Here is a 57,054-nt window from a genome sequence, read left to right as displayed (position 1 = left end):
TGTTGTTTGAAACTCTCGATGAGCTGATTGCTGCGCCAGACAACAGCTTAAAAGGTAAAATAGCTTTTATTAATTACCGCATGAACCGCGATATTGATGGTAATGGCTATGGACCGGCAGTAAGAGCTCGTAATAGCGGCGCCGTAGAAGCGGCTAAAAAAGGCGCTATCGCCTATATGATGCGCTCAGTCAGCACCAGCCACCACCGCTTCGCGCACACTGGCGGCAGTCACTATAAAGCGGGAGTGACAAAGATCCCGTCCACTGCAGTTGCGAACCCAGATGCGGATCAGCTAGCACGCCTTATCAACTCTGGTCATGCAGTTAAAGTCGCGCTAAATATTCAAACTGAGGACTTAGGTGAAGGAACCAGTTATAACGTCATCGGTGAATTCTCGGGTACTGAGTTTCCAGAGCAATATGTCTTGATTGGTGGTCACTTAGACTCTTGGGATCTGGGTACTGGTGCACTCGATGATGGTGCTGGTGTTGCATTAACGATGGCGGCAGCTAAGCATATTGCCGATGTAAAACGCCCTAAACGTAGTGTCCGCGTAGTCCTATTTGCAGCAGAAGAACTCGGTCTTTGGGGAGCAAAAGCTTATTTTAAAAAGCATCAGGCAGAATTAGACCGCATCGTAGCCGCATCCGAGTCCGATTTTGGTGCAGATGTAGTGTATGCGTTTGAATCAAACGTAAATGCCGCTTCCTTACCGGTTGTGCGTGAGATTGCAAAACAATTGGCGCCACTTGGCGTTACTTATATTGGCAAGAATAGCGCACATGGTGGTCCTGACTTAATTCCGCTGAAAAATGCTACATCAGCGCCAATCTTCGCTTTACACCAAGATGGAACCGATTATTTTGATTATCACCACACAGCTGATGACACGCTTGATAAAGTCGATCCAGAAAAACTAAAGCAAAATACCGCGGCATACGCCGTATTTGCCTTAATGGCAGCCGATGCCAAAACGAAAATGGCAGGGAAATAAAATCTTACACTTATGGGGACAAGTACACTTGTCCCCTACACTCAAGTTGCCTACCTTAGACATACCCACACCTAACTAACTAATAGAATATGGAAATCAAAAGCGTATTTTTTTCCTTTTACGACACAATATTCAACTTCATCAGTAAATATAAAGTTGCCGTGTCGGCACTAATTGTGGTCACTATTGCATTTTACTTTTATAACCAGCATCAACAACAAATCGCTAGTTATCAAACATACTTAGCATCCCCACAAATCGATGACCTGATTATTTTTGACGCTGGCAAAAACACTGGGCAAGTTTATGATCCTGCTTTTCAGATATTACAAATTACTGAGCTGACAGATGACAACATTGAAGTGAAGGAAAGTGCCTACACTTATCGAACAATGCGTAACATCACCCGAGATATCCGTGTCAGCATGCTAATGACCGATCATTATTTTAAGCCACAAAGGCTGACGCTAGAAAAAGACAATCTATTAGACTTACTTGACGATGAAACCATAGTCTCCGTATACAGGCCTGTAGGGATCCATGTACTCGGCGGCGTTGTTAGACAAAGATTTAAAAAGCCGAAGCCACTATATAATGGACCTAAGATCTCTGCACAGAACCAAGAAGCAATTCACGCTTACAGCCAAGGAAACTTTGAAGAAGCAAAAACGGGATTTGCAGCAGCAGCTAAAACCGGCAACCCTTGGGCACAATATAACTATGGGACAATGCTTCGCGACGGTGAAGGCGGTGCAAAAGACATTAAAAAAGCGATCCACTGGCTTAAACTTGCCGCAGAGCAAGGTAATCATAAAGCACAGACAGCTCTGGCTAAGTTATGCCAAGACCACCCCTGTTAACTGTGACTTTGCTTGTGATACTGCACAGTCAAAACGTTTGCTTCAAACTCTTGTTGTGCCACCGGTTTAGAATGAAAATAGCCTTGTGTCATATCACACAGTAAATTCTTTAAAAACATGCATTGTGCGGGGGTTTCAACCCCTTCTGCAATGACCCTTAAGTTCAATTTATGCGCCATCAATATAATCGCACTGACGAGCGCTTTATCTTCTTCATCTTCAGGTAAATCACGAATAAAGGTTCTATCAATTTTCAATTTAGAAAGCGGGAAGCGCTTGAGATAACTCAACGACGAATATCCAGTACCGAAGTCGTCAATCGCCAGTTCTACACCGATTTCTCTTAATGCTTTTAATTGTGACAATATTTTGTCTGAGTTTTCAACTAGTACTGACTCTGTGATTTCCAATGTCAGATATTTAGCTTCTAGTCTGGTGTCTTTAAGTACTTTTCTTACTAATGCAACCATATCTTGGCGTTTAAACTGGATACTAGAAACGTTAACTGCAATAAATAAGGGTCTACCGTAGTTGTCTTGCCAAGCTTTAACTTGAGAACAAGCGTGATACAGCACCCATTCTCCAATGGGTAAGATAAGCCCTAGTTCTTCGCAAACGGGAATAAATTGCTCTGGAGAAACATGGCCTAGCAACTCACTTTTCCATCTTAACAACACCTCGCAGCCAACGAGGTCGCCTCTACCAAGCTGTGAAAAAATAGGTTGGTACACCAGTGATAATTCTCGATTAGACAGCGCTTTGTGCAAGGCACTTTCTAACACGCTACGCGCTTTGGCATGTTGATGCATCGCTGAAGTATAGAATTGAAAACAGTCGCGACCATGCTCCTTCGCTTTATACATTGCACTATCGGCATTACGTAGCAAGATTTTTCGATCGGTGCCGTCATCTGGGTAAAGCGTGATCCCCATACTACCGGATACATAAGCTTCGTGCCCTTCCAAATGAAAAGGGTTGGCTAGAGCACGTAAAATCTTAGTCGCAACCTGCTCTAAATCACTGATAGAACTTATATCTTGTAGCAATAACGCGAACTCATCCCCACCTAATCTTGCAACGGTATCAGAACTGCGCACGCACTCATTAATACGGTTTGCAGCTTCTTTGAGTAGTAGATCACCAATATGATGTCCAAGCGTGTCATTCACTGCTTTAAAGCGGTCAAGATCGATAAAACAAATTGCAAAGCGCTCTTCTAGCTGAGCTGCTCGTTTTAACGCTAAATCAAATTTAACGTGATAATGATGGCGGTTTGCAAGACCTGTCAAACTATCAAAGTTGGCTTGCTGCCACATCAACTGTTCGTTACGTTTTCTCGAGGTAATATCACTGAATAACGCAACATACATATCAATTTCCCGAGCATCGTTAAATACTGCAGATACTTGCAGCCAACTCGGATAAATTTCACCATTTTTGCGCTTGTTCCAAATCTCTCCCTCCCAATGGCCTTTGTTAACCAAGTCATCATATAACGCGTTGAAAAAGCGCTCATCGTGACGTCCAGAGTTCAGGATTGATGGAGTCTCCCCTATCACTTCATCCATGCCAAAGCCTGTAATTTCGCTAAATGCACGATTTACCATTTGGATTTGATTATGTTTGTCGGAGACCAACACACCTTCAGAGGTTGTCGAAAATACCGTACTTGCCAAGCGCTGTTCTCTTTCGTTCTCAAGCTCTTCCGTAATATCTTGAATAACATAGATAAAACCCAGTTTTGCTTGTGTTTCACTTACCACCGGGGCACAAGAAACCCGCACATTGCGATAACCAAAACGCGCATCAAGTTGGCACTCAAGCGTTCCTTCCGTTAGCAGCTTTTCACTATCAAGCACATCAAATAAGGTATAAATAGATTTTGATTTTAACGCTTCTAAACTATCAAAATCCTTTAACACTGAGCCATTAGCAGCTTCAATGTGATGAGTTTCATCCGTAAACACCAGATATGCTTTAATACCATCAAAAATGGCACTGAGCTTCGCACCTTGGTCTTGTGCTCGCTGATTGGAGCGCCTTAGCCTGACCAAAACGGTCATCAATACCGCCATCGATAGAATAAGCACAGCAATTACCGCAGTTAACAAAATGACCTGTACCATATTGGCTTGCTTGATTTTTTCAGTCTGCAGCATGACCTGTTGTTCAAGATTGGCTTGGTAATGCCAAAGATCTTGCTGTAGCTTACGCTGCTCACTCATATCTTGAATGATAGAAAGTAACCTTGGTTTACCATCGCTATCTTCAAACGGCGTTGAGTGAACACTCACTGTTTTAGTACTACCGTCTGCAGTTTGATGTTGGAAGATAAAATAATTGCGGCCTTCATTTAATGCCGCTTGACGCTCATTGGCAACCTGCTCGGCGGTAAATAAGTTGATATCTTGAATGACTTTTGATTCTAGTACCGCCTCGCTATAACCATAGAATGCGGCAGCAGTCTTATTGGCATCCAAAATTTTTCCAGACGTGGGCTCGATGATCAACATCACCGCGCTATGATTAGAAAAAGTATAATATGGTAACTCGTTAGCTGGTGCTGAAATACAAAACAGCAACAGCAGCCCCCCGAGCAATTTTGACATCAACTTCAAACTCAGACCCCTCAGGATATCGTTTTATGCAACCGCGGCGACTATAGCGCAAAGGGTATGTGAGCTACATCGAAAGTCGATTTTTGCTTGTTTCATATCAAAACAACTCAACACACACATCTTTTTATAACAATTTATACACTTGCTCCGGCGTACTGACAAGCCGATACGCTCTGAAAGTGTAGTCTATTTCGCAATAGTGTAGACGCAAAAGTGAGTCACTAAACCTTTTCACCATCCCATCCGTACAGCTAGGAAAAATATGCCTAGTTGATATACTAGGCCAAACTCAACTCACAGTGCGCCGATGAAATACCAAGACTTACGAGATTTTATAGCCCAGCTTGAAAAACAAGGAGAACTTGTTCGCGTCAAGCAGCCCATTTCCACCAAACTAGAAATGACTGAAATTGCAGACCGAACGCTGCGAGCAGGTGGACCCGCTATCCTATTTGAAAACCCTGTTGGTTATGACATTCCGGTACTGGCTAACCTATTTGGCACACCAAAGCGCGTCGCAATGGGGATGGGACAAAGCGATGTCAGTGAACTAAGAGAAGTCGGCAAGTTACTCGCTTTTTTAAAAGAACCCGATCCACCGAAGGGAATTAAAGAAGCCATTGGCCAGCTACCGGTATTCAAACAAGTGTTGAATATGCCAGCCAAAGAAGTGAAAAAAGCCCCATGTCAGGAAGTTGTACTGAGCGATAATGAGGTTGATCTCACTAAACTACCTATTCAACATTGCTGGCCAGGTGATGCCGCACCTTTAATTACATGGGGGTTAACGGTAACCAAAGGTCCTTATAAAAAGCGTCAGAACCTAGGGATTTATCGTCAACAGCTATTGGGTAAAAACAAAATTATTATGCGCTGGCTATCACATCGTGGCGGTGCGCTTGATTTTCAGGAGTGGTGCAAAGAGCACCCCGGCGAACCGTATCCGGTATCTGTTGCACTTGGCGCTGATCCCGCGACGATTTTAGGTGCGGTAACCCCAGTTCCAGATACGCTAAGCGAATACGCATTTGCAGGTCTACTGCGTGGTAGTAAGACGCAGGTTGTTAAATCAATTTCAAACGAACTGCAAGTACCAGCGAGTGCCGAAATCGTCTTAGAAGGATATATTCAACCGGGCGAGCTCGCGCCAGAAGGCCCATATGGCGATCACACCGGCTACTACAATGAAGTTGACGACTTCCCTGTAATGACTGTCACTCATATGACACATCGCAAAGATCCTATTTATCACAGCACTTATACGGGCCGCCCGCCTGATGAGCCAGCTATTCTTGGTGTTGCGCTCAACGAAGTATTCGTGCCGATTTTACAAAAGCAATTTCCGGAAATCGTCGATTTTTACCTTCCACCAGAAGGCTGCTCATACCGCATGGCGGTCGTCACCATGAAAAAGCAGTATCCGGGTCATGCTAAACGCGTGATGATGGGCGTATGGTCTTTCCTTAGACAATTTATGTACACCAAGTTTGTCATTGTTTGTGATGATGATGTAAATGCTCGCGACTGGAATGATGTGATTTGGGCGATAACAACACGTATGGATCCCGCAAGAGACACCACCTTAGTTGAAAGCACGCCTATTGATTATCTCGATTTTGCTTCCCCTGTGTCCGGACTTGGTTCTAAAATGGGTATGGACGCAACCAACAAGTGGCCGGGTGAGACCGACCGTGAATGGGGCGAGCCTATCGTTATGGATCCCAAGGTTAAACAACGCGTTGACGAAATTTGGGATACCCTAGGGATCACCATCAAATGACATATATCATCTAACATTGTGCACTCAGCTATGCTAGAGTGCACAGACTTTAGCCACGTGCTTAATAAAGGTAACACATGCAAGTATTAGCAGCAGAGGTTGTCTCAATTACACCTCTTACGGAATTTGTTCACAAAGTTATATTAAAACCTGAAGAAGCGGTGCAATTCGAAGCCGGCCAGTATCTGCAATTGGTACTTGGTGAAAAAGACAAACGTGCTTTCTCGATTGCCAGCAGCCCTTCAAAAACAGAGCAGTTAGAGTTACATATCGGTGCTTCTGGCGCAGACTCTTATGCCATGCAATCACTAGATCACCTACGTAACGCTTTTGATACAAAGCAAACCGTTACATTAGAAGTTGGCCTTGGCGTATCTCAGATCCGTGTTGATCAAGCGCGTCCACTAGTTCTACTTGCCGGCGGCACTGGGTTTTCTTATGTCAAATCTATGGCCGATCACTTGGCTGAAACAGGTTACGACCAACCTGTTTTATTTTATTGGGGTGTAAAAGAAGAATCTGCGCTATATGCAAAAGCGGAGATGGAAGCTTGGGCCGCCTCAAATAAACACTTTCAGTTTATTCCTGTGGTAGAAAATGCCAGTGAAGCATGGCAAGGCCATCGTGGTTTCGTTCATCAGGCTGTGATGAAAGATATCGTTTCTTTAGAGCCATACAGCATTTATATGGCAGGCCGCTTTGACATGATTGGCATCGTGCGTGATGACTTTATCAATCATGGTGCTGAGCGCGACTTTATGTACGCCGACGCTTTTGCGTTTATTAAGTAACCTGAGCTGCGGATAATTAATGCCTTTCTAGCAGCCAGTTTTAGCGCTAACTGCGTTGAATTCACTTCCAATAGCCAGCTATTGGTGCGTAAATTCGCCTTGCCTACAGGATGTAGGTACCTTAGCGAGAGCAGGACGCGGAAGCGGTGTTTTCCCTAAAACTCTCTGGCTAGACAAGGAAAAAACTAAGTTGTGCTTTAGAAACAATGAGTTGGAACATTCCTTATCCAAACCTCAGGTTAAGTAACTTAAGCCAAGTTATTTAATAGCAATTTATCCAATGTGTGGCAGGTGTTTAGTCACACATTGGAAAAACAGAACGAACCAATCAAAACAATCCATTTTACCAAAACACTCTCACCCGCTACTCTCATATTACACACAAACACCGCGAGAAATATGATGAGTAAACTCTATGTTCGTGACATCATGTCACCCGATTTCCCACAGTTAACCGCCGAGACCGAACTAACCGACGCGATTAGTTTGCTACAAAAGCATCATTTAATTGGTGCGCCAGTGATAGATGCACAGCGTCATCTTGTTGGATTTATTTCAGAGCAGCAGCTACTCAAGCCTTTGCTTAATTCCAGCTACTTTTGTGATGGTAAAGTACAGCTGAGAGACTTACTGGCTACGCCTGCCCTCAGCATTGAAGCTGCAACAACCGTTGTCGACCTTGCACAACGTATGCAGCAAAATAGTCCTAAGGTTTATCCCGTACTCAATGAAGGCAAAGTGATTGGAATTGTGACACGCAGCCAAGTCGTTGCGGCGTTAAAAGAGAGTTATCTTAGCTGTGCGGGGTGATCCCACACAGCAATTTCAGTCTACGCTTTCTTTGTAAGCAACGCTTTTTTATCAGCTTCGCTTAAAAAGGCAATCTCAACCGCATTGCGCTGCGCTTTATGGATATCACTCAAATCTAAACCTGCCGCCGCAGCCGCATGGCTATACTCGTTATCCAACTCGATACCTTGAACCGCAGGGTCATCGGTATTGATGGTTGCCAACACACCATGATCTAAAAATGCTTTCAATGGATGCGTGGTTAAACTTTCGACAGTGCTTGTTTGAATGTTACTGGTTAGGCAAGACTCGATCCCAATACGATTATCACGTAAATAGTCCATCAGAGCTGGGTCATGGATTGCTTTAACTCCGTGACCGATACGTGTTGCACCTAGTTCTTTAATGGCTTGCCAGATACTTACCGCGCCCTCAGCTTCACCAGCATGTACCGTCACCCCAAGGTAAGCATCGCGAACCTGCTTATAATGTTCAATAAACAGCTCGCCCGGGAAGCCCAGCTCGTCACCCGCGAGGTCAATCGCAACCAACTGCTCTTTAAAGGCAAGTAGCGCGTCTAGCTCATATTGGCATTTCTCAACACCAAATGTGCGTGACATAATCCCGATCAGGTTAACCTTAATGTCTTGGCCTTTAACTGCACTTTGTACACCGTCGACTACGGCTTCAACAACGCCCTGCGGGTGTAGATTATGGGTTTTTGCCATGTAGTAAGGGCTAAACCTTAGCTCAGTGTAATCAATACCTTGTGCAACTGCGTCGGCAACATTTTCAATCGCAATGCGGCGACAAGCATCGTAGTCACCTAGTACCTTTACGCCCCAATCTAGTTTTTCAAGAAACGCCATTAGATTGGGTGCATTGTCCAACACTTGAACATGCGGGCGTAGACCTTCGAGATCCGTTGCTGGTAAATCCATATTAAACTGCTGGCCAAGTTCTAAAATCGTTGTAGCACGAACGTTACCATCTAAGTGGCGATGTAAATCTAATAGTGGGAGTGTGTTATTGATCATAAGAGACTCGATTTGCAGTTAAAATTTTTGGGATCATACGCACCTAAACTGAGATAGCAAGGACATATGTCAGAATTGAGTATAGCTAACTTTAATACAAAAAAGCCTGCACATTGCTGCGCAGGCTTTTCGTTACGATTTTGCGATTAAATACGCTTTCTCGTAGGTATGCATTTTTTCGTAGGCGAGCTGAGCTTGCTTACTCCAGCGCGCTTCCCAAGGGTTTGCGCTTAAAGAATCAAAGATCTTCGCAGCAAGTTCGTAATCCCCCTCAGCATTGCAAAGGCAAGCCAATGAGAACAGCAACTCCTTGTCATCTGGATGTTTTTTCAATTGCTGCTGCAGTGCTAACTTGAGTTCATTATTACTTTGCGTGCTGTGTTGCAGATAGTCGGCCAGCTGGTGATATTGACCTTGTTTGAGCAGCTTCTTGAGCTCATCCAACACTTCCGCTATGCGCCCCTGTTGCAGCTTTACCTTATTAAGGGCTGGTATTGCATGTGCTTTTACTGCCTTAGGTAGCATATTGAACAAAGTGTCTGCTTGCTCTGGGGCTATCACAAACATGCGCTCGAACACACTCTGCCACTGTGTATCACTCCAGTTAAGCTTTTTATGCCACTTCGCGATTTGTGCAGCAGCCAGCTCGGGTTGCTTAGCCTGTAGGCAAGCTAAAATGTAACCGCTAAGCACCGCTGAAGTTGGTTTAGCCGCAGACATTTTATCATCAAGTAAGGCCAACGCCTGTTCACTATTATTTGCTTCTAACCACAGTGCCGCGAGCTGTCCTTGGTTGACATCCGATATTGCTTCTAGCTCCGTATTCGCTTTGACAATATCTCCTTGCTTTAACGCCGCTTTGGCTGCGATGGCACGTACATAGTCTTGGCGTTCATCCGGCTGCGGCGTTTTCGTCAACAAGGTTGCGGCTTGTTCCACTTCGCCGTTAATAAATAGCCACAAACTTTCGTTCCATGTTTGTTGCGCTTTTAGTTTACGCTTTCTGGAAAAATGACCTTTCGTATTGACTAGGCGATGCCACGACCAACGCACTACCTTACCCAACAACACTAAAGCGGTGATGGCAAGCAACAGCAAGATAGTGAAAGACACTATGCTGCCTTCAATCGTAGTTTGATTGAAAGAGATCAACACATAGCCTCTCTCATCAATGAGCAAATGACTGGCGGCTAGCGCGATAAAAATAAGCGCGAAGGTGATGATTTTTGCCATCATTTTAGCCACCCTTTTACTGCTGCTGGGGTGGCAAGTTCAATCGGCTCTTGGCGCTGAACTTCACTGCGGCTCAGCTTGTTTAAAGCCTGCTGCATCGCGCTCACAGGCGCGTGTTGCGTATCAAAATAACGCGCCAGCGTGTCGGCTGCACTATCAAGCGCACTGAAGTAAATGCTCGCTTGTTGATCTATTAATGCGGTTTGTGCTTGGGTTAAATACGCACGCAGCTGCGTGCGTATAAGCAGCTGCTCATTTTTATCTAGCAGTGGGTCTATCACCACTTCATCATGGTGACGTATGGTAATAAAGTCATCAACCAATCCCTGCCAAGAGCGCTTTAAGTTCGCTTGCCAATCATCAACCTGTTGCGATAGCGCAGCATCTTCACTCGCTGCCTTTTGCGGAATTTGCTTGGTTTTGATCGTTAGCGTATCAACTTGAGACAATAAACCATGAAGCTCAAAGTAAAGTGACTCCGTTTGTGGCTTAGGCAAGGCCTTCAAAGCCGCAATATCTTTAGCAATCGCCTGCTTAACAGCAGCCGTGTTTGACTCAGACTCTAAGCTCTCTTGCAAGCGCTGCAGGATAGCGATTGCGCCAAGATAATCTTGCTCTGCCGCAACCTTAAATGCAGCAAGGCGCTGTAAATACAATGCTTCAGAGGCCACTGCACCGCTTACTTGCTGCTGCGCCTTGGCAAGCGTCTGCGTTAGCTGGGTTTCCACATGTTGCTGCTGCTCAGCCAATCGCTTTGCGACATTGTCTTGCAGCGAATCAAGCACATTCTCTACTCGTTGAAGTTGCGACTTAGTGCCGCTCAGCTGCGTGTTTAATAGCTGATTTTCAGCGTTAATCGCTTGGTTAGCTAGCAACGCTTGTTGCAACTGTTGTTGCTGTTGCAAATAGACATAGCCAGCACCAGCGCCACTACCCAGCGCCACTAATAATGCAAGGAGCGCAACCTTACTCACACCAGCCTTCGCGTGATGTGGCGTTACGGTTTGCTCTGCTGCTTTTGCAGCTTGCTGGGTATTTGTATTCTTTGTTTGCGATTCAGACTGAGTCATTTTGCGCCCTTGCTGCTTGGTATAGTCGATGATACTCCCTGCGATGGCACGATTATCAGGGCCATGACATACCACAATTTGAGACTGTTCGATGTTATAGGATTGCTGTACATGCTCAGCAATACGTTGGCTCACAACAAAGAAAGTGCGCTGAGCCAACCAATCTTTACTTGCTGACGACTGCGTATTAAAAATCGCATCCGCTGCACTATTACTGGTAATGACTATACCTTCAATCTGCTGGCTTCGCCAGTGGTCTAACCAGCCATCTGCATTGTCTTTTACGGCAACGCGTTCATAAACCACTAGACTGTCAAGGATGGCCCCCCGCGCTTTTAAAGTTTGCGCAATGACGGGACGCCCGCCTTTCCCTTTGACCAACAATACACGCTTGCCCTCAACAGAGGACAGCTGCGGGAGTGCAAGCAAGCCTTCGGAATCAGGTTGTTTAGGGTATTTAGCCTTGATATTTAGGGTCTGCTGGATAGCATCGGCCGTGCCTTCGCCAACAGCAAAAGCTGCGCAATGTCCGGCTAATGGTACTTCTAATTGGTGAAAGTATCGCACCGCATCTGGCGAGACAAAAATAGCTAACTCGGCTTCGCTTATCATTGCTTTAGCGGTGTCACTCACCGCCACTTCGTTAAGCTGCAATACTGGGCAAATCACTGAGCTAATTTGCTGCTGTGTCAGTAACTCCGATAAAGGTTCTGATTTGCCAACGGGTCGAGTTAGCACAACTTTCATTTAAGCGTCCCTATAAACCTCAGCAAGAATTTTATCTGCACCTTGCGCAAGTAAGGATTCTGCCAATTGAATTCCAAGTTGCTCAGCCTCTGCAACCGTACCAGAGCATTCGCCGCGCAAAATTTCGCTGCCATCGACAGCACCAACTAAACCGCGCAAGTGCACCTGATCGCCCGAGACTTCGGCGTAAGCACCGATTGGAACCTGACATCCTCCTTCCAAACGGCGGTTCATTGCCCGCTCGGCAAGTACACGAATACGTGTATCAGTGTGCTCCAACGGTGCAAGGAATGCTTTAGTTTGAGCATCATCGCTACGACATTCAATGCCGACAGCGCCTTGACCATTGGCCGGTAATGAAGCTTCAGGTTCAATATAACTTGCGATTCTATCCACCATTTCTAACCGGATAAGTCCCGCAGCGGCCAAAATAATGGCATCAAACTCACCCGCATCTAGCTTGGCTAGGCGAGTATTCACATTACCGCGTAAGTCTTTAATGATTAAGTCCGGACGAGCCGCTCGAATTTGACATTGGCGACGCAGGCTTGAAGTGCCAACCACAGCGCCCTCAGGCAACTCTGCAAGTGAGGTATAAGTATTTGACACAAACGCGTCTCTTGGGTCTTCGCGTTCGCAAATAGTATGCAGCTCGAGCCCTTCTGGGAAATCAACAGGTACATCTTTCATTGAATGCACTGCAATATCTGCGCGCCCTTCTAACATGGCCTGCTCAAGCTCTTTGACGAACAACCCTTTACCGCCAATTTTTGCCAGTGGTGTATCTAAGATCTTGTCGCCTTTCGTCGACATCGGCACGAGCTCTACTTTTAGATTCGAATGGTGTTTTTCAAGCTCTGCCTTAACAAATTCGGCTTGCCATAGCGCTAAAGCACTTTTGCGCGTTGCAATACGTAATATGGAAACTTGTTCTGTCATGATTTACCTTTCATTTTTTGCAGCGTTATTGCCGCTGCAAAGAGTTAACTATGTGGTGATGGCAGTCAGTCACATGCTGCCATACACAATGCTGCGAGTAAGATTATTGCTGACTGTTATCCACAATGCGGAACGTCTTTTGGGCAAGCAGTTGTCCAGACTGCGTCACCACCTCAACACGCCAATCTCCGGTTTGACTTGGCATGACGTTCTTACTTGAATAAGTACGATAGCGCGCAGCTTGGATAGGAAGCTCCACTTCTGCCATCAGCTCGTCTTGATGAAACCACAAATGCGACACCACTTGATCTTTAAGCGCGTGTACTTCAGTAAAAAAGTAAAGCTTGTCACTAAACTGAGTGGTCGCAATTACCTCTTTCAACACGTTCGTTGGTTCGCGGTCATCAATCATGGTAGTGAGTACAGCGCGGCTGATAAATTGCGTGTCGATTTTTGCCCCTAGCGCGACACTGGCTATGCGCGCTTCAGCATCAAATTGATTTTTAGCTTCAGCCCTTGTTTCTGTTTCTGTTTCTGTTTCTGTTTCTGTTTCTGTTTCTGTTTCTGTTTCTGTTTCTGTTTCTGTTTCTGTTTCTGTTTCTGTTTCTTCAGAAGTGTGTTGTTGCACTTGGTCTAACGCAATGACTTGAGCGACCTCTATTGAGGTCGTCGCGGCACCAGCAGGAGTGAGTTCGGGCGTCGTTAAAACGCTATCAGGTGAGGTATCCGCACTTAGCTGCTCGCCCTCACGCTCCTCATTAGAGTCTGCTAATAGAGGGGAGTCATTCAGCGATGTATCGGTTTGCGCAATGGTGGCATGCATAGGTACTGCCACTTGGACATCGTCTTCATCTGCGTTAACGTTATCCACGACACCATAAACCCCCGCGGTCGCAATGCCAGCAAATGCTGCCGTTGCCATAAAAATGCGTTTCCAGTGCCATTGATAGGTCACCGCTGAGGGCTCTGAGGGTTGCTTACTCACCGACGTTTTTATGACAATCTTTTGTGACATTGCTTTGCTCCTGTATCTGTCACCAGTACCTTATACCACTTAATATTAATCGCTCAGTCTCGTAATTAACCAAGCGCGAATGGCTTTTAACTCTTCAAGACAGACCTGATGCTCCATTGGGTAGTCTTGCCAGCTCACTTTATAGCCTTGCTGTTGTAACGTGTTAAATGCGTGCTCACCTGCAAACATCGGCACGACAGGATCAGCACTGCCATGCGCCATAAAAATAGTAAGCTCGCTTTGCTGTGCTTCTGCACTGAGCTTTTCAGGCACACACATATAAGTTGATAGTGCCATGACACCAGCCAATTTAACAGTTAAACGCGGTGCAAGATGGAGCGCAATCACGCCCCCTTGAGAAAATCCAGCTAGGATAATACGGTTAGCTGGAATACCTTTATCTAACTGTGCCTGAATTAACGCTTCAACCTGAGCTGATGAGTCTCGCACACCTTGCTCATCCGCTCTTTTATCCAGATCAAATGATTTAATGTCATACCATGCACGCATCACCATACCACCATTTATGGTGACCGGCTGCTCTGGTGCATGTGGAAAAATAAAGTGTGCACCCAATTCCTCAGGCAGGTTTAACTCAGAGGCAATGGGTAAAAAGCCGTTTCCTGAATCGCCTAAACCATGGAGCCAAATAATACTCGCTTTATGTTGTCCTTTGGCAGGATAATCTACAAACTCCAACATTAATCGTGCTGCCACTCTATTGCGATATTTGCCTGTTTAGTCGCCGCGTCGCTCATAAATTGCCAAAACTCAGCACCGGAGCGATTATCAATCCACTGATCGCCACGCAACTCAAAGTGATGACCATTAAACTTAGTCGCCACCCAGACTTGGTGCAATGGTGCTTGTTTGTTGATAACAATTTTGCTCTTGTCAGGGAAAATAATTTCTAGAATTCCCGATGCTGATTCGTAATCTAAATCAGCGTCACAATCATCGATCTGCTCTTCAATAGTCAACATTAGCGCATCGGCTAACTCATGATATTCACTTTCTGTCATCGTGATTTCCTCTTACTGACGCACTGCGGCATGGTGCCTAAGCTTAACTCGCTATTTGAGCAATTTGATGAAGACGAAATTTCAATAGCGAAAAGCTGCTTTTTTTATCAATTCTGTTACTCTGCGATTATAAAGGCACTGACACGAATTATCTAATGAAAGCGACACCTTATAAATTTAGCGTAACGGCACTTGTTTTTACTACTTTAATCGGATTATCGGGTTGCGGTCAAAGCGGTCCGCTTTATTTGCCTGAACAACAGGCTAAAAAACCAAACCAACCGAAAGCAGCACAAGCAAACCAGCCTGAAGCAGAACAACAGGAGCGTTAAAATGGATTATTTCAATTATCAAGATGGCGAGTTATTCGCTGAAGATGTCGCCATAACCACAATCGCCGAGCAATATGGTACTCCCTGCTATGTCTACTCGAAGAAGACTTTAACGCGGCATTATCACGCTTTTACGGATGCCGCAGCCGGTCATCCCCACTTAGTGTGCTACGCAGTAAAGGCGAATTCAAATATCGCCGTGTTGAACGTCTTGGCTCAGCTTGGTTCTGGTTTTGATATCGTGTCGAAGGGTGAACTTGCGCGAGTGCTAAAAGCAGGGGGAGATCCTCAAAAAGTCGTTTTTTCTGGTGTTGCGAAAACGGAAGATGAAATTGCATTTGCGCTTGAGACTGGGATTAAATGCTTTAATGTTGAGTCGATTGCAGAGCTTCATCGGATCAGTGAAGTGGCAACCAGACTGGATAAAATTGCGCCAATTTCATTGCGTGTAAACCCAGATATCGATGCAAAAACTCACCCCTATATTTCAACCGGGTTAAAAGAGAACAAATTTGGTATTGATATCAAAGCCGCATTTGATGTTTACCAGCTCGCTTATGCCCTACCGGGTTTAAAAGTGGTTGGGATCGACTTTCATATCGGCTCTCAGTTGGTTGAGGTTAATCCATTTTTAGCGGCGTTAGATAAAGTGCTGGCTCTAATCTCTCAACTTGAAAAAGCGGGAATTTACTTGCATCACCTCGATATCGGTGGCGGTCTTGGCGTGCCTTATGACGGTGAAAAGCCGCCGCATCCGAGTGCTTACGCTGCAGAGATTAAAGCGCGATTGGCGCAGTTCAATGATCTAGAACTCATTTTTGAGCCTGGTCGAGCGATTGCTGCCAATGCCGGTGTGCTGGTGACTAAAGTCGAATTTATTAAGCCAACCGAGCATAAGCATTTTGCCATTGTTGATGCTGGCATGAACGACATGTTACGACCATCGCTTTATCAGGCTTGGCAAAATATCGTACCAGTCACACCGCGAGACGACGTTGACGCGATAAATTACGACGTGGTTGGTCCAGTATGTGAAACGGGTGACTTTCTAGGTAAAGACCGAGTACTTAAAATTAAGGCTGGTGACTTATTAGTACAGCGCAGTGCAGGCGCGTATGGCTTTACCATGAGTTCAAATTATAACTCACGCCCCCGCTGTGCAGAGGTCATGGTTGATAACAATCAACACCATCTAATCCGCCAAAGAGAGCCGTTAGAATCTCTGTGGCAATTTGAGCAACTACTGCCACAATAATCGACTTGGATACATCCTAGGGGTGCAAAACAAGGCTTAATGCCAAGCAGCTTCCCTAGTCGAGGTATCCATGGCAAAGTATTAGTAAAGTGAGGCCATGGTTTTATACCAAAAGATAACCACTCTATGTTTATAAACTTTTCAAAAATGCATGGTTTAGGCAACGACTTTGTGGTGATAGATAATGTCACCCAAAATGTGTTTTTGTCTCGAGACCAAATTAAGAAGTTAGCAGATCGCCACTTTGGAATTGGCTTTGATCAGCTGTTGATGGTTGAAGCGCCTTATTCCCCGGACTTAGATTTTCATTATCGTATTTTCAATGCCGATGGTAACGAAGTTGAGCAGTGTGGTAACGGTGCTCGCTGTTTTGCTCGTTTTGTCCGCATGAAGGGCTTAACGAACAAACACAAGGTTTGTGTCTCTACAAAGGGCGGCAATATCACCCTTTATACCGAAAAAGACGGCCAAGTTACCGTGAATATGGGCAAACCAAATTTTAACCCACAAGCCATTCCGTTTCGTGCAAACAAACAAGAAAACACCTATATTTTAAGAGCCGACGAACATACGGTGTTTTGTAGCGCGGTTTCTATGGGCAATCCTCATGGCGTGATTATTGTCGATAGTGTAGAAACCGCTGAGGTAGCTACACTTGGACCACTCCTTGAACACCATGAACGTTTCCCACAAAAGGCCAATATTGGCTTTATGGAAGTAGTTTCTCGTGAATACGTTAAGCTACGTGTTTGGGAGCGCGGCGCTGGCGAAACGCTTGCCTGTGGCACAGGAGCATGTGCCGCCGTAGTTGCAGGCATAATGCAAGGCAAGTTAGAAGAAACCGTTAGGGTCGACCTACCAGGTGGCAGTCTTCAAGTGCGTTGGGGCGGTCAAGGTCAAGTAGTGAAAATGACCGGACCGGCGGAGCATGTTTTTGATGGGCAAATCGCAATATGACCATAAAAGAAGCAAATTCAACTGAACAATTAGTCGTTGAGTACCTGCGCAAGCATCCTGACTTTTTGCTCAGGCACCCTTATGTGCTATTGGATTTGCAGCTACACCACCAGCAGCAAGGGCTTCCAAACCTTGCTTTGCACCAACAGCGGATGCTCCGCGACGAAGTCAACTCACTACAGCAACAGATCAAAGACATGGTCCATTACGCAAAAGCCAACGAACTGGTTTTCAAGCAGCTGAGTGAATGCCAATTGGCTATCATGCGTTGTACTGAGTTGAGTGCTATCAATCATACGTTAGCACAGCGCTTTGAGGACCACCCGGACATCCAAGCATGTAAACTCATCAACATCGATGATACGCTTTTGGAACTCGTGTCAGCTAAACTGAGCAGTAACAACTGCTACTTAGGACGACTCAGTCAGTCACAAGCTGAACTCTTGTTTGCCGATATTGAAGTAGGATCGGTAGCACTTTACCGCGTTGATGCGTCAGACAAAGGTCGCTTTATTCTGGCTTTTGCCAGCCGCTCACCAGAACACTTTTCGCCACAACACGACAATATGTTGATCACGGCTTTTATTCAAACATTATCGCTTAAGCTCGAAGCGCTGGCATGAGCCTAACACCACTATCGGAAGATTGGACGCAACCAGTAACCGCCTTTATGGCACACTTGCGCCACGAAAAGCACTATTCAGAACATACACTAACCCAATACAACACTCAGCTGCTCCAAGCAGCGCAATATTTTTGTGACCACGCCTCCTCTTGGCTAGAAGTCAGTGGCGAGCAAATTCGCCGCTACAGCATGAAGCTTCGCGGTCAAAATTACAGCCCAAGAACCATCAACCTTAAGCTCAGTTGTATTCGGAGCTTATATAAATTTCTCAAGCTCAAGTCACAATCGCAACAGGCTGTTGTCAATCCCGCGCAGGGGATCCGAGGGCCTAAGTTTCAAAAACCACTCCCAAAGAACCTTGATGTTGACCAAATGGGACAACTTCTTGAAATACAGGCAGATGATGCGCTTGCCATTCGTGACAAAGCCATGATGGAATTAATGTACTCTAGTGGTTTGCGATTAAGCGAGTTGGTTGGTGCAAACCTATTGGATGTCAAAGACGGTGAAATACGCGTGCTTGGTAAAGGCGGCAAGGAGCGTGTTGTGCCTGTCGGTGGTAAAGCGCTAAACGCACTAGCTGATTGGCTCAAAATAAGGCCGCAATTTGCAACATTGGAAGAACCTGCGCTTTTTGTGAGCAAATTGAAGCGCCGGATCAGCCCTCGCCATGTCCGCGCAAGAATGAAAGAATGGGGTTTGAAACAAGGGGTTAGTACACCTATTCACCCCCATAAACTGAGGCACTCGTTCGCCAGCCACATGCTAGAATCCAGCGGTGACTTGCGCGCGGTACAAGAGATGCTTGGACATGCCAGCTTATCAGCCACACAGGTCTACACCCATTTAGATTTTCAACATTTAGCAAAAGTGTATGATAGCGCTCACCCAAGAGCGAAAAAGCAAAAAGACGAGTAACAATGAGATTCAATAAGCCCATTTCAGACATTGCCGCCATCAGTTTTGATTTAGACGATACGCTATACGACAACAGGCCTGTTATCATTGCGGCCGTTAACGCCATGACAGCGCACCTGGATGCTATTCCCGAGTGGCAAGCGAAAGGGCGATCATTCTGGTCTCAATGTCGAAACGAAACGCTCAAACAAAACAGTGCGCTTGCAGAAGATGTGACAAAGTGGCGTCAAGTGGCACTTGAATGGGGCTTCACGGCACTGGGCTTTGATACCGCAACAAGTAGACAGCACGCACTACGTGCCTACCAAGCCTTTGCCGATGCCCGCAGTAATATCACGGTCAGCGACGCCGTCATCAGCCTGCTTGCTCAGTTACGCAGTCAATATCACATTATTGCTATCACTAATGGTAATGTCGAGATAGATAAATTTAATCTTCGCGATAGTTTTGACTTAGTGCTTCGCGCTGGAATTGATGGCCGCGCTAAACCTCACCCTGAGCTTTACCAGCTTGCCTGCCAGCATTTTAACCTTGCACCACATCAACTTCTGCATGTTGGCGATAGCTTAGATACCGATGTACAAGGAGCACACTGTGCTGGCTGCCCTAGTGTTTGGCTTCGCAATCACTTTGCACCATACCAGTACAAAGGATTAGCCAATGTGGAAATCGATGACATACAAATGTTAAAAAAGATGATGTAATGTTTCCTTTCATGTGGTTGCATTCGGTGCTTGAATAACGTACTAATATTGACTTCCAAAAAACGATAATAATGGAAGTGAAATATGTCATCACAGGACACAACAAGTGATACAGGCTTTTTTGGTCATCCAAAAGGCCTGCAAACTCTGTTTCTCACCGAGATGTGGGAACGAATGAGTTATTATGGCATGCGCGCCATGTTAGTACTTTTCATGACAGCCACCTTACAGCAAGAAGGCCTTGGCTTCACCGTTGCCTCCGCCGCCGCAATATATGGCCTCTACACTGGTTCGGTTTATTTCTTAGGTCTACCGGGAGGTTGGATAGCAGACCGTTTATTAGGTGGTCAACGCGCGGTTTGGTACGGTGGTATCATCATCATGTGCGGCCACATCATTCTTGCCATCCCAAGTCAATTTTCCTTTTTTGTTGGTCTTATCTTTGTTGCCAGTGGCACCGGTTTATTAAAACCCAATATTAGCGCTATGGTTGGCCAGCTTTATACCGATGAAGATAACCGCCGTGACAGCGGCTACGCGATTTACTATATGGGGATTAACCTAGGGTCAGTGATCGGCTACGCGGTATGTGGCTACTTTATGGAAAATGTTGGTTGGCACTGGGCCTTTGGTGCAGCCGCGGTAGGCATGGCAATCGGCTTAGTCAATTATCGCCTAACAGACAAACACATCGCTACCGTTGGCTATGCGCCAACTAACCCAATGACGGGGAGTCAAAGTGCTAAAGCTTGGAGTGCGATTGTTTTAGTCATTACGGCTATTGCAGCAATAACGGCAGCGGCGTTTGCAGGTGTTTTTGTGATTAACCCAGTAGAACTCGCCAAATATGTCGCGATTGCTTTTACTGTCACATTCTTTTTGTATTACGGTTATATCTACTTTGGCGGTAATCTTGATGCCGATGAAAAGCGTCGGATGTGGGCACTCTTTTTGGTTTGCGTTGCTTCCACTTGTTTTTGGTCTGGTTTTGAACAAGCGGGCTCATCGCTTAATCTATTTGCCCGCGATTACACTGACAGATTAGTCGGCAGTTTTAGTATTCCAACCGCTTGGTTCCAATCAGCCAACGCTTTCTTCATTATCGTGTTATCTCCTTTCTTTGCTGCGCTATGGATTAACTTGGCTAAGCGCATGATCACGCCAACCTATAGCGTGAAATGTGCGATTGGTCTGATCATCATGGCGAGCGGATTTATTGTGATGTTTTTCGCTTCCCAATATGCAGCTCAAGGCCTACAAGTAGCACCGATGTGGTTGATCACCACTTACTTTTTGCACACCGTGGGTGAGCTTTGCTTAAGTCCTGTGGCATTAAGCGCAGTAAGTAAGTTATCTCCCAAACGTTTTGCAGGGCAAATGATGGGGGTTTTCGTACTGACTTACTCCATTGGTAATATCTTCTCGGGTCTACTCGCTGGTAGCTTTGATCCTAATAATATCGAAGACTTGCCCAACCTTTATCTGCAAATTGCATTATTTACGATCGGTATTGGTGTATTTGTCGGTGTGCTTGGTCTTAAAACCAAGCATTGGGAAAAACAATCTGAAAAGCCACTGACAGAACAAACGGCTTAAACGAATTGAAGATGTAGGAGTGATGACTTCTACATCTTCTCAAATTCAGCAGAAACAAGCTGACCATCATAAGATTTGAAGTGGCCAGCCCACAGCTCGGCTGTGACCTCAATTGTGCCGTAAAAGTCCTCAATCTCTCCTATCAAAGAAGCTTTATTTTCAGGGTCTAAATAATGCACTCCATAAAACTCCCAGGGTGAGAGCACACTTGTCATATCAGCAAGCCCAATTAGATTTGCATTGCTTAGCGACCAAGGCTCAAGTAACTTGAGCGAAGTCACCTTTCCAAGCTTATTTAATTCGATTAACTGGTTACAACCAGTGTAAAACACCGTTTTCGCATCCACGCTTTGCCATTGAACTAGGCTTTGCTGGTGATGTTGTACAAACTCGTCTATCTCGATCTGACCTTTATAGCAACTAAGTGCGGCTGGTTTGGTTACATTAAACTCACCAATCTGTAAGCCAGAAAGCTTAGTTTTTGGCTCTTTGGTGTATTTTCCTTCTTGATAAAACGTCACGCTAGGAAAAGTGTTTTTGATAGCCATCATCACCTTCTCACTCAATGTAACCTTCGTGATTTCAACGGTTTCATCTTGAATATGAATGGCTAGGTTAATGTCGTAAATATTAATAAGATTAGCAAGACTTACAGGCAACAAATTGAAAGCATATTGATAACCAACAAACAGATTGTTTTCGAATAGTAACGCATGATTTCTACCAATGATTGCTAGCTTTTGCCGTTCATTAAGTGGCCAGACAAGGGTAAAGCGCCCCACTTTTTTCTCTGCTTCAGTATAGGTATAGCCTAACCTAATACCAAAGATTTGCTTTTGTGAAATTACCATATCATCAACTTGCGTCTGTTTAGGCACATGTACATTAGGGTTTGGGTCTATCTCCACGTTAAAGGCAATCCGCTGAGTTTTACCAGAAAACGATGTTGCGGTTATCATGTTATAGTTTTTAGCCGTGATGGCTTCCGAAGTCTCACAGGCAGTGACTGGGTAAGCTACAATCCGACCAGAGACACTTACTTCTTTTGAGGTGTCTTTGATACGCTCTTTGAGTACCACTCTATCAACAATGACGCCGTACGAATAAGCTTGTGCTTTAGTTGACAGCGCTTCGAATAGCTTCATCTTTACATCATCGCTCAGTTTACCCGCTACTTTTCGGACTTGTTCACTACTTGCTTTTCTTCCAGCAACCGCATAAATCGAGCCTGAACTTTGCGCAACTAATTCTATCTGTTGTGTTTTTTCAGTAAGCAGGCAGTTACTTCCTTTCATAAATACTTGCGTTGCGCTTGCTGATGTAGACAGCACCCACATACTGACCAACAGAACTTTATTATTCATCGTTACTCTCTGTTTAATTGCTCCTCATTTAACCTAGCGGAAATCGACACAAACCTGTAGTTTTTCATTTGCCTTTGTTACTGTACGAGCACATTTAAAAAGGATGCTGTTATCTATGTCTAAAGTTATGATCACCGGCGCAACTGGTCTACTTGGCCGCGCGCTTTGCCAAGAGCTAAGTAGTACCCATGAAATTTTAGGATGTGGCTTCAGCCGAGCTGCCGCGCCACTTCACAAACTTGATTTGGCTGACCACAATTCGGTTTTAGACTTCTTAGATAGTCACAGCCCAGAAGTACTTATTCACGCAGCCGCAGAGCGCAGGCCTGAGCATTGTGAGCGAGACCAAGCGGCAACGCTTGCACTTAATGTTGCAGCAACCGAGTTCTTAGCCCAAGCCTGCCGCGAAAGAGATATTCGATTTTACTTTATTAGTACTGACTATGTGTTTGACGGCACCTCAGCACCTTATGTTGAAACAGATATCACTAACCCTGTGAACTTCTACGGTCAAACTAAGCAAGCTGCGGAGCGTGCCATACTGGCAGACAGCGCACTACACACCATAGTGCGAGTGCCTGTATTATATGGCGAGGTAAAAACGCTGGAAGAATCTGCGGTAACCGTTATTGCCAAGCAGCTGTTGACCAACCCTGCTTCAAGTCACGATCATTGGGCCATTCGCTACCCAACCCATGTCAATGATATTGCGCTAACCCTCAAGGATGTTATCGCACAGCCTAGCCTTGGTGGAATTATTCATATCAGTGGCAATCAAGCATTCACTAAATATGAAATGGCGCAGGTCATGGCGCAGGCTTTGCAGCTACCGACGCAAGATCTCATGCCGCTGAGCCAACCGAGTGACGATGCAACAAGACCAAAAAATTGTGCTCTAAAAGACACTAGATTGATTAACATGGGGATCGCCCACCAACGCGATTTTGCAACCGCGGTGAGTGAAGTACTCACGAACCACAAATAACGCTTAGAAGAGGTTATTACGACCAAAGGGCACTTCTAATGTATTGTCATTGGCTGACACTGGGTGCCCTATCATCTCGTCATAAGCACTTTGATGTCTAATCACCATTTCCATGTAGCTAATATCAAGCAGGCGTTTTTGAATTTGCAGCGGGTTATGTGCTTTTAAAAACTCACCATTTTCTTCCGTGACATAATATTCCACGTTATTAATAAGCACACTGACTTGATAAAGCGCTAAATCAATGGAATGCACTATTACCTTTTGCAGCGGCTGATGTTGTTTTAACTTTGAAAACGCAATGGCCATTGATATTCCCCATACATGGATCCAAACAGTCTGTTGCCCTACAATACGCGCTGTTATCTCATTTTGATCATGTGAATGTCTATGTCCTATCCGATGCGTTTGGCTAAATATCTCAGCCACTGCGGTGTTTGCTCTAGGCGACAAGCGTCTCGCTTAATTGACAGCGCAAGAGTGACCGTAAATGGTCGCTTGGCCAATCACATAGATCACATCAATTTGACCGATTCCATTATGGTCGATGGTGAACTGGTCGCGCCCCCGCAAGCGAGAAGGCTCTTTGTTTACCATAAACCTGTTGGTATAGACTGCAAAGTGAATCCAGATGACCCAGCTAGTATCTATCATGTACTACCTAAATCGTGTCGTGTTTATCCAATAGGTCGGTTAGACAAAGACAGCCGGGGGTTACTACTACTCACCAACGATGGGGCACTGTGTCAGCAGTTAATCCACCCAGACCATCATCAAGAGAAAGAATATGAGGTGCAAGTCGACAAGCCTCTAGATCCAGGTTTTTGCCTTAAAATGGCAGCCGGCGTGCCAGTGAAGGGCCAAATAACCCTACCCTGTACCGTTGAACAAATCGCACATGACCGCTTTAGAATAGTGTTACGCCAAGGACTTAATCGCCAGATCAGAAGAATGGCACATCACTGTGGTTATCGGGTTATCGACTTATACCGAGTGCGTATCGCAAACTTAGCATTGACACAGCTAGAGGTTAACTCCGCTGAAGTGAAAGAGATTTCAGCAGAGTTAATTAAATTAGCCTAAGTGTAGAGTCACGCAAAGGACAACTATAAACCACACACCACAATAATGGCGATAGCACAGCCGAGTCCTAGCGCCCATACGATGGAGCGCAGCACGTCAATATTCGCCCAATACAGCACACAATATAATGCTCGAGCGACAATATGGCCTATGGCTAGCCATTCGACTAGAGAAGTGTAGGTTTGGGTGCCAAACGCAACGGCTAAGGCGACAGCAAAAACAGCTAATGACTCAAAACAGTTTTGATGTGCGGCTAATGCTCTTGCCCCCAGCCCTGTCAGCTTCTTTTGCTGTTCACGCGGGAGCTTGTTGTCATAGCCCCCTTCTTTGTTCATCGCCACTGCCACAGGAATTTTGGCAAAATAAGGTAGTAAGATAGCAAGAATTGCACAGATGATTAGTATACCCACAAGATACTCCTTCAACCTTTTGATTATTCAACTCAGTAGAGCAGAATAGCGTTAAAAAGAAAAGCCATAAGTGAATACGTAATACCCTAACCTATGGCCCAATCTTGTAGCATCGACCTAATCATATCGTGATACTGAAAATTGAACATGTGGCAAATTGTCGCAGTACGCCAACCACAAGAATGCTTCCGTAGCACCTTGAATACACATTGAATTATTTTCACTATCACGATAATTCATTTATTCAGACTCGCTCCTATCCGGTATGCTGATACACATTCGAGCATTGTAGAGTCACCTCTCATGTGGATTTTGTTCACCTTACTAGCTGCTTTTTCTCAGGCTTGGCGAAATGCTTTTCAAAGCAAATTGAGTGAAAGCGCCTCCACAGCCAGCGTCACCTTAGCAAGATTTATTTTAGCCAGCCCACTTGCGGGCTTATATCTTTGGAGCCTTTATCAGATCGCTCCTGCAGAATCGCTCGTCATTAACGATGACTTTTTAGCCTTTGTGCTGGGGGCCAGTGTCATGCAGATCATCGCGACGGGGTTAATGGTGGTGCTGTTTAAGCAAAATAATTACGCCATAGGTGCTGGACTTGCGAAGAGTGAGGCACTCGTGGCGGCGATTTTGGGCGTACTCTTTTTTGGCTCGAGCTTAACTTTACTCGGTTGGTTTGGTGTCTTTATCGGCGCCATCGCGGTGTTGTTATTGAGTGGGTTTAGCCTGCGTGCTTTCAATGGTCAAACTGCTCTAGTAGGACTTGCCTGTGGAACAAGCTTCGCGCTTACTTCTCTTTGGGTGCGTGAAGCCAGTATCGCATCGGGCCTACCTTTCCCCCACAGTGCAGCCTGGGTGTTGCTGTTAGTGCTGGTTTGCCAAACTGTGATGTTGAGTATGTATTTGACGATACGCGAACCACACTCTTGGCGCGTGCTGTGGCAACGTCGTAAACTGACGCTGGCAATTAGTGTTAGCAGTTGCATCGGTTCTATAGGTTGGTTTAGCGCAATGAGCCTTGAGCATGTAGCCTACGTGAAAACCCTTGGCCAAATCGAAGTGTTTTTCACTTTGCTTATCTCATTCTTATGGCTCAAAGCGCCGGTAAAGAAGCGCGACTCAATGGGACTCTTACTCATCGCCATTGCGGCTATTTTGGTTATGCTAACTTAAGTACCACAACCCCACTGATGATAAGTAACACGCCCAAGTAGCGCATAAAACTACTTGGGTCACCGTAGAAAAAGATACCCACTAAGAATGTGCCTGCCGCGCCAATACCCGTCCACACCGCATACGAGGTACCCAGTGGAATTTGCTTTTGCGCCAGCCATAACATCCAGCCGCTCAAGGCCATAAAACCAACGGCTATCACTATGCCTAACCAACGAGTATCGGCTTGTTGAGCCATTTTCAGACCAACGGGCCAACCTATTTCAAACAAGCCAGCCATAATTAAATAAACCCACGCCATACTATTTTTGTTTCAACTCCACAGAATACAGGTCTTTTCTTCGGTCTCGTAAATTACGCACCGTTCCTTCACTATGCAATATTTTGAGTTTATCTAAGTCTAAGTCACTAAATAACAGCATTTCCGTATTTGGTGTTGCTTCGTTGAGTGCAGCATCATGAGGAAAAGCAAAGTCCGATGGCGTCAACACCGCTGACTGCGCGTACTGCACATCTAGGCTTTCTACCTGTGGCAAGTTGCCAACGCTTCCTGCGATAACAACGTAGCATTCGTTTTCAACCGCACGAGCTTGCGCACAGTGCCTCACCCTTAAATAACTGTTTTTCGTGTCAGTCCAAAATGGTACAAACAAAATATCCAGCCCTTTTTCAGCCATGATCCGTGATAACTCTGGAAACTCCACGTCGTAGCATACTTGGATCCCTACTCGGCCCGCATCCGTATCGAACACTTCAATTTTATCACCGCCTTTGATAACCCAATCGTAGTCTTCGTGAGGGGTGATATGAATTTTACGTTGTTCATCCACTTTGCCAGAGCGGTGACACAAGTAACTGACGTTATAGAGCTTGTCGCCCTCAAGTAGCGGCATAGAGCCCGTGATAATATTGGCATTGTACTCAATCGCCATTTGCGACATAGCGGCTCTAAACTGCTCGGTATACGTCGCCAACGCACGAATAGCTTCGGTCTGATTTCTATAGCTTCCGAGACCCATTAGTGGCGCGTTAAAGAATTCAGGGAACAGGATAAAGTCACTTTGGTAATCCGAAACCGTGTCCACAAAATACTCAACTTGTTTCATTAGCTCCTCTACCGATTCCACCCGGCGCATTTGCCACTGTACAGCCCCCACTCTGACGATGGTTTTCTTACTTTCGATCACGGTATCGGTGGGCTCGAAGAGAATGTTATTCCACTCAAGTAGGGTCGCATAGCCTTCGGAGTCCTGATCTTCCGGTAGATATTGTTTAAGCAGTCGCTTTACTTGGAAGTCGTTGGCAAGTTGGAAGCTTAGAATGGGGTCGTGTAATTCTTTATGATCGACTTTGTTTATATACTCCATCGGCGACATACTGCCACGGAATTGCTTATAAAGCGGAATACGGCCACCTGCTAAAATCGCACGCAAGTTGTACTGACGACAAAGCTCTTTACGGGCATCATACAGTCGCCGACCAAGGCGTAGACCACGATGGCTTTTGGCTATCACTACATCCAGCCCGTACAGCGCATCAGCATTACTATCACTAAAAATTCGGCTATGCGCGTCAACAATGTCTTCATAGGTATGCGGGTTAGAAAAGGTTTGATAGTCAACTTGAACACTCAGCGCGATACCGACGAGACGCTCACCGTCTTTGACACCGATCTGTCCCTCAGGAAACTGGTCAATCAACCTAAATATCGTATGACTAGGCCACGCTCCACCGAGATCTGGGTAGGCTTCATCCATTAATGACTTAACCTGATCGTAGTCAGGCTTTTCTAGGTTACATAGCGTGATCCGCGCTTTTTCTACAGACATATCAACTCCAAAGCTTTTATTATCTACCTATCTCTCACTCTACTACAGCCAACCTTGCTGGATGCTGAGCGAATAACCAGAGCTTAGGTCAAATAGACGGCAAATCACAATAGAGCTTCTATACTTTATTTTATTGTGAATACCACAAGAGCTTACGTTTGACTAAATACCACCCTTATAGCAAACCAGACCAAGTAGAAGCATTAAAATTTGCATTATTACGACGTGTGGCCGCGTATTGCATGTGGCTACACGCTGGCCTCATTGGTGTATTTTGGCATTTAGAGGTGAACATACTTGCTTGGGTCAACGTGGGTAGTGTGCTGATGTGGTACGTTGGCATTAAACTCATTGATGCGAGTAAGCCCTCTATTGCACTGCGGGTTTTCTGCCTTGAAGTCGCCGTCCATGCGACGCTGGTGTGTGCCTATCTCGGCATGTCACTCGGGTTTCAGTACTATCTCTGGACAGTGTCTTGCCTCATGTTGTTAGACTACCAACTCAGGTTACGCAATGCCGTGATTTATTCCGTTGTGTTGATCACGCTATTCGCAGTCTTAGAATTATTGTTTGGTGATGTTGCCTATCAATATCGCTATCAACAGTTAATTCCCTATGTCCATTTTGCCAATGTGCTCATATGTGGTATTCCAATGATCTACACAATCAGCCACATACGTAAAATGACGGTGCAACAAAGAGACAAATTAGAAGAACTCGCTGCACACGATCCGCTCACTCAAATGTTCAACCGTCGCTATGCGCGCGAATTAATCACCCATGCTAAAGAAAACTGTATCTCTACTCACTCTCCTTTATGTTTGGTGATGGCGGATATCGACCACTTTAAAAAAATCAATGACACCTTTGGCCATGACAAAGGAGATCAAATCTTAAAAAGCGTGGCCGAAACAATCAAAGCACATATTCACCCTGCAGACATTGCCGTTCGTTGGGGTGGTGAAGAATTTTTAATTGTGCTGGCGCCTTGCTCTAGTGGAGAGGCAATGCAGCGCATGGAAAAATTACGACGAGCCGTCGAAGCCACCAGTTTTGAAAACGAAATACTTAAAGTCACCATGAGTTTTGGCGTTGCAAATTGGGACCCTAGTCAAACTTTTGAGGTCGTCATTCAACATGCAGATGCTGCGCTTTACGACAGCAAACATTCAGGTCGAAACCGTGTTACCGCAGCACCGATTTTGCGTGTATCGGAGGGCGTAAGTTAACCCCTCCGATACGTTCAGTGCAAAGCCTTACTTAGGTGAAATGACGATCTGATGAGTTATTTTGCCCGGTAACAAAGGAGTGTTACCTCCTCCAGCATAGTCATTAAACCCCGTACGATAAAATGGTGATAGCGGATGTCCACTTTGGCCACCAGCAACCGTTAAAATCGCATTTTCTAAATGGCCAGGTTGTACAATAAAGCGCTGTGATGCACCGAATGACTTACCTTGCACTGCTGGCATAAAGGTATCACCAAAGGCTTGTGTGGTTGGCATATCTAACAATCCACTTAGCATAGGCATTTGTTTGGAGAATGGGTGCTGCACCTTAAGTGCATTCACATCTCCCCAACGCCAAGCGGCCATATTACTGCCATAGCGTTCACTGAGTTTTTGTTTGGCTAGTTGATATGCCGCCAGCTCAAGTTCATTCCAATTGCTATAGCTGCCAAGCCAGCTATTTGGCTGCTCAGTTAAAAGCTGCCAAAGACCGGGTTCGAAATAACCTTTAACAGACTTCAGCGACAGGCTCTGCGTTTGTAAATACTGCTCTAACGGCGCATATAATGTGTCTATCAAGGCATTGCGATAAGCTTTCACCAAAGTGTAGCCAACTGAATCAGCACACGCGCAGCCCTGCCAGTCTTTAAGTAACTTTAAGTCTTTATCAAAGGAGCTTGGGTCTTGCGTTTGCAATAGCGTGACTAAACGCTCATGCCAAGGCGTTAAAAACTTCGCTTGGTTATCTAGTTGCAGCTGATAGAAATCTGCTTCGGTGAAAACTTGCTTACTAATCAGGCCATCACGAATTTGTGCTGCGCGTGCACCTGGCGCATAACCGCCATCACCAAAGCGTTGATTATCCGCGACAGACACGACTCGAGCGTTTGCAGTCCATAACTTACCGCTTTCAGGGTCTTGTACCACCGGGCGAATACTCTCGTTATTTTGCCAAGAGGATTCATACTCTTCCTGCTTCACCGCAGTATCATGAGCAAACTTGCGAGCAGGAATAGCGCCAATCGGCGTCCACGCTGCACTACCTTGACTATCCACCACGACCAAATTCTGAATTGGAATGCCCACATTTTTGGCATGTGCAGTCGCTTCTCCAACTTCAGAGAACAGCTCAAGCTGAATGAGCTCTAGATTGACTGCATAGGGCTGGTGAGCAACCCAACTCAGCGCAAGCTTTTTATCACCCAACTGCTTTACTGGGCCAAACGCACTCATTTCCAACTGATAGGTATGCACCTCACCGCTAGGTAACATAATCTCTTCAGCGATCTGCTGTGTTTTGGTGTCGCTATTAAGCTCTATCCAATCAGCAGCATCTAGATAGCCATTCGTAAATCCCCATGCGATGTGATTATTGCTACCAACAACGATGGCAGGCGCGCCAGGTAACGACACGCCTGTGACTTGTACCTCTTTACCCTGTTCCTGATAGTTTAGCTGCGCGCGATACCAAATTGATGGTACGCTTAAACCCAAATGCATATCGTCCGATAGCATAGCCGCTCCTGTTTTCGTCAGCGCACCGGTTACCGCCCAGTTGTTACTGCCATATAACGGTACATCTTCAATATGCTGGGGCTGAATTTGCGCCAGATGCGGCTCTAAGATTGGAATAGCGGCAGTTGGTGCCGTTATTACGCTACCATCTAATGCGGCTTGATGGTGGCTGGGCTGCAAAATGAAATCGAGCATACCTTGACCATATTGCTGCTTAAGGGCTATCAAGGCTTCATCACGCTCATAGTTGGCTGTTTGTAAATCTAGATACATGCTGAAAATAACTAGCAAGCTGTCCTCTGGCTGCCAAGGTTTAGGTTTTGATCCCAATAGCAAATATTCAAAACTGGTGAACCCAGATTGCGCTCGACCATCATTCACTCCACGAGTATAACGCTCAAGAGTTAATCGATAAGCACTCGGTAAGGACCGTACAATTAACTCAGCTCGCTTTCTAAACTGATGAAATCGCATCCTTTCATCTAAACCTATTGCAGCGGAACCAAATAACTCGCTCAACTCACCCGCAGCATTACGACGTAATAAATCCATTTGAAAAAATCGGTCTTGGCCGTGCGCAAAGCCCAAACCATAGGACGCATCTGCTCGCGAGTCCGCCGATACCACTGCTTGTCCCATCGCATCTCGCGCTACCGTCACGGTATTTTCAATTGTCGTAGCACTACCTTTTCCATCGAGAGCTGGCAAGCTCAATGCCAACAGACCATAGATGGTCGCTGTCCCTAGTAATACGAGCAACAGCAGTACGACAACAATTCGTTTAATCCAAGTAAGCATGGCTATCCTTTACAATGTGCTAAATATACAGTTGGAAGGTATATCATGTCATCGGCCAATAAACCAATATTCTCGACTGTGTCACAGTTATAAGACAATCAAGTTAAAACGTTTTATTTTGCTCAATTAGATTTCGCTTTGTGAGGACTGAACTATAGTTAAATCATCGTCTTCAACACAAAAACACCATGATTTCTGAACTATCGACATCACCACTTAAATTTCGCTTTGTGAAATATAGCTTCTGGCTTCTGCTGGTCGTGATCATTGCGGTGGCATGGTATGTCGATCAAGTAAACTATCGCCGCTTAATCGCAATAGAAAAGAGTCGCTCGACCGAGGAAGTGAATGTCTACCGCACTAAAATAGAGGGTATTCTGGCAAAAAATGTACAACTTGTCAGAGGGCTAGGCATTGCCCTTTCAGGTCAATCCGAGCTATCTCAAGCTCGCTTCGAACAGCTCGCAAAACCCTTATTCGATAGTAGCCGAACCCTTCGCAATATCGGAGCAGCCCCAAATATGCGGCTCGACTATATTTATCCTTTAAAAGGCAATGAAAAAGCCATAGGCCTAAACTATCAAACCCATCCGACGCAAAAATACGGCGCATTACTCGCCAAAGAAAGTCGCGAAATCGTGATGGCAGGGCCACTAGAATTACTTCAGGGCGGGACTGGTTTAATCGCAAGAGTTCCAGTTTACACTGATAAAACCCACTTCTGGGGGTTACTCTCTGTCGTGCTCGATATGGATAACCTTTATCAACAAGCAAACTTTACCGCATTAGAAAGTCAATACCTGATTGCGATTCAAGGCGTGGATGGCAAAGGCCGAGAAGGTGATTATTTTTATGGCAACAGTAATATACATTCGCTTGCCCCCATCGCATTTAGTGTTAATGTGCCCTCCGGTGAGTGGGAACTCTACGCCGTGCCCCGCATTGGCTGGCAACCAGCAGTAACTGCGGTATGGCCTTTTCGCTTAGCAATCATCGCGCTGATTGTCATCTTTATTGCCGCATTTATCTTTATCACTCGACTGCTATCGCAACTTCAACGCAATGCCTTATCACTGACCAATATGGGCATACTCGCAGAAGTTGGCGCGTGGGAAATTAACGTCAAAACCCGTGATATTATTTGGTCGGACGTCACCCGTAGTATTTTCTGCGTGTCAAGGCAATTTCAGCCTACTTGGATGAATACGACAGAGTTTTTCAAAGCAGGTTTGCACAGAAAGCGCTTGCAAGACTGTATTGATGAACTTATAAAAACCGGCCATGAGTTCGAAGAAGAATTTATCATCCAAACCCAAAAGATGGATGACTTATGGGTGCTGGTGAAAGCACGCGCTATTCGCAGTGGCAAACGCACTAACCACATTTTTGGTTCCATTCAAAATATTCATAAACGCAAAATCATGGAGATGGAACATGATAAATTCGCCAAAAATAATGAGCTCCTTGCCCATTTGAGCTCTCACGAAGCCATCTTAAATAACCATCTCAGCAAAGCACTCACACTCTGTGCAGATACCTGTAGCAAAGGAGTGGAGGTTAATAAAGTTAGCATTTGGCAATTTAATGAGGATAAAAACCAGCTGATCCCAGTGTGTTTTTCAAATGCAGCGATGGATAACTTAGAGCACTTTCCTCCTTGGCGAAAAGCAATAGCGCCTGCGTTATTCAATGAAATTGAGAGTGGCCAAATAATTGCGGCGGAACAAGCTGAAAACCACCCAACAACAATGGCCCTCACCACAACGTACCTTGAGCCTTTTGAAATTAAGGCGATGCTTTGCTGCCCTATCAGTCATAAAAACCAAACCTTAGGCGTTCTTTGTGCAGAATACGACATAATAAGTCCAGCTTGGGGTCAAAGCGATCTCCGTTTAATGAAGTCTATCGCCGCCATGTTAGGAAGCCTTTTTATCAATAAAGCCCACCAAAAGGCAAAAAATCAAGCCATCATTGATAAAGATTTAGCAGAGCAATCCGCAAAAATGAAGGCTGAGTTTTTAGCCAGCATGAGTCATGAGATACGCACCCCACTTAATGGTGTAATGGGTATGGTTGAGCTTGTCATGCACTCACAACTCACTTCGACTCAACACCACCAGCTCTCCTTGGCACATAGTTCAGCGAAATCTTTGCTCACTATAATTAATGATATTCTCGACTTTTCCAAAATCGAGGCTGGTAAGCTAACGATAGAATTTGTTGAGTGCGATCTTATCGAGATGCTCAGTAATATGCTGTCTGGGTTTGTGCGCGCCGCTGATGCCAACAATAACCGGCTGCATATCGATTTATCAGGTATGAAAGTCCATACCGCGCAAACTGATCCGAATCGCCTCAAACAAATTCTCAATAATTTGCTAAGCAATGCAATTAAGTTCACCCATGATGGTTCAGTGACATTAAGCTGCCATACAGAACAAACGGGCGAGCAAACTCGGCTTTGGTGCAGTGTAGAAGATACAGGTATCGGTATATCAAAGGAAAAGCTCAATAAAGTTTTTGATTCATTTACCCAAGCAGATATATCAACCACTCGGCAATATGGCGGTACAGGGCTTGGTCTCACCATTGCAAAGCAACTATCTCAATTGCTCGGTGGCGACCTACAAGCATTTAGTAAAGAACACGTTGGCAGCACGTTCTCCTGTAATGTGCTACTAACTGCTGCCAAACCCATTACCGAGCATGAAAAGTCTGATAATTCAACGTTATATATATTAAGCGAAATCAATGAAGACTATAGTAAACTACTGAAGCCTTGGCATATCACGTGCTTACACGTGCAGCAACTTGATATGCTCATGACTCAGCTACAACAACCATCCTCACATCTTGCTGTTATTTTGGATGCCAAGTTACTCAATGCCATACCACGGAAAAAGCAACAAGCACTCAAAACGCAGCTAACACAACAACAGATCGCTCATGTGGTTGCCGTTGAAGAACAAAGTAGTGAAACGCTCTCGCTATTTTCCTCTTGTGAGCGGGTGTACTACCCCATTACGCCATATGCAGCACTTCAGGTGTTCAACTCTGATTATCAAGATCCAGACAAGCCGAAACCCGTCAAAGCCGATTCACCGGTCAGTGCTGAACCCTTGTTAGCACGCTCAATCTTATTAGTGGAAGATAATCGGATAAACCAAACCGTTGCGATAACCATGTTAGAACGTTTAGGTGCAAAAGTAGTCTGCCAAGAAAATGGAGAGTTAGCACTTGCACACTTGCAATCGATTAACAAACCTTACGATGTTATTCTAATGGATTGTCAGATGCCGGTGATGGATGGTTATCAGGCAACACAGCAGATCCGCCAAGGTGTTGCCGGAAAAAACCATCAGAATAGCGTGATCGTTGCACTAACCGCCAACGCGATGCAAGGTGATAGAGAAAAATGCCTCAATGCAGGTATGGATGACTACCTCACCAAACCCATTGACTTTGATGAGCTAAAAGCCAAACTTCTGCAAGTAAAACCACAGCAAACAATGCAGGCACCTTCGTCTACGGCCCAACAAAGTTAGCTCGCACACTTTGCTACAGTAAATATTGGTATTATATTGCTATTATCAAGATGATGTTATAAATCTCATCAGCAACAACAAAAATAAGGAAAGTGATGCAATTAGATACTCAAGAGCAACGTGTACTGGGTAGCTTAATCGAAAAGCAAGTCACCACCCCAGAACAATATCCAATGTCACTCAACGGCCTCACCAATGCGTGTAATCAAAAGTCAAATCGCGAGCCGGTGATGGAACTCTCTCAAAATGATGTGCTAGATACATTGACTCGCCTACAAGAAAAACGCTTAATTACCTGCGACGAAGCACTGTCTGGTCGCGTCGACAAGTACAGCCAGCGCTTTTGTAACAGTGATTTTGGTCACCTTAAAGTCAACGCGAAACAAAAAGCGATTATCTGTTTGTTGTTACTGCGTGGACCACAAACCCCAGGTGAACTGCGTACCCGCAGCAGCCGCCTCGCAGAATTCAGTTCCGTACAGGACGTTGAGTCGACATTAAGTGCGATGCAAGAACATGATTATGTGGTTAAGCTTGCCCGAGAACCAGGAAAACGAGAAAGTCGTTATCAACACTTGTTTGGTGACCAAGTCGTTGAACCAACAACAACATCGGCAGAACCCATAACCTACACACAAAATGACAGCGAAATCGAGAGCTTGATCGCCGAGATTGAGCAATTAAAGCAAGAGCTCGCCACCATCAAAGCACATTTAGGGCTTTAAAAAGCGCGTCAGCACCAACATAATAGAAGTTTATCGCCCCGATAGTATTGAGGAACCAGTATGCGTGAAGCAATCATGGCCGAAATGAAAGTTCAGCCAATTATTGACCCGGAATTTGAAGTCAAACGACGTGTCTCATTTTTAAAAGCACGATTACAAGCCTCTGGCTGCTTCACTCTTGTGCTTGGCATCAGCGGAGGCGTTGATTCGTCAACTTGTGGGCGCCTATGCCAGCTAGCTATCGATGAACTCAATGCTGAACATGGTACTGGGGCTTATAAATTTATTGCCATGCGCTTGCCGTATGGCGTTCAAGCTGATGAAGATGAAGCGCAGCTTGCACTCGAATTTATCCAACCTAGCCAGCGCTTAACAGTCAACATCAGGCCTGCGGCCGATGCTATGCACGAGCAAGCACTTGCTGCCATGGCGGGTGGAAGCGTGCCACTGCCTTCCCAAGCCAACGTGGATTTTATTAAAGGAAACGTAAAAGCACGCCAGCGCATGGTAGCGCAGTACGAAATAGCAGGCCTGACTCGCGGTTTAGTAGTCGGTACCGATCACAGCGCTGAAAACATCACGGGCTTTTATACCAAGTTTGGTGACGGCGCCTGCGACTTAGCGCCCTTGTTTGGCCTGTCAAAACGCCAAGTTCGCGCACTAGCGGCTTTTCTCGGGGCACCTGCGGGACTAGTACATAAAGTACCGACAGCCGATCTCGAATGTGACCGTCCAGGCCTTTCCGATGAAGAAGCGCTAGGACTAAGCTATGACAATATTGATGATTTCCTTGAAGGTAAGCCCGTTAGCAGTGAAGTAAACGACAAACTTATTGCCATTTATCAGCGCACCCAACACAAGCGTCAACCAATTCCTACGGTATACGACGAACAATAGTCTTGTTGGCAGGAGATAACCAGTTATTCATCCTGCCAACCCTAATTTCTCAATTCACAAGGTGATTAACGTATGAGCCCCGCAGCTGCACCTATTTTAATTACTGGTGGCGCACAGCGCATTGGACTTGCTTTGGTGAAACACTTTCTCGCTAAACAGCAAGCCATCATATTGACGTATCGCACCAAACATCAAGTTATCGATGAACTAGCATCGCTAGGTGCCATTTGTATCAAGGCCGATTTTGACGAGCCAGAAGCAATCACACAACTCAACAACCAAATTCGTGCCCATACCGACGCACTCAGTGCCATCATCCACAATGCATCGAGCTGGGATTGTGAAGCCAATAACCCTGATTTTTCAGCATTATTCGACAATATGATGCGGATCCACGCTAAAGTCCCTTATTTGATCAATCATGCCTTGAGCGACTTATTGACAGCTAGCAATAACGCCAGCGATGTGATCCATATTACTGACTATGTAGTAGAAAAAGGCAGTCCAAAACACATTGCCTATGCCGCAAGTAAAGCTGCATTAGATAACTTAACTCGGTCATTTGCCGCTAAGTTTGCACCTAACATCAAAGTGAATAGCATTGCACCTTCTCTTATCATCTTTAATCAAGACGATAGTGACGAGTACAAGGCAAAAACCTTGAAAAAGTCTATTATGGGAATTGAGCCTGGTAGCAAAGAAGTTATCAATAGTGTCGACATGATACTCTCTAGCAACTATATGACAGGACGCACGGTACAAATCGACGGTGGTCGCCATTTGAGGTAACGCATTATGCAAGATAAATTACAACAGAGTTATAAAACGATTATTGAAGCCGTGGGTGAAGATGCAGACCGCGAAGGATTATTAGACACACCCAAGCGCGCAGCGAAAGCGATGGAATATCTGACTCAGGGCTACCGTCAAACACTGGATGAAATCACCAATAACGCGGTATTCAGCTCGGATGCCGATGACATGGTGCTGATCCAAGATATAGAGTTGTACTCTATGTGTGAGCATCACCTTCTGCCTTTCGTTGGCCGTTGTCACATCGCTTATATACCTAACGGTAAAGTGCTCGGCTTGTCTAAATTTGCCCGCATTGTTGATATGTTTGCCCGACGTTTTCAAATCCAAGAGCAGCTAACTCATCAAATCGCCAAGGCCGTTGAGGAAGTCACCGGTGCAAAAGGCGTTGGCGTGATCGTTGAAGCCAAACATATGTGTATGATGATGCGTGGCGTTGAAAAACAAAACTCTAGTATGCGAACGTCTGTCATGCTTGGTAACTTCAGAAGCGACCCCAAAACCCGCAACGAATTTTTACAGCTAGTGAAAGGATAAGCACGCTATGTCGAATGCCATTATTAAGGTGACGAATTTAAGGCTACGTACCTTTATTGGTTTTAATCCCGAGGAGCGGGAGAAAAAGCAAGATGTCGTGATCAATATTGAGATTCACTACCCAGCGGATACGGCATGTTTAGATCATGATAACGTGGCTCACGCGCTTAACTACAAAACCGTGACCAAGGCAATCATCACGCTAGTAGAAGAAGGGCATTTTTTGTTACTTGAGAAATTAGTGGCTGACATACTTGCAGAATGTCACCAGCATCGAGACGTGACGTATGCGAAAGTCACTGTAGATAAACCGCACGCTTTACGGTTTGCTGACTCAGTGTCACTCACGCTTGATTGGTACAGAAGCTAAACTAAGCGATAAGACTCTGATATTCACTTCCTTGCCTTCTGGTGTTAAGAAATCATCTGTAAGGCAAGGTAAATCACCAGTGCATAACGAGCGCCTTTACCGAGCGCGACTAACACAAAAAACCACCCAAAAGAGGTTCGTAGAGACCCCGCTACCACAGTCAAAGGATCTCCGACTATGGGGAGCCAAGCAAATAGCAATGAAAACTTACCGTAACGATTAAATAGTCCACAAGCCTTATCATATTGCTGTTGAGAAACCGGAAACCAGCGCTTATCTCGCCACTTAGCGATAAACCAACCAAGATAGTAGTTCACACAGCTACCAAGTAAATTACCCATTGTCGCAGCCAGCCATAACCAAACCAGTTCGCCTTGTTGTTTCACAACGAGCCCACTCAGCGCCAGCTCCGACGACGCAGGTAATAGTGTTGCGGCAATAAAAGCAAGCCCAAATAAAGAAAGGTAAATCATATCAACGGCTATAAGAAATTGGACTTTAAGAAATCATCTAAGTGGGGCAATATACTGAAATGCGCGCAAGAGTTCAAAAACACAGACACGGAAACAAGGAATAGACATGAAAACAACAATAAAAATGTTACTACTTAGTACCGTTCTCACCACCGGATTTAGTGACTGCAAGGCCTCAAACGAAGCGCTACCACAGGCAGACGATGGCTATCAGACCTATATCCACACCGGCGACTCCTTTAAACATTTGCGATTTACGGATATCAAAAACCAAGCTATTAGGTTCGATGCTAATCACAAAAAGCTGGTGATTTTATTCGCGACTTGGTGCTCCGATTCGCAACGCTTATTGAGTGAACTAAAACAATCTGAATTACTCACCCAGGCCGAGTTAACCATCGTTGCTATTGGCCGAGAAGAAACTAACACTACACTTGAGCAATTCAACGAAACCATGCAATTGCCCATCCATTTTGTTGCCGATCCCAATCGAGATATCTACAACACGTATGCCAACAAAGGCATTCCTAGAGTCATCTTGCTTGATGAACGCAACCGAGTGATGCAAACCCTCCTCGGTGAGCAACCCAACACCTTATCAAAACTAAACTGGAATTAACGAGGTAACTATATGAATCCAGAAGTCGTTAGCATTCTCACGATGGCCAAAGTTATCCAAACCGCCGTTGCCCCTGTATTTTTAATTACGGGTATTGCTGCGACCTTAGGGGTACTATCAAACCGCTTAGCACGGATCACGGATAGGGCGCGTTTACTCGATCGCAAGATCAATACCACGCAAGATGAAGAACTCAAAATGCACTTTAGCCGTGAAATGCGCGCACTGTTAAAACGGTCTCGTTTTATTCACGTTGCATTTAGCATGAGTGTACTCAGTGCGTTGCTTGTGTGTGCAGTGGTTATGCTGCTGTTCATGTCCCACTTGTACAGTATGCCATTGGGTATTACTTTATCGTCTTGTTTTATCGCGGCTATGGTGCTGCTTATTGGCGCGTTTGTCTCTTTGCTTGGAGAAATCTTTTTAGCCACCCGCAGTATGCGCAGGGGCATGATATTCAAAGACATCGAGAGTTGATTATTTAAAACTAGTTGCCTCCGTCACAGGGCACTTATCGCAATTGTTTGATTATATTTGTAATTTACATTGAAAATAGGGAAAAATATTAGGGGTTTACTATGAAGAAACTACTTACCGTCACACTATTTAGCTGTCTTGCAGCAACAGCGCAAGCTAACACTATGTTTGAATCGGCTGATGATGCAATTGAATACCGCAAAGCGTCTTTCCAATTGATCCGTTTCCAAATTGGCAATATGGGCGACATGCTAAAAGGCAAAGTACCATTTGATGCCGAAGTATTTAAACAACGTGCTCACAATGCTGCGCAATTATCGCAAATGCCTTGGGAAGCATTTATCGACGGTTCTGACAAAGGCAATACTGATGCCCTACCAGCCGTTTGGTCAAACAGAGCTGAGTTCGATGGTAAAGCCAAGCAATTTGCCGAGTATGCTCAAGCACTGGCTGTTGCAGCTGACTCTGGCGACAAAAAGCTGATTGCTTCTGCATTTAAAGATTGGGCAAAAGGCTGTAAAGACTGCCATAAATCTTTTAAAGATTAATCAAAACAAAACAGCCGCATATTTGCGGCTGCTTACTATCTGAATATCTCGTCACTTGCTTGGCTATCACCAACGACACAATAACTCAGACATCGCATTGAGTAACCCACAGCCCTGCTTAATCACACAGCCAAATTGAATTACTGTCAGTGCTAGACTCGTAGATAACGTTTAATGATCAGTCATCAATATAGTCGAAATCATCATCGCCTAGATTTCTACGTAGGCGTTTTTGCTCTAAGTAGTCGTCTAGCTTTCTTTTGACTTTACGCTTTTGCTTGTCATGTTGGTTACGACCCAACTTTTCAAATTCATCGTCTGCAAAATCATCATCAAGCGCATCGTAAGAGAATGTCTTACCCACAACTAACTCCAAAATAAAATAGTCATTAATAAAATGAGAGCCGTCTCTCAAGATCACTATTTAGCGCTAAATTGTCATTCTGAAAAGTGAGAGTTTCTTATCCTTACAATAAAAATTTTTTATCGCCTAATTCATTTTGACAAAAACAACTATATTTTAGTCAATTTCATCACTTTTAGAGCACATTAACTTTCAACAATATAACACAATATATTGATTTTACTTGGGTTTATACTTGGCACTGTTCTTGTAACAACAATCATGAAACTGAGCCAATAAGGATCGACCATGAATAAAATTTTACTACTAACAGCAGCAACAATGATGACAACCACCGTCGCTGCACACGAAAAAAATAACATCACATTTAGCGGTGACAATTGTGAAGTAGAATTTCAGAATGACGTTAGGATCACACCTGATAACTTGGTGATCACAACGGCCAAAAACAAAACAGCTGAGATCAACAACCTTGGCGAGCTGACACTCAATGGCGAGCGCATCGCACTTAATACACAGCAAAAAACGATGCTCACGCAATATGGTGATGAACTAAGAGGCCGCCTACCACAAGTGGCTGATATTGCTTTTGAAGGCATAAAACTAGCGGGCGTCGCCCTTAATGAAGTGGCACACACCTTTAATTTAACCAGTTTAGATAGCATCCATGCTGTGATCGATGATCTTGAAACAGAAGTGCAAAATACGTTTTATCAGCAAGGTGCGTTTGTGATGGGCAAGCAAACCTTTGATGAGTTTGGCCAAAATTTTGATAATCAGTTTGAAGAAAAAATCGAGACCGCAGTACAAGGTGCCATGATGCAATCGATAGGTAGCTTACTGGTTGCGATTGGCAACGAAATGTCAGATGCAAACGGTGATATGAGCAGCTTTGAACAACGTATGGAAAACTTCGCAACACAAATCGAAACCAAAGTTGAACAACAGGCAGAATCTATTGAGAAAAAAGCCGACGCACTGTGTGGCGACTTTGAACAAATCGCGAAAAACGAAGCCATTGTCGCAAAGTCTATCCCCGCCATGTCAGAGTACCAACTGTTTAAATTTAAATAATCTGACGTTGGCATAACTTACATTTAATTAAGGGTACGTTATGCCAACCCTTTCCTTTGTGCATCAGCCAGCTCCCCCAGCGTTTTAATCGCTTGCTCTACCGACGCATCCCACGGCAAGCCATAACTGATACGTATACAATTTTGATACTTTTTGCTGGCACTAAATAGCGTACCAGGCGTAATACTGATCCCACACTCCAGGGCTTTTTGGAACAACAAGGCACCATCGACGTGCTTACCTAAGTCTAACCACAGCACACAACCGCCTTGCGGGCGACTGACTCTTACCTCACTACCAAATGCAACATTCACCGCTTGGATCATACGGTCTCGATTCTCAATTAACCGTTTACGGACCAACTTTAAATGGCGCTCGTAGCCTCCGGAGCTGAGAAAATCCGCTAGTGCCCATTGATTCATTAAAGATGATGAGCAACTCAACGCACGTTTTATGCGCTTTGCTTTTGCACTAAATTGACTGGCGACCATCCAACCCACCCGATAGCTAGGCGCTGCGGTTTTTGAAAATGACGCACATGTGATCACTAAGCCCTTTTGGCTAAATGCTTGTGCCGGAATGCCACGCTGCTCGGTAAAATATAAATCGCCATACACATCGTCTTCTATCAACACCACGTCACGTTGCTCTAATAGCGCCACCAGCTGCGCACGTCTCGTATCAGGCATAAAACTACCAAGCGGGTTACTAATACTGGTAGAAAACACACACGCTCGAATATCATGCTTTTCAAGTGCCCGTTCAAGGTCGCTCAGCCAAATGCCATCATCTGGGCAAACAGGTATTTCAATGGCCTTTAACCCTAAGTTTTCAGCCAGTTCAACAATGCCAAAATAACAGGGAGATTCAATCGCTATCACGTCTCCGGGCTTGGTTACCGCTTGTAACGCAATCGCCAATGCTTCTTGCGCGCCATTGGTGATCACCACTTCATCCATGTCTATTGCTAAACCCATATCCAAATAACGCCGCACGATTTGCTTTTTTAAGCTATCTAAACCGTCCATAGGGCCATAATTAATGAGTTCGTTCCCTGCTTCTTTCATTGCGCGGCGCATAATTTTGGCAAGAACCTGCTCAGTACCAGCAATGGCGATGGGGTTGGCGATACCTAAGGGGATTGCATGTGGCTGATGGATCCCCTTATACACTTGTTCAATCAACGCCTGCTTGTTCACCACCACAGGTTTGGCGGGCAATCGTGCACGCTTCGGTGAGTCGTTGTGCGAAGTTCTGTGACATAAAAAGTAGCCGGACTTCTCTTTGGCAGTGACTTTTCCCAGATCTTCAAGTGCTTGATAAGCCTGCTTTACCGTTGGGATACTGACATTTAAGTTTTGTGCCATAACACGCAATGAGGGAAGCTTTTCGCCCGGTAAAATGGACTCTTGTTCTGCCATCGACAAGATCATTTGGATCACCTGCTGATAGAGAAAGGCGGAATGTTGGCGTTGAATAACGGTACTCATAAGCAATAATCTGTATAGGTATAAATTAGCAAATTCTGTATATAGCTTATACAGAATAACAGCGTAAACTACAGACTTCCACTGCTGTTTGAATCTAGAGCCGATCATGAAAAATCTATTTCTTTACGCCATCACTGTGTTGATTTGGGGATCAACATGGCTTGCCATTGAATACCAACTTGGCAGCATCAACGAGTTTGTGTCGCTGTTTTACCGCTTTGGCCTCGCCGCGGTTTGTATGTGGGCGTTTGTCATCTATAAGCGTGTGCCAATGCGATTTTCTCGCCGAGATCACGGCTTTTTCATCCTCTTAGCGCTGTGTAATTTTGGTGCTAACTATCTCTTCTTATATTGGGCTCAGGCACATTTAACGTCAGCGATGGCATCAATTGCATTTTCATTATTATTGGTCGTTAACATCGTCAACACTAAGTTGTTTTTTGCCAAACCTATTGCAAAGCGAATTTACTTTGGTGCATCACTGGGCACGCTTGGGATAGTCAGCTTGTTTTGGCACGACTTGGTCGCATTTGATTTGCAAAGCGAGGCCTTCTTGGGATTATCATTAGCTCTATTAGGAACGGTGGTCGCGTCACTCGGTAATATGGTGAGCGTACGCAATTCTAATCAGCAAATTGATGTTATGGCGGGAAATGCGTGGGGCATGCTTTACAGCGCTGTCATGTTAGCAACCTATGTCGCCTTTAGTGAACATCAGTTTATCAACCAAGCGCCGGCATCATATTGGTGGTCTCTGATTTACCTTAGCGTGTTTGGCACCGTCATTGCCTTTGGTTGTTATTTCTCACTACTCAAGAATATTGGGCCTGAGAAAGCGAGTTATTTGATAGTGTTATTTCCTTTTGTTGCCGTGGCCTTGAGTACCTTATTTGAAGGCTTTGAGTGGCAGCAAAACACCTTTATTGGATTTATTTTGGTCATCCTAGGTAATGCGATTGTACTCACGCCTTTAGATCGCATCTACGCTTGGTTGTCCATTCGGTCCCCAGTTAGAAGTTGAAGTCTTACCAATGCTTTAGCTTCTTACTTTTCAGCGCCATTTTATAATGGCGCTTTTTTTATGTTCAGAGCTCGGCGACAGCAAGTTATCGTCGCAGGCGTGCGCCCAACAATCTCGCCATCAGCCTCAATGTCATACCCCTCTTGTGCGATATAAAGCTCTGCAATGCGGCCGTGGTGCACATTTCTTGTACCCATATGGCGTTTAAGTAGCATATTGACAAACAATACCATCCGCTGCCAATGCGTTTGCGGCGTGAACCATAGTAGCTCCAGCTGACCGTCATCAAGGCAAGCCATAGGAGCAGGAGTTAACCCTGCCCCAAAGTGTTTGCCATTCGCAAGTAACAACATCATACCCTGCTCAGGCCACGTATTGCTGTGATAGCGAATGAGTTTGGCAGTAAATAGCGACATTAATCCCGCATAGGTATAGCTCAGCTTTCCTAGCCGTTTGGTTTGTCCTAAGTTATTCATGACATGCGCGTTAAAGCCAATCCCAGCAACATTGACAAACCAGCGCCCGTCCACTTTACCCAAATCAATAGTTGTGACCTGATCTGCAAATACAGCTGCTCGCCACTGTGCTTTGGAATAATGAAACTGCCGAGCAAAATCGTTGCCAGTCCCCGCTGGCAGCAGCGCAAGCGTGTTATCCCGTTCAGCAATGGCATTGGCGACTAGGTGCAAAGTGCCATCTCCCCCAATCACCACCACGCTAACTCCCGCCGTAGCAGCTTGAGCAATTGCGTCCCTATCTGCGACAAAGTTTCCAGTGGTATTAAACCAAGTTGCCGTCAACTGTTGTTGTGTTAATTGTTGCTTTAACCATGCAATTTGCGCTTTCCCCTCAGCACCCGCTAAAGGGTTGACCACCACCAGCATAAAAACCCTTAAATACAAAAACTCAACTTATATGAATAAAAAACCAAAACTAAAACCAAAAATCAAAAACAAAAACCACAAACACACATACTAATTGGGCTGCAGCCTAGTCAAGACAATCGCAACCATGCATAAACATGCAAAGAACCCATTAAAACAAAAATGAACAAACCATTAATTCATTAGTTATTTTTATCCGAAAACATCAATTTTTATCGTTTTAAATTTAAACAAATTGCGTGCAAAATAGCCTTGTTTTCAATCATAGCTTATTAGGAGCCAGACATGCTTAATTCAGCTGCACCTTGCAGCCCATCACAAAACACGTTTAACCAAACACAACCAACTAAACAACGTCGTATCAATTGGACGAAGTGGTTGGCAGTATGTGGTCAACACTTAGCGTTAAAAGACGTGATTATGTATAAGTAAGTCTGCACAGAGCATGGCGCCCCAACCCGCCATGCTCTCGTCAGCATTTGTTTCAATAGACCATAAAAGCACCTCTTCAACCAGCATTTTTGTACAAAACCTCTTCGTCAAACCGCTAATTTCTAGCACAATTTTAAAAAAACCTCACTTTTAGCACATTTTTTAAGCAAACAGTTTAAAAACGGTTTACAGCGCCTAAATCGCTAAGTATTATCTTTGCCCATGGAGAGATGGCTGAGTGGTTGAAAGCACCGGTCTTGAAAACCGGCATACGTTAATAGCGTATCTAGGGTTCAAATCCCTATCTCTCCGCCATTTTTAAAGTATTGCGCCGGAGAGGTGGCCGAGTGGCTGAAGGCGCTCCCCTGCTAAGGGAGTATAGGGTTTGTAGCCCTATCGAGGGTTCGAATCCCTCCTTCTCCGCCATCACTTATAAGAAAACCGCTTAATTGCGGTTTTTTTATGTCTGCGATTTATCACTTCCACACACAACTGGTCAGATGTCTTTAACCTATGCTATGTTGAGATCTGATTGGAGAAATGAGTGTGACTAATGAAAATACATGTCTTAGAAGGCTATATTCAACATATTTATCTGGTTGAGCACGAAACTGGCCTGCTGTTACTCGATGGTTGCTGTCGTGCCGATGTTGAGTTGGTCTGCAACTACATCCTACAACTGCACAAGCCACTAAGCGCACTCAAGCTGATTGTGGTCACGCATATGCACCCAGATCATGCCGGTGGCGCGCATAAACTCAAAAAACTCACCGGCGCAAAGATTGCGGCCGCAAATGCTCCCAGTCAGTGGTATCGTGGCATTGATGGTGTCATGATGCACCTCTCCGATATGGCGCTGGCACTTTGGGTTGCTAGGAGAAAGCGCAAGGCCAAGCGTAACCTTTGGTATCCAAGACAATTATCACCAGATTTTTTCCTAGCCGACGGTGATAGCTTGCCCTACTTTAACGAATGGCAAGCGATACACACACCCGGTCATACGGATAGAGATTTGAGCTTGTATCATCTCCCCAGTAAGCGCATCTATGTAGCGGACTTGACGGTAAAAGTAAAAGGGCAATTTGTTGCGCCTTTTCCGGTATTCTATCCACGCTTGTATCGTCAATCTCTTGCCAAAGTAAAGGCACTACAACCCCACTCCGTGATCTTGGCGCATCAAGGAGAGGTACTTGCAGAAGAAATTGATTTCAACGCATTGATAGCCCGCGCGCCCAAGCAACCAATGACACATTGGCGCTCGGTGAAGAAGAAGACCAAAAAAGCACTAGGGTTAGGAAACTAGCTTTCGTTGATAACTCGCACCAACTGCGCGATGTCCTCCTGACTATTATAAATATGTGGTGAGACACGAATACCGTAGCGACGATTATCCACAGCAATGTCCGCACGCTTAAGCTGATCCATCACTGACTCATGCCGCGAGCCAAAATGCAAAATAGCGGTCCCCGAGCAAGCACTCTGTGCTGTAGGAGAGCGATAAAATTCAGGCAATGCCGCTTGTAACTCAGATAACAAAGCAAAGTTGTACGCTCTTACTTGCTCAACCCCAAGCTCGGCAAAATAGCCAAGGCTGTGCCCCGCATAGATATAAGGTGCCACACTTGGTGTACCGCCCCAAAAACGCAGCGCACTTTCACTCAGCGCAAAATGGTGAATATCAAACTCGAATGGATTTTGATGCGAAAACCAGCCAACGTCTTTTGGTTCGCAATAAGGCAAGACATCCTCATTCACCCAGATGAAACCGGCGCCAGGGCCACCGCAGCTCCATTTCACACAAGAGCCGATAACGCAATCCGCGCCCCACTCGCTTAAATTTATTGGTAATACACTAAGTGACTGAGCAATATCGATAATACTTCGACAACCATATTGGTTAGCAAGGCTAATGATGTCAGCGACAGGCGCTTGCTGACCGCTGTTCGAATAAACATGACTGACAAATACCCAGTCAATTTGCTCGTCAATATATTGCTGCCACACGCTAAGGTCGTGCATATTCATCGCTTCGGGAATATAAACAATCTCAATATTGTCCAGCGCGTTTTGTAACGCAAATCCCATGCTGGGGAAGTCTTGCTCACTCATCAATACGCGTACTTTGCGAATGCCACTTTCGGGCAAACTCATCGCCCATTTCGTTAAACCACTGGAAAGGTTTGTTTGCGGACAAAACAGGCGCGCATCAGTGTGTAATAGGGAAGCTAGGGCTGAGGTAAAGCGATCAATACCGCTTAGCCACTGCTGCCAAGGCTCTTGGTTTTGTTGTTGCCAGGGCACCATAAATTGCTGATGAAAATCTTCCGCTGCCGATTTCAACATACGACCAACGGAATGACTCAATAAATAGCGACCCGTAGGCAAGTGAAAATCATCCCTATATTGCTTCATGCTTAACCCCTATTGCTTGGCGTAATCGTTTTAAATCATGATGCCGAGTAAAGATATCATCGCGCTCGGCTGCAGCTCGCCTATCTCTTAAGTCCGCGAGTTCTTTGAGTAAGACTTCAATCGGTGGACCACTGGCGGTCACTTTGCTTAAGTGCTGTTGCTGCATCGCCTGCGAAGGTTTGGCGATATACTTTTCGACGAGTTGATTGTGATGTTGTATGGCCGTATCTCCATGCAGCTTACACACTTGTATAAACAAGCTACAAGCAGGGCCAAACCAATCACTTTTCGGTCCTTTCAATGCACTCAGAAACGCATCCATTAAATTAGGCGTACGCATGCATTCACGCAGGGTTGCTTGGTCTTCTGGCATCATATAGAGGAATTTTTCCACCAGCATTTGACCGTAACTAATGTCATTAGCCGGGCATAACCCCAACATCATATCGATAACATTGATACCCGCAAAATCTCCAGCGTTTGCGCCACGATAGACCTCTTTACCAACTCGGTATGGTTTGTAATAGGGTCGTACAACGTAAAAGAATGCCTCGGGATCTAGTTCCTTAAATAACTCTCGATTAGACTCTATCACCTCAAGCAGCGCTTGCTTAACTTGTTTGAGTAGCACCAATGACATGGGATGGGAAATTCCCAAATGATGCACCTTCATTAACGATTCGGACGCGCGTTTATAGGCAAGAATGGCCTGAGTATTGTAGTCGATGAATAAGCGCTCTGCCGGATGAGAAGTAAAGCGCTTATACACGCCGTTGATTGCGCGGTTGTGTGTGGTGAGATGAGCCGTTGCGAAGCGCGGCGTAACTCCCAAAGAGGCACCAATGTGCATGGCCAGTGCCGATGCTTGCGTTAGTGGAGACACCTTTTCACGGCTTGGCTCGGTAATTTCGTGGCGTCTGCATGCAGCCATAAATAGACCAACGTTACCGAGTAAGTCGAATGCTTGCTCAAAGCCCTCGTCGGTATTGCCTTCTTCTAGCAAGGCTTGGACTAGCTGATTACCTTCTTCTAATAACTGTGCTTTTAGCGTTTCACCAACGCCTTCAACGTTTGCTTTATCCTGTTGCTGCCAATAAAGATGCTCAAGCTTGTCGTTAAGGTCGACAAACGGACCTCTAATCCAAGCGTCAAATTGTACGGCTAATGGACTCATGATTACTTCTCGTGATTATTCCACAGTTAAGGCTAGCAAATCACCATGAGCATAATTTGCCAATTTTCTCTAAAAGTTTAATACTGATTAGCAAGAATCACTCTTTTATTTGGTTTATGTCGGTAAATCTAGATACCAAGGACAAATTGCTCCTTAACGCTTTGCAACATAACGCACGTTTGAGTAATGCCTCACTCGCCGAAAAGGCAAACCTTTCCGATACTCCCTGTCTTCGACGCGTAAAACGCTTACAAGATACAGGAGTAATTTCAGGCTATCATGCGGCACTTGATAGAGCACAAGTTGACTTAAGTATTCTGGTTTATGCATTTATAAAACTCAGTGAAAATACCGCAACCGCAGCGCATTTATTTGAACAACACGTGGAATCTGAAGATCAGGTGATTAGTTGTTCGGTGATCTCAGGAAGTCATGATTACCTATTGGAAATCGTAGCAAAGGATTTGCCCAGCTATGAACAGTTCGCCAAACATCAACTGGGCGCCTGTAAGGTGATTAGCGGGATTGAATCAACGATTGTCCTCAAGCAAACTTTTGCAAAACGCATATTACCGATCCGCTAACCATTTTTATCGTCATCTGTTCTCGCTATACTGCATGTGATTTTATGCTCATAAGGACCGACTATGCGCCACTACCTTACCTCCACAGTATTTGCTTTTAGCCTGTTTGCTTCACCTTTGGTCATCGCACAAGACTGTGTTACCCAAGTGAGTGATATGTCGCTATTCACCAAGAGCAAAAAGTCGGGATTATTCCGCGAAGCGATCGATAAAGGCCCCGTCACCGTCGATGTGGGGAATGTAAAAAACTATAACGATTATATTCGTTCGACTAAGCAAATTATTGAAAGCCGCAATCCTCGCGCTACACTGCCATGCCCGTTAATAACGCCCACAGCAAAATTACTTAACCTGACAATCCCCAAGGTAAGTGACTTAATCGCGCCATTTTCACTTGAGCATGACAACAAAGATCACGCCATTTTACTTATCCATGGTCTGACCGATTCTCCTTTTACTTTTCACTACCTTGCGTCAGCGCTCTATGAAGCAGGATACAATGTCAGAACCATGTTACTGCCAGGCCACGCGACTGCACCAAGCGATTTAACCGAAGTTGATATTGACGATTGGCAAACCCATACGGATTATGCCATCGCACAGACGAGCCAAGATTTTAAGCATTTTTCCGTACTTGGTTACTCCACTGGTGCCGCCATAGTGCTGAGTAGCATAGCGAAGCACAAGCCCAAGAATTTAGGCTCTGTTGCACTTATTTCACCCGCCACAGAGCCACATAATAAGAACGGTTGGCTAGCCAAATGGATTGATTACGTGCCATTTGTCAATTGGATAGATGAAGACGCCGATTTGGATTTCGCCAAATATGAATCTTTCCCATGGCATGGCGCAACGTTAGCCCATCAGGCTATGGCGCCACTCAAATCACTCACCACTTTGCCAGATGTACCGATGTTTATCAGCTATAGCGATGTCGATACCACCATAGACAATCATGCAACGGCAAAGCTGCTAGAAAAATGGCAACCTAAATCAACATTGACCCAATTTATCTACTCGGAAACGCCATCGACTAAGCAAGGTGTGAATTATCGGAGCGTGAAAGCCGACAACATTGTCGATATGTCTCATATTGGTATTTTGCAGCCACCTGAACATATTTTTTACGGCCGCAAAGGGCCTTATCGTAATTGCACCAGTTACCACTTAGAAGACCAAGCCTTCATTAACTGCCGCACAGGTAAAACCGTCCATTTTGGCGAGCGTCACGAGAAAAGCATGACGCAATACACCGCTCTTGCGCGGATCACGTTTAACCCTGATTACAGTAACTTTGAGCAAGCACTGCTCGCATTTTTTGACGGCCACAATGACTGAGTACCAACATAGGTTTATTCATTCTCTAACTGAAGTGACAGAAGCACAGTGGGACTGCGTTTCACCATCACATGTATTTACGAGCTACGCGTGGCTGCTTGCATTAGAGTCGAGCGGCTGCACCAGCAAAGAGACTGGCTGGATACCACATCACCTAATGATTGAACGCCAGGGCGAGTTGATTGCAATTTTACCAGGCTATATTAAATCGCACTCTTATGGCGAGTACGTTTTTGATTGGGCTTTTGCTGAAGCCTACGAGCGCCATGGATTAGATTACTATCCGAAATGGCTATGTGGCGTCCCCTTTACGCCAACTCAAGGGCCAAGAATATTAACTAAACGTCTATCTTCTTGCTTGCTTGAATATATTGACGCTACGCTCACGAGCCTCGCCCAACTAGGCATTAGTGGAGTCCATATTAATTTTTGTCGTGAAAGCGATTTTCTCACTCAAAGTCATTTAACGATGCGCCGCAATGTGCAATTTCATTGGCATAATCGAAGTTACGCCGAGTTCGATGATTTTCTCGCACGACTCACATCAAGAAAGCGTAAAATGGTCATGAAAGAGCGCCAAGCTGTGACAGCCCAGGGTATTAACATAAGTTGGACTGTTGGCAGAGAAATAAGCACAGCACAACTTGATGCGTTTTTTCTTAGTTACCAGCTCACCTATCTTAAGCGATCGCGACACCACGGCTATCTCTCTCGCGACTTTTTTCAGCAAGTTATCACCTCGATGCCAGATAAGTTTCGTCTTTGCTGCGCCTACTTAAACCACGAAATTATTGCCACTAGTTTATATCTTGTGGATGGTGATACCTTGTATGGTCGCTATTGGGGCGCAATTGAGGATAGTTACGACTTTTTGCATTTTGAGCTGTGTTACTATCAAGGCATAGAGTACGCCATTGCTAATCAGCTTGCTGTCTTTGACGCGGGTGCTCAAGGCGAGCACAAGTTAGTGAGGGGTTTTGAGCCGGTGTGGAGGCAATCGTATCACCGCTTATTTCAACCTGACTTTCAACACGCGCTTGAGGATTTTACCAAGCGCGAAGCAGACGCACTCGGGCATTACTTTACCGAGTGCCAAGCAAAACTACCGTTTAAACACCAATAAGCGATTATTAGCCGGCATCGTATAGTCTTGCTGTAGTGTAAGTTCTTGCTCTGCCGCAAGCGCCAATACCCATTCTTGATCGCGAATACCACTCTCTTTGTCTTGCGACTTTAAATACGCATCAAACTCTCGGTTACTCTCGCTGGTAAATTCACCTTGATAATTAAACGGCCCATAAACTATCAGGTAGCCGCTTTCTTTAAGGTGTCGTCCAACGCCTGCAATTAAACGCTCTACGAGCGTTGATGACACAATGTGCAAGGTATTAGCGGTATAGATCACATCATAACGCTGATTAACAGGCCACCCATGGTGTAAGTCTAGCGCCAATGGCGGTAAAGCATTTTCTAACTCAGCGTCATCAAGCCACGCTTGAATACCTGCGTGATTAACCTCCCTGTCCGCCGTCTGCCACGTTAAATGCGGTAACGCCGCAGCAAAGTGCACCGCATGCTGACCCGTACCAGAACCTACCTCTAGCACTTCCAAAGGTTTATTTAGATAGGGAGTGAGCTTTTCTAATATTGGCTGTTTATTGTTTTCACACGCTTGAGAGTAAGGTTTTGTCATCTCGTTTGCACTATTTTGATCGATTTATGCGCCTCATTGAGGCAAGAATTTATCTCAATTGCAAGGCAAATAGCTAAAACTTCCACTAAGCAATTAAAATTAGAAAAGAAATTTATTTTGGTACAACTTCTGCTAAGTTTAAAGAGTACTAAGAGGAGAAGCGAGCATGAAAATTTCAGAGATCACCCAAATGCCAAGCCAACTTAAAAGCGAAGGACTTGTTCTGAAGAAGCGTAAAAATACCTTCACGAAAAGTCGCGCTTACCGACAAGAAGTCGCCAACCTGATGCAACTCGAAGAACAAGAGAAAGAGCATTCAGAGCAGCAATATCTCCTCGGCTATAATTAAGCTGAATCACACTTTCTTAAATTCATTTCAGACTCATAGTGAGCTGCTATGGTGAATGCTAAACAAATTGTTTGGCAGTGCGAATACTAAAGCTTGAATTGCCAACCAAACGATGTAATGATAACCATTATCATTACATCGTTTGGTTTTGTATTTATGCAGCTAGCTACTTTATTACAAACTTATCGTGCGAAGCTTAATCGCCACTGCCAGCGACCACAACTTGAGGCGCCGCTCTTGGTTGCGGAATATATTTCAGCAGGCATAGGCATGGCAAAATGGTACGAGCGCCATAATAACCCGCTGCTGCAAGAGCTTTATCTTAAAAATACATTGTCCGAACTGTTAGAACAGATTGCCGATCCACTCGTTGATACAGCCATACGTAAACAATGCATGGATCAATTATTTAAACCTTTGTTGGCACTAAAACGGTTTTATAAACATCACCATACTTCGTCACGGCAATTTTTGAAGCTCCAGCGAGATGCGTGCCAAACCTGCCAGCAGTTTAACCCTTTTTATTAGGAGCAACGATGACTACATTTCGTCAAGAATCCGATAGTATGGGAACATTAGATGTTCCTGAGCATGCGCTCTACAAAGCGCAAACACAGCGTGCTGTAAATAACTTTCCTATTAGCGGGATCACAATGCCAAGTAGCTTTATCAAAGCATTGGCCTACATCAAACAAGCCGCAGCGGAAACCAATCAATCCCTTGGCCATCTATCAAGTGATAAAGCAAAAGCAATTGTGAGTGCCTGTCAGCAGCTAATCGATGGCAAACACTTAGATCAATTTCCAGTGGATGTCTTTCAGACTGGTTCTGGTACCAGTTCAAACATGAATGCCAACGAAGTGATAGCTACTCTAGCTACTGAATTAAGCGGTGTCGCAATTCATCCTAATGATGACGTTAACATGGGCCAAAGCTCAAACGATGTGATCCCAACAGCGATTCACGTGAGTAGTGCAATCACAGCAGTGTATGACCTTCTGCCTGCACTAAAACACTTATCTAGTAGTATTGAACAAAAAGCAGAGCAAGTTGGCCATCACGTCAAAACTGGCCGGACGCACTTGATGGATGCAATGCCGGTGACCTTTGCACAAACATTAAGTGGCTGGCAAGCGCAAGTAGATAATGCCTGTCAGGGCATTGTTCATTCCTTAGAAAAAGTCTACGAGTTAGGTCAAGGTGGAACAGCGGTCGGCACAGGTATTAATGCCGATCCACAGTTCGCTAAATTATTTAGCCAAAACCTGAGCACTAACATCGGGATCCGCTTCAGTAAAGGCAACAACTTTTTCTATCATATCGGCTCACAAGACGCGATTGTGGGACTTTCAGGCCAACTTAAAACCTTTGCAGTAGCACAAATGAAGATAGCCAATGACTTGCGCTGGATGAATTCAGGACCGCTTGCTGGCCTAGGTGAAATCGAGCTTGAGGCGCTACAACCAGGCTCTTCAATCATGCCAGGTAAAGTAAACCCAGTTATTCCAGAAGCGGCTGCAATGGCCAGTGCTCAAGTGATAGGTAATGACGCAACGATTAGTGTTGCAGGCCAGTCTGGCAATTTTGAGCTGAATGTTATGCTGCCAGTGATTGCATTAAATATTTTGCAAAGCATTGAGATCCTCTCAAATACCGCGAGGTTACTTGCGGACAAAGCTATTTCAAGCTTTAAGGTGAATGAGCTGAATATTCAAAAGGCACTGGCTAAAAACCCGATTTTAGTTACCGCATTAAATCCTGTGATCGGGTATGAAAAAGCAGCACAAATTGCCAAGCTTGCCTACAAAGAAGGACGCCCAATTATAGAGGTCGCTGCTGAGCAAACCGATCTGAGTGAACACGAGCTCCAATCATTACTCGATCCGCAAAAACTCACCAAAGGCGGTCTATAGCGCTGTCCCTCACAGCCTGCGATCACATATAGTGTATGCAGGCTGCAGAGCTTGCTATTCCTTAAGGACTTGCGTAGTTTAATTAGCAAACATTAGGAGAGCATATAATGAACAAGATGATCCCCACTTTACTGGCAACCTTTTTGCTGTTTGGTTGCCAAGAAGAAGTAACTAAAGAAGAAACTGTAGAACAAAAAGCACAAGAAACTAAGCCTGTAAGCGAAAACCACACCGAAATTAAAGAATCAAAAGAAGCAAGCTTACCTATTCAACAAGATGGTAAAAAGCTCGACACCTCTGACATCAAAACCCATAAACAGTCATTGGAAAGCGTGGTGGCCGACAAAAGCTGTGATAACGATACCCAGTGTAAAGTCATTGCCGTTGGCGATCGTGCCTGTGGTGGCCCTTCTTCTTATCTAGTGTATTCAACAAGATCAGCAGATGAGGCCCAAGTTAAGCAGTTAGCGGAGCAAATTACTACATTAGAGCGCGCCTATAATATGCAAAATCAGATGATGAGTATCTGTCAGCATTTAATTGAACCCGCAACACAATGCGTTGAAAATAAGTGTGTTAAACTAGAAAATAGTCGTCCTACATACTAGAGGCAATAATGAAGTTAGCTATTTCTCTCGCTTGCATCGGCACACTAATTGCGGCGTTATCTGGCTGTGAAATAACACCAAGCGATGCAACAAGTCGCTCGAATGCTACGCATACACTCAGCGATATAAAAGCAAATATAGGATGTGATGCAAGCTATCAGTGTAAAGTAATTGGAGTAGGTGAGCGATTAACCTGTGGTGGACCAAGAGAATACCTGATCTACTCAACGAAGCATACTGATGAGCAAGATGTAGAAGCTGTCGTTAGCGCCATTACAGAGCAAGAAAAGCTGAATAACAAAGGAAAAGCGCCAGCGGTTAGTTGTGAACCTGTGATGCCAATACAAACACTATGTATTGCCCATACCTGTCAGGCTGTGCCTCTATAGACTGATGAGCACTCAGGTTATCGGATAAGCTCATTGATCACTGAGATCACCATCACTAACAGCGCACAAATACTCGCATTAATAATGTACTTCACTTCAAGCTGCTTCTTAATCCAATAGCTATACATAAAGCGAATTAAGTAAGTGGCTGAAGTACCAAACAATGCAAATATTACCAACAGTGCAATTAAATGAAATGACACACTAAGACCCCCTGTTTTTAGCCCATCATATCGTTAATTGACCCTTCCTTATAGCCCTTATTGCATAAAACCATATAGCAACTTCTCGCTTACAAATGCTCGGTGGATAAACCACCTCCTACCATGTTGCACTGTGCCTATACTGTGGTAGGAGCGCATTTACTTAGGTTTAGAAAACCTCGCGAGATTTTTCCGGAACTTCATTGCAAGCCATCGGCGGGTAAACCGCCTCCTACCATGTTGTACTGTGCTTATAATACTATGGTAGGAGCGAGTTTACCTCGCGAGGTTTTTAAATCACACATAGCAAAAAACCCGTTGCATCTCTGCAACGGGTTTTGATGTACATGGATGTTCGAATGTCGATGAAGTTCATGGATGAACGCTTTTCATCAACCTCTTATTTGGCCCTGGCTCGCTACGAAGTAGGATGTTCTCATTTTTTAAATAGAG

59 protein-coding genes and 2 tRNA genes (1 of these 61 only partly in view) are annotated in these 57,054 nt (G+C 45.0%); 39 read left to right on the top strand and 22 right to left on the bottom strand.

The window, feature by feature from the left end; translation table 11 throughout:
* Positions 1-995, top strand: the 3' portion of a protein-coding gene (locus tag L1271_RS21860) for a M20/M25/M40 family metallo-hydrolase (RefSeq protein ID WP_235368801.1). 400 nt of this gene lie to the left of the window's left edge; the window shows 995 of its 1,395 coding nt (coding positions 401-1,395); the start codon falls outside the window, past its left edge; the stop codon is at positions 993-995.
* 89 nt (positions 996-1,084) lie between these two features.
* Positions 1,085-1,855: a tetratricopeptide repeat protein gene (locus L1271_RS21855; protein ID WP_102055841.1), complete on the top strand. Its 771-nt coding sequence runs from the start codon at positions 1,085-1,087 to the stop codon at positions 1,853-1,855.
* Here L1271_RS21855 and L1271_RS21850 read toward each other — a convergent pair.
* A complete protein-coding gene (locus tag L1271_RS21850; RefSeq protein ID WP_102055840.1) occupies positions 1,852-4,464 on the bottom strand; it encodes a sensor domain-containing protein in 2,613 nt (870 codons plus the stop codon). The genes L1271_RS21855 and L1271_RS21850 overlap by 4 nt on opposite strands.
* A gap of 316 nt (positions 4,465-4,780) precedes the next feature.
* Between L1271_RS21850 and ubiD the strand changes: the two genes are divergently transcribed.
* The 3 genes from ubiD (at position 4,781) to L1271_RS21835 (ending at position 7,854) form a co-directional block, all read left to right on the top strand.
* Positions 4,781-6,253 carry a 4-hydroxy-3-polyprenylbenzoate decarboxylase gene (ubiD, locus tag L1271_RS21845; RefSeq protein WP_174170991.1) on the top strand — a complete coding sequence of 491 codons (1,473 nt, stop codon included), beginning with the start codon at positions 4,781-4,783 and terminating at the stop codon, positions 6,251-6,253.
* A gap of 77 nt (positions 6,254-6,330) precedes the next feature.
* Positions 6,331-7,044, top strand: coding sequence for an NAD(P)H-flavin reductase (gene fre, locus L1271_RS21840; RefSeq protein ID WP_095727054.1), 714 nt, complete (start codon positions 6,331-6,333; stop codon positions 7,042-7,044).
* 399 nt (positions 7,045-7,443) lie between these two features.
* Positions 7,444-7,854: a CBS domain-containing protein gene (locus L1271_RS21835; RefSeq protein ID WP_370599214.1), complete on the top strand. Its 411-nt coding sequence runs from the start codon at positions 7,444-7,446 to the stop codon at positions 7,852-7,854.
* Positions 7,855-7,874: 20 nt separating this feature from the next.
* Here L1271_RS21835 and add read toward each other — a convergent pair whose 3' ends face one another.
* The 7 genes from add to cyaY all read right to left on the bottom strand — a co-directional run bounded on the left by add (position 7,875) and on the right by cyaY (position 14,896).
* On the bottom strand, positions 7,875-8,870 hold the full coding sequence (gene add / locus L1271_RS21830; protein ID WP_211858973.1) for an adenosine deaminase: 996 nt from the start codon (positions 8,868-8,870) through the stop codon (positions 7,875-7,877).
* Positions 8,871-9,002: 132 nt separating this feature from the next.
* Positions 9,003-10,106, bottom strand: a complete 1,104-nt coding sequence (locus tag L1271_RS21825) for a heme biosynthesis HemY N-terminal domain-containing protein (RefSeq protein WP_235368800.1) — start codon at positions 10,104-10,106, stop codon at positions 9,003-9,005.
* Positions 10,103-11,920 (bottom strand): uroporphyrinogen-III C-methyltransferase, encoded by a 1,818-nt coding sequence (locus L1271_RS21820; RefSeq protein WP_235368799.1) that lies wholly within the window; start codon positions 11,918-11,920, stop codon positions 10,103-10,105. Before L1271_RS21820 ends, L1271_RS21825 begins: the two co-directional genes overlap by 4 nt.
* Positions 11,921-12,859, bottom strand: coding sequence for a hydroxymethylbilane synthase (gene hemC / locus L1271_RS21815; protein ID WP_235368798.1), 939 nt, complete (start codon positions 12,857-12,859; stop codon positions 11,921-11,923). It abuts the gene before it with no gap.
* Positions 12,860-12,962: 103 nt separating this feature from the next.
* The gene (locus L1271_RS21810) at positions 12,963-13,874 is read right to left on the bottom strand and encodes a DUF2914 domain-containing protein (RefSeq protein ID WP_235368797.1); all 912 of its coding nucleotides are present in this window, start codon (positions 13,872-13,874) and stop codon (positions 12,963-12,965) included.
* A gap of 45 nt (positions 13,875-13,919) precedes the next feature.
* Complete coding sequence (locus L1271_RS21805) at positions 13,920-14,576, bottom strand: alpha/beta hydrolase (protein ID WP_235368796.1); 657 nt, start codon at positions 14,574-14,576, stop codon at positions 13,920-13,922.
* The gene (cyaY, locus tag L1271_RS21800) at positions 14,576-14,896 is read right to left on the bottom strand and encodes an iron donor protein CyaY (RefSeq protein WP_010378141.1); all 321 of its coding nucleotides are present in this window, start codon (positions 14,894-14,896) and stop codon (positions 14,576-14,578) included. Before cyaY ends, L1271_RS21805 begins: the two co-directional genes overlap by 1 nt.
* Before the next feature lie 155 nt (positions 14,897-15,051).
* Between cyaY and lptM the strand changes: the two genes are divergently transcribed.
* The 7 genes from lptM to L1271_RS21765 all read left to right on the top strand — a co-directional run bounded on the left by lptM (position 15,052) and on the right by L1271_RS21765 (position 21,283).
* Positions 15,052-15,228, top strand: coding sequence for an LPS translocon maturation chaperone LptM (gene lptM, locus L1271_RS21795; protein WP_099031388.1), 177 nt, complete (start codon positions 15,052-15,054; stop codon positions 15,226-15,228).
* Position 15,229: 1 nt separating this feature from the next.
* Positions 15,230-16,483 carry a diaminopimelate decarboxylase gene (gene lysA / locus L1271_RS21790; RefSeq protein WP_235368795.1) on the top strand — a complete coding sequence of 418 codons (1,254 nt, stop codon included), beginning with the start codon at positions 15,230-15,232 and terminating at the stop codon, positions 16,481-16,483.
* A 126-nt stretch (positions 16,484-16,609) separates the two neighbouring features.
* Positions 16,610-17,440 carry a diaminopimelate epimerase gene (dapF, locus tag L1271_RS21785; RefSeq protein ID WP_039491011.1) on the top strand — a complete coding sequence of 277 codons (831 nt, stop codon included), beginning with the start codon at positions 16,610-16,612 and terminating at the stop codon, positions 17,438-17,440.
* Positions 17,437-18,063: a DUF484 family protein gene (locus tag L1271_RS21780; protein WP_235368794.1), complete on the top strand. Its 627-nt coding sequence runs from the start codon at positions 17,437-17,439 to the stop codon at positions 18,061-18,063. Before dapF ends, L1271_RS21780 begins: the two co-directional genes overlap by 4 nt.
* Complete coding sequence (locus L1271_RS21775; protein ID WP_010604225.1) at positions 18,060-18,983, top strand: tyrosine recombinase XerC; 924 nt, start codon at positions 18,060-18,062, stop codon at positions 18,981-18,983. Before L1271_RS21780 ends, L1271_RS21775 begins: the two co-directional genes overlap by 4 nt.
* 2 nt (positions 18,984-18,985) lie before the next feature.
* A complete protein-coding gene (locus L1271_RS21770) occupies positions 18,986-19,687 on the top strand; it encodes an HAD-IA family hydrolase (protein ID WP_235368793.1) in 702 nt (233 codons plus the stop codon).
* 84 nt (positions 19,688-19,771) lie between these two features.
* On the top strand, positions 19,772-21,283 hold the full coding sequence (locus L1271_RS21765; protein ID WP_102055830.1) for a peptide MFS transporter: 1,512 nt from the start codon (positions 19,772-19,774) through the stop codon (positions 21,281-21,283).
* Positions 21,284-21,312: 29 nt separating this feature from the next.
* Here the strand turns inward: L1271_RS21765 and L1271_RS21760 are convergent, their stop codons facing one another.
* A complete protein-coding gene (locus L1271_RS21760; RefSeq protein ID WP_235368791.1) occupies positions 21,313-22,647 on the bottom strand; it encodes a hypothetical protein in 1,335 nt (444 codons plus the stop codon).
* A gap of 115 nt (positions 22,648-22,762) precedes the next feature.
* Here L1271_RS21760 and L1271_RS21755 point away from each other — a divergent pair, with 115 nt between their 5' ends.
* Positions 22,763-23,632 (top strand): dTDP-4-dehydrorhamnose reductase family protein, encoded by an 870-nt coding sequence (locus L1271_RS21755; RefSeq protein WP_235368790.1) that lies wholly within the window; start codon positions 22,763-22,765, stop codon positions 23,630-23,632.
* Positions 23,633-23,635: 3 nt separating this feature from the next.
* Here L1271_RS21755 and L1271_RS21750 read toward each other — a convergent pair whose 3' ends face one another.
* Complete coding sequence (locus tag L1271_RS21750) at positions 23,636-23,941, bottom strand: DUF6482 family protein (RefSeq protein WP_010604220.1); 306 nt, start codon at positions 23,939-23,941, stop codon at positions 23,636-23,638.
* An 81-nt stretch (positions 23,942-24,022) separates the two neighbouring features.
* Here L1271_RS21750 and L1271_RS21745 point away from each other — a divergent pair, with 81 nt between their 5' ends.
* Positions 24,023-24,715, top strand: a complete 693-nt coding sequence (locus L1271_RS21745; protein WP_174171021.1) for a pseudouridine synthase — start codon at positions 24,023-24,025, stop codon at positions 24,713-24,715.
* 23 nt (positions 24,716-24,738) lie between these two features.
* Here the strand turns inward: L1271_RS21745 and L1271_RS21740 are convergent, their stop codons facing one another.
* Complete coding sequence (locus L1271_RS21740) at positions 24,739-25,125, bottom strand: MAPEG family protein (RefSeq protein WP_010604218.1); 387 nt, start codon at positions 25,123-25,125, stop codon at positions 24,739-24,741.
* A gap of 303 nt (positions 25,126-25,428) precedes the next feature.
* On the opposite strand from L1271_RS21740, the gene L1271_RS21735 reads away from it, so the two are divergent.
* Positions 25,429-26,298, top strand: coding sequence for a DMT family transporter (locus L1271_RS21735; protein ID WP_235368789.1), 870 nt, complete (start codon positions 25,429-25,431; stop codon positions 26,296-26,298).
* Here L1271_RS21735 and L1271_RS21730 read toward each other — a convergent pair.
* Positions 26,285-26,599 (bottom strand): DMT family transporter, encoded by a 315-nt coding sequence (locus tag L1271_RS21730; RefSeq protein ID WP_010604216.1) that lies wholly within the window; start codon positions 26,597-26,599, stop codon positions 26,285-26,287. The genes L1271_RS21735 and L1271_RS21730 overlap by 14 nt on opposite strands.
* Position 26,600: 1 nt before the next feature.
* Entirely contained in the window at positions 26,601-28,127 is a 1,527-nt protein-coding gene (locus tag L1271_RS21725) for a carbon-nitrogen hydrolase family protein (RefSeq protein WP_010604215.1), read from the bottom strand.
* Between the two features lie 158 nt (positions 28,128-28,285).
* On the opposite strand from L1271_RS21725, the gene L1271_RS21720 reads away from it, so the two are divergent.
* Positions 28,286-29,356 (top strand): GGDEF domain-containing protein, encoded by a 1,071-nt coding sequence (locus L1271_RS21720; RefSeq protein WP_102055826.1) that lies wholly within the window; start codon positions 28,286-28,288, stop codon positions 29,354-29,356.
* A gap of 27 nt (positions 29,357-29,383) precedes the next feature.
* Here L1271_RS21720 and L1271_RS21715 read toward each other — a convergent pair whose 3' ends face one another.
* A complete protein-coding gene (locus tag L1271_RS21715; protein WP_235368788.1) occupies positions 29,384-31,669 on the bottom strand; it encodes a penicillin acylase family protein in 2,286 nt (761 codons plus the stop codon).
* Positions 31,670-31,857: 188 nt separating this feature from the next.
* Here L1271_RS21715 and L1271_RS21710 point away from each other — a divergent pair, with 188 nt between their 5' ends.
* The 6 genes from L1271_RS21710 (at position 31,858) to folX (ending at position 38,556) form a co-directional block, all read left to right on the top strand.
* Complete coding sequence (locus tag L1271_RS21710; RefSeq protein WP_235368787.1) at positions 31,858-35,214, top strand: ATP-binding protein; 3,357 nt, start codon at positions 31,858-31,860, stop codon at positions 35,212-35,214.
* Between the two features lie 95 nt (positions 35,215-35,309).
* Complete coding sequence (locus tag L1271_RS21705; protein ID WP_010604211.1) at positions 35,310-35,939, top strand: YceH family protein; 630 nt, start codon at positions 35,310-35,312, stop codon at positions 35,937-35,939.
* A gap of 60 nt (positions 35,940-35,999) precedes the next feature.
* Entirely contained in the window at positions 36,000-36,836 is an 837-nt protein-coding gene (gene nadE / locus L1271_RS21700; RefSeq protein WP_010604210.1) for an ammonia-dependent NAD(+) synthetase, read from the top strand.
* Between the two features lie 72 nt (positions 36,837-36,908).
* Entirely contained in the window at positions 36,909-37,625 is a 717-nt protein-coding gene (folM, locus tag L1271_RS21695; protein WP_235368786.1) for a dihydromonapterin reductase, read from the top strand.
* Between the two features lie 6 nt (positions 37,626-37,631).
* A complete protein-coding gene (folE, locus tag L1271_RS21690; protein WP_010604208.1) occupies positions 37,632-38,186 on the top strand; it encodes a GTP cyclohydrolase I FolE in 555 nt (184 codons plus the stop codon).
* Positions 38,187-38,193: 7 nt separating this feature from the next.
* Positions 38,194-38,556: a dihydroneopterin triphosphate 2'-epimerase gene (gene folX, locus L1271_RS21685; RefSeq protein ID WP_095727082.1), complete on the top strand. Its 363-nt coding sequence runs from the start codon at positions 38,194-38,196 to the stop codon at positions 38,554-38,556.
* Between the two features lie 44 nt (positions 38,557-38,600).
* Here folX and L1271_RS21680 read toward each other — a convergent pair whose 3' ends face one another.
* Entirely contained in the window at positions 38,601-39,029 is a 429-nt protein-coding gene (locus tag L1271_RS21680) for a YqaA family protein (protein ID WP_235368784.1), read from the bottom strand.
* A gap of 106 nt (positions 39,030-39,135) precedes the next feature.
* Between L1271_RS21680 and L1271_RS21675 the strand changes: the two genes are divergently transcribed.
* From L1271_RS21675 to L1271_RS21665, 3 genes are all read left to right on the top strand, one after another.
* A complete protein-coding gene (locus L1271_RS21675) occupies positions 39,136-39,648 on the top strand; it encodes a TlpA family protein disulfide reductase (RefSeq protein WP_235368783.1) in 513 nt (170 codons plus the stop codon).
* Positions 39,649-39,660: 12 nt separating this feature from the next.
* A complete protein-coding gene (locus L1271_RS21670; protein WP_017219384.1) occupies positions 39,661-40,125 on the top strand; it encodes a DUF2721 domain-containing protein in 465 nt (154 codons plus the stop codon).
* Positions 40,126-40,226: 101 nt separating this feature from the next.
* The gene (locus L1271_RS21665) at positions 40,227-40,673 is read left to right on the top strand and encodes a c-type cytochrome (RefSeq protein WP_102055819.1); all 447 of its coding nucleotides are present in this window, start codon (positions 40,227-40,229) and stop codon (positions 40,671-40,673) included.
* 178 nt (positions 40,674-40,851) lie between these two features.
* Here L1271_RS21665 and L1271_RS21660 read toward each other — a convergent pair whose 3' ends face one another.
* On the bottom strand, positions 40,852-41,037 hold the full coding sequence (locus L1271_RS21660) for a PA3496 family putative envelope integrity protein (RefSeq protein ID WP_010604204.1): 186 nt from the start codon (positions 41,035-41,037) through the stop codon (positions 40,852-40,854).
* A 288-nt stretch (positions 41,038-41,325) separates the two neighbouring features.
* Between L1271_RS21660 and L1271_RS21655 the strand changes: the two genes are divergently transcribed.
* Positions 41,326-42,111, top strand: coding sequence for a YggN family protein (locus tag L1271_RS21655; RefSeq protein WP_102055818.1), 786 nt, complete (start codon positions 41,326-41,328; stop codon positions 42,109-42,111).
* Positions 42,112-42,149: 38 nt separating this feature from the next.
* Here the strand turns inward: L1271_RS21655 and L1271_RS21650 are convergent, their stop codons facing one another.
* On the bottom strand, positions 42,150-43,709 hold the full coding sequence (locus L1271_RS21650) for an aminotransferase-like domain-containing protein (protein WP_010604202.1): 1,560 nt from the start codon (positions 43,707-43,709) through the stop codon (positions 42,150-42,152).
* Between L1271_RS21650 and L1271_RS21645 the strand changes: the two genes are divergently transcribed.
* Positions 43,708-44,622: a DMT family transporter gene (locus L1271_RS21645; RefSeq protein ID WP_039490974.1), complete on the top strand. Its 915-nt coding sequence runs from the start codon at positions 43,708-43,710 to the stop codon at positions 44,620-44,622. The two genes, L1271_RS21650 and L1271_RS21645, sit on opposite strands and share 2 nt — an antisense overlap.
* A gap of 41 nt (positions 44,623-44,663) precedes the next feature.
* Here the strand turns inward: L1271_RS21645 and L1271_RS21640 are convergent, their stop codons facing one another.
* Positions 44,664-45,506: a diacylglycerol/lipid kinase family protein gene (locus L1271_RS21640; protein ID WP_102055817.1), complete on the bottom strand. Its 843-nt coding sequence runs from the start codon at positions 45,504-45,506 to the stop codon at positions 44,664-44,666.
* 285 nt (positions 45,507-45,791) lie between these two features.
* Here L1271_RS21640 and L1271_RS21635 point away from each other — a divergent pair, with 285 nt between their 5' ends.
* The 4 genes from L1271_RS21635 (at position 45,792) to L1271_RS21620 (ending at position 47,241) form a co-directional block, all read left to right on the top strand.
* A complete protein-coding gene (locus tag L1271_RS21635) occupies positions 45,792-45,938 on the top strand; it encodes a hypothetical protein (protein WP_017219379.1) in 147 nt (48 codons plus the stop codon).
* 224 nt (positions 45,939-46,162) lie between these two features.
* A tRNA-Ser gene (locus tag L1271_RS21630) sits at positions 46,163-46,253 on the top strand.
* Between the two features lie 18 nt (positions 46,254-46,271).
* Positions 46,272-46,364: transfer RNA gene (locus L1271_RS21625), tRNA-Ser, on the top strand.
* A 127-nt stretch (positions 46,365-46,491) separates the two neighbouring features.
* Positions 46,492-47,241, top strand: a complete 750-nt coding sequence (locus L1271_RS21620) for an MBL fold metallo-hydrolase (protein ID WP_235368782.1) — start codon at positions 46,492-46,494, stop codon at positions 47,239-47,241.
* On the opposite strand, the gene L1271_RS21615 is transcribed toward L1271_RS21620, so the two are convergent.
* Positions 47,238-48,350: an aminotransferase class V-fold PLP-dependent enzyme gene (locus L1271_RS21615; protein WP_102055815.1), complete on the bottom strand. Its 1,113-nt coding sequence runs from the start codon at positions 48,348-48,350 to the stop codon at positions 47,238-47,240. The two genes, L1271_RS21620 and L1271_RS21615, sit on opposite strands and share 4 nt — an antisense overlap.
* Positions 48,337-49,524: a PrnB family protein gene (locus tag L1271_RS21610; RefSeq protein ID WP_102055814.1), complete on the bottom strand. Its 1,188-nt coding sequence runs from the start codon at positions 49,522-49,524 to the stop codon at positions 48,337-48,339. The genes L1271_RS21615 and L1271_RS21610 overlap by 14 nt, the downstream gene beginning before the upstream one ends.
* Positions 49,525-49,640: 116 nt before the next feature.
* Here L1271_RS21610 and L1271_RS21605 point away from each other — a divergent pair, with 116 nt between their 5' ends.
* The 3 genes from L1271_RS21605 to L1271_RS21595 all read left to right on the top strand — a co-directional run bounded on the left by L1271_RS21605 (position 49,641) and on the right by L1271_RS21595 (position 52,569).
* Positions 49,641-50,108, top strand: coding sequence for an Lrp/AsnC family transcriptional regulator (locus L1271_RS21605; RefSeq protein ID WP_119232257.1), 468 nt, complete (start codon positions 49,641-49,643; stop codon positions 50,106-50,108).
* A gap of 63 nt (positions 50,109-50,171) precedes the next feature.
* Positions 50,172-51,446 carry an alpha/beta hydrolase gene (locus L1271_RS21600; protein ID WP_102055813.1) on the top strand — a complete coding sequence of 425 codons (1,275 nt, stop codon included), beginning with the start codon at positions 50,172-50,174 and terminating at the stop codon, positions 51,444-51,446.
* Complete coding sequence (locus L1271_RS21595; protein ID WP_102055812.1) at positions 51,439-52,569, top strand: GNAT family N-acetyltransferase; 1,131 nt, start codon at positions 51,439-51,441, stop codon at positions 52,567-52,569. The genes L1271_RS21600 and L1271_RS21595 overlap by 8 nt, the downstream gene beginning before the upstream one ends.
* Here the strand turns inward: L1271_RS21595 and L1271_RS21590 are convergent.
* The gene (locus L1271_RS21590) at positions 52,549-53,139 is read right to left on the bottom strand and encodes a DUF938 domain-containing protein (RefSeq protein WP_102055811.1); all 591 of its coding nucleotides are present in this window, start codon (positions 53,137-53,139) and stop codon (positions 52,549-52,551) included. The genes L1271_RS21595 and L1271_RS21590 overlap by 21 nt on opposite strands.
* Before the next feature lie 166 nt (positions 53,140-53,305).
* Here L1271_RS21590 and L1271_RS21585 point away from each other — a divergent pair, with 166 nt between their 5' ends.
* The 5 genes from L1271_RS21585 to L1271_RS21565 all read left to right on the top strand — a co-directional run bounded on the left by L1271_RS21585 (position 53,306) and on the right by L1271_RS21565 (position 56,398).
* The gene (locus tag L1271_RS21585; protein ID WP_010378070.1) at positions 53,306-53,488 is read left to right on the top strand and encodes a hypothetical protein; all 183 of its coding nucleotides are present in this window, start codon (positions 53,306-53,308) and stop codon (positions 53,486-53,488) included.
* Positions 53,489-53,605: 117 nt separating this feature from the next.
* A complete protein-coding gene (locus tag L1271_RS21580) occupies positions 53,606-54,016 on the top strand; it encodes a hypothetical protein (protein ID WP_010604192.1) in 411 nt (136 codons plus the stop codon).
* Positions 54,017-54,024: 8 nt separating this feature from the next.
* Positions 54,025-55,401, top strand: coding sequence for a class II fumarate hydratase (locus tag L1271_RS21575; RefSeq protein ID WP_102055810.1), 1,377 nt, complete (start codon positions 54,025-54,027; stop codon positions 55,399-55,401).
* Between the two features lie 107 nt (positions 55,402-55,508).
* Complete coding sequence (locus tag L1271_RS21570) at positions 55,509-56,009, top strand: hypothetical protein (protein WP_102055809.1); 501 nt, start codon at positions 55,509-55,511, stop codon at positions 56,007-56,009.
* 8 nt (positions 56,010-56,017) lie between these two features.
* A complete protein-coding gene (locus tag L1271_RS21565; protein ID WP_102055808.1) occupies positions 56,018-56,398 on the top strand; it encodes a hypothetical protein in 381 nt (126 codons plus the stop codon).
* 17 nt (positions 56,399-56,415) lie between these two features.
* Here L1271_RS21565 and L1271_RS21560 read toward each other — a convergent pair whose 3' ends face one another.
* A complete protein-coding gene (locus tag L1271_RS21560) occupies positions 56,416-56,601 on the bottom strand; it encodes a hypothetical protein (RefSeq protein ID WP_010378060.1) in 186 nt (61 codons plus the stop codon).
* Positions 56,602-57,054 lie beyond the last annotated feature (453 nt).

Origin of the sequence: Pseudoalteromonas sp. OF5H-5 (assembly GCF_021530695.1) — a bacterium.
Classification (GTDB): domain Bacteria; phylum Pseudomonadota; class Gammaproteobacteria; order Enterobacterales; family Alteromonadaceae; genus Pseudoalteromonas.
Note: the sequence above shows the minus strand (reverse complement) of the source record. Positions and strands in the feature narration are given on the sequence as shown.

Excerpts from the sequence above, each read along its gene's own strand:
- L1271_RS21855 (WP_102055841.1), top strand. The coding sequence starts at position 1,085 with ATGGAAATCAAAAGCGTATTTTTTTCCTTTTACGACACAATATTCAAC.
- L1271_RS21850 (WP_102055840.1), bottom strand. The coding sequence starts at position 4,464 with ATGTCAAAATTGCTCGGGGGGCTGCTGTTGCTGTTTTGTATTTCAGCA.
- ubiD (WP_174170991.1), top strand. The coding sequence starts at position 4,781 with ATGAAATACCAAGACTTACGAGATTTTATAGCCCAGCTTGAAAAACAA.
- fre (WP_095727054.1), top strand. The coding sequence starts at position 6,331 with ATGCAAGTATTAGCAGCAGAGGTTGTCTCAATTACACCTCTTACGGAA.
- L1271_RS21835 (WP_370599214.1), top strand. The coding sequence starts at position 7,444 with ATGATGAGTAAACTCTATGTTCGTGACATCATGTCACCCGATTTCCCA.
- add (WP_211858973.1), bottom strand. The coding sequence starts at position 8,870 with ATGATCAATAACACACTCCCACTATTAGATTTACATCGCCACTTAGAT.
- L1271_RS21825 (WP_235368800.1), bottom strand. The coding sequence starts at position 10,106 with ATGATGGCAAAAATCATCACCTTCGCGCTTATTTTTATCGCGCTAGCC.
- L1271_RS21820 (WP_235368799.1), bottom strand. The coding sequence starts at position 11,920 with ATGAAAGTTGTGCTAACTCGACCCGTTGGCAAATCAGAACCTTTATCG.
- hemC (WP_235368798.1), bottom strand. The coding sequence starts at position 12,859 with ATGACAGAACAAGTTTCCATATTACGTATTGCAACGCGCAAAAGTGCT.
- L1271_RS21810 (WP_235368797.1), bottom strand. The coding sequence starts at position 13,874 with ATGTCACAAAAGATTGTCATAAAAACGTCGGTGAGTAAGCAACCCTCA.
- L1271_RS21805 (WP_235368796.1), bottom strand. The coding sequence starts at position 14,576 with ATGTTGGAGTTTGTAGATTATCCTGCCAAAGGACAACATAAAGCGAGT.
- cyaY (WP_010378141.1), bottom strand. The coding sequence starts at position 14,896 with ATGACAGAAAGTGAATATCATGAGTTAGCCGATGCGCTAATGTTGACT.
- lptM (WP_099031388.1), top strand. The coding sequence starts at position 15,052 with ATGAAAGCGACACCTTATAAATTTAGCGTAACGGCACTTGTTTTTACT.
- lysA (WP_235368795.1), top strand. The coding sequence starts at position 15,230 with ATGGATTATTTCAATTATCAAGATGGCGAGTTATTCGCTGAAGATGTC.
- dapF (WP_039491011.1), top strand. The coding sequence starts at position 16,610 with ATGTTTATAAACTTTTCAAAAATGCATGGTTTAGGCAACGACTTTGTG.
- L1271_RS21780 (WP_235368794.1), top strand. The coding sequence starts at position 17,437 with ATGACCATAAAAGAAGCAAATTCAACTGAACAATTAGTCGTTGAGTAC.
- L1271_RS21775 (WP_010604225.1), top strand. The coding sequence starts at position 18,060 with ATGAGCCTAACACCACTATCGGAAGATTGGACGCAACCAGTAACCGCC.
- L1271_RS21770 (WP_235368793.1), top strand. The coding sequence starts at position 18,986 with ATGAGATTCAATAAGCCCATTTCAGACATTGCCGCCATCAGTTTTGAT.
- L1271_RS21765 (WP_102055830.1), top strand. The coding sequence starts at position 19,772 with ATGTCATCACAGGACACAACAAGTGATACAGGCTTTTTTGGTCATCCA.
- L1271_RS21760 (WP_235368791.1), bottom strand. The coding sequence starts at position 22,647 with ATGAATAATAAAGTTCTGTTGGTCAGTATGTGGGTGCTGTCTACATCA.
- L1271_RS21755 (WP_235368790.1), top strand. The coding sequence starts at position 22,763 with ATGTCTAAAGTTATGATCACCGGCGCAACTGGTCTACTTGGCCGCGCG.
- L1271_RS21750 (WP_010604220.1), bottom strand. The coding sequence starts at position 23,941 with ATGGCCATTGCGTTTTCAAAGTTAAAACAACATCAGCCGCTGCAAAAG.
- L1271_RS21745 (WP_174171021.1), top strand. The coding sequence starts at position 24,023 with ATGTCCTATCCGATGCGTTTGGCTAAATATCTCAGCCACTGCGGTGTT.
- L1271_RS21735 (WP_235368789.1), top strand. The coding sequence starts at position 25,429 with ATGTGGATTTTGTTCACCTTACTAGCTGCTTTTTCTCAGGCTTGGCGA.
- L1271_RS21730 (WP_010604216.1), bottom strand. The coding sequence starts at position 26,599 with ATGGCGTGGGTTTATTTAATTATGGCTGGCTTGTTTGAAATAGGTTGG.
- L1271_RS21725 (WP_010604215.1), bottom strand. The coding sequence starts at position 28,127 with ATGTCTGTAGAAAAAGCGCGGATCACGCTATGTAACCTAGAAAAGCCT.
- L1271_RS21715 (WP_235368788.1), bottom strand. The coding sequence starts at position 31,669 with ATGCTTACTTGGATTAAACGAATTGTTGTCGTACTGCTGTTGCTCGTA.
- L1271_RS21710 (WP_235368787.1), top strand. The coding sequence starts at position 31,858 with ATGATTTCTGAACTATCGACATCACCACTTAAATTTCGCTTTGTGAAA.
- L1271_RS21705 (WP_010604211.1), top strand. The coding sequence starts at position 35,310 with ATGCAATTAGATACTCAAGAGCAACGTGTACTGGGTAGCTTAATCGAA.
- nadE (WP_010604210.1), top strand. The coding sequence starts at position 36,000 with ATGCGTGAAGCAATCATGGCCGAAATGAAAGTTCAGCCAATTATTGAC.
- folM (WP_235368786.1), top strand. The coding sequence starts at position 36,909 with ATGAGCCCCGCAGCTGCACCTATTTTAATTACTGGTGGCGCACAGCGC.
- folE (WP_010604208.1), top strand. The coding sequence starts at position 37,632 with ATGCAAGATAAATTACAACAGAGTTATAAAACGATTATTGAAGCCGTG.
- folX (WP_095727082.1), top strand. The coding sequence starts at position 38,194 with ATGTCGAATGCCATTATTAAGGTGACGAATTTAAGGCTACGTACCTTT.
- L1271_RS21680 (WP_235368784.1), bottom strand. The coding sequence starts at position 39,029 with ATGATTTACCTTTCTTTATTTGGGCTTGCTTTTATTGCCGCAACACTA.
- L1271_RS21675 (WP_235368783.1), top strand. The coding sequence starts at position 39,136 with ATGAAAACAACAATAAAAATGTTACTACTTAGTACCGTTCTCACCACC.
- L1271_RS21670 (WP_017219384.1), top strand. The coding sequence starts at position 39,661 with ATGAATCCAGAAGTCGTTAGCATTCTCACGATGGCCAAAGTTATCCAA.
- L1271_RS21665 (WP_102055819.1), top strand. The coding sequence starts at position 40,227 with ATGAAGAAACTACTTACCGTCACACTATTTAGCTGTCTTGCAGCAACA.
- L1271_RS21655 (WP_102055818.1), top strand. The coding sequence starts at position 41,326 with ATGAATAAAATTTTACTACTAACAGCAGCAACAATGATGACAACCACC.
- L1271_RS21645 (WP_039490974.1), top strand. The coding sequence starts at position 43,708 with ATGAAAAATCTATTTCTTTACGCCATCACTGTGTTGATTTGGGGATCA.
- L1271_RS21650 (WP_010604202.1), bottom strand. The coding sequence starts at position 43,709 with ATGATCGGCTCTAGATTCAAACAGCAGTGGAAGTCTGTAGTTTACGCT.
- L1271_RS21640 (WP_102055817.1), bottom strand. The coding sequence starts at position 45,506 with ATGCTGGTGGTGGTCAACCCTTTAGCGGGTGCTGAGGGGAAAGCGCAA.
- L1271_RS21635 (WP_017219379.1), top strand. The coding sequence starts at position 45,792 with ATGCTTAATTCAGCTGCACCTTGCAGCCCATCACAAAACACGTTTAAC.
- L1271_RS21620 (WP_235368782.1), top strand. The coding sequence starts at position 46,492 with ATGAAAATACATGTCTTAGAAGGCTATATTCAACATATTTATCTGGTT.
- L1271_RS21615 (WP_102055815.1), bottom strand. The coding sequence starts at position 48,350 with ATGAAGCAATATAGGGATGATTTTCACTTGCCTACGGGTCGCTATTTA.
- L1271_RS21610 (WP_102055814.1), bottom strand. The coding sequence starts at position 49,524 with ATGAGTCCATTAGCCGTACAATTTGACGCTTGGATTAGAGGTCCGTTT.
- L1271_RS21605 (WP_119232257.1), top strand. The coding sequence starts at position 49,641 with ATGTCGGTAAATCTAGATACCAAGGACAAATTGCTCCTTAACGCTTTG.
- L1271_RS21600 (WP_102055813.1), top strand. The coding sequence starts at position 50,172 with ATGCGCCACTACCTTACCTCCACAGTATTTGCTTTTAGCCTGTTTGCT.
- L1271_RS21595 (WP_102055812.1), top strand. The coding sequence starts at position 51,439 with ATGACTGAGTACCAACATAGGTTTATTCATTCTCTAACTGAAGTGACA.
- L1271_RS21590 (WP_102055811.1), bottom strand. The coding sequence starts at position 53,139 with ATGACAAAACCTTACTCTCAAGCGTGTGAAAACAATAAACAGCCAATA.
- L1271_RS21585 (WP_010378070.1), top strand. The coding sequence starts at position 53,306 with ATGAAAATTTCAGAGATCACCCAAATGCCAAGCCAACTTAAAAGCGAA.
- L1271_RS21580 (WP_010604192.1), top strand. The coding sequence starts at position 53,606 with ATGATAACCATTATCATTACATCGTTTGGTTTTGTATTTATGCAGCTA.
- L1271_RS21575 (WP_102055810.1), top strand. The coding sequence starts at position 54,025 with ATGACTACATTTCGTCAAGAATCCGATAGTATGGGAACATTAGATGTT.
- L1271_RS21570 (WP_102055809.1), top strand. The coding sequence starts at position 55,509 with ATGAACAAGATGATCCCCACTTTACTGGCAACCTTTTTGCTGTTTGGT.
- L1271_RS21565 (WP_102055808.1), top strand. The coding sequence starts at position 56,018 with ATGAAGTTAGCTATTTCTCTCGCTTGCATCGGCACACTAATTGCGGCG.